This is a genomic window from Maridesulfovibrio salinus (assembly GCF_055394525.1).
Genome location: NZ_AP042461.1, coordinates 1,135,344 through 1,193,014, shown reverse-complemented (window position 1 = coordinate 1,193,014; position 57,671 = coordinate 1,135,344). Strand labels below are relative to the sequence as shown.

Here is a 57,671-nt window from a genome sequence, read left to right as displayed (position 1 = left end):
GGCTTTCAGTTGGCCGAGAAGTACGACTGCGCGCCGCCTACTATGTCACCTGCACAGATGTAATCAAGGACGAGAACGGTGAAGTCGTTGAGCTGCGCTGTACATACGATCCTGAAACCCGTGGCGGATGGTCCAATGACGGCCGCAAGGTAAAAGGTACAATCCACTGGGTGTCTGTTGAACATGCAGTGCAGGCAGAAGTCCGCCTTTACGACCACCTCTTCACCAAAGAGAACCCCATGGATAACAAGGACGGCTCGGATTTCAAGGATCATATCAACCCTGATTCCCTTGAAGTGCGCCCTAAATGTTATGTGGAACCAGCACTGGCCAACGTTGAACCGGGATTCCGGTGCCAGTTTGAGCGCGTTGGATATTTCTGCGCAGACCCTGATTCAGCTCCGGGCAAACCGGTTTTCAACCGTACTGCAACACTACGCGACACCTGGAAAAAAATTGCAAAAAACACCCAGAAAAAATAATTATCCTGTAAAACATTATCGATAGAGCCTTAATGCGGGTCCCTGAATCAGGGTCCCGCTTTTTTTGTTCAGGACATCTATTCTCGCTCATATGTGCTGATTTTCCAGACGTAATATATATAGATGAAAGATGTCTCCAAACGTGCTATTATTCGGCGAAATTAGTAATTGATCATGTTGATTCGCTGTATTTTGATCCGGAGGTTTTAGAATGAGTGCTGAACCGAACAGTTCCAAACTCGCAATTGCAATTGCCGGCAGAAGCAACGTCGGCAAATCCTCTATTATCCGAGCGCTCTCAGGGATTGAAAACGATGAGCTCAGCCCTGTTGCCCATGAAGATGAAATGTACCCCCTTACCAGAGCGGAGATACATCCCCTGGGACCGGTCACCATTTACGATACCGATGCCCACATGCCGGGAGATGACAGAGCCCGGGCCATAAGAGATGCTCTTTACAGTGTCGATGTTGCCGTTATCGTTACCGATGATTCGGGCATCCTTGACGAGGAAAGAGAACTGACATCTCTCCTTATTGAAAGAGGAATCCCCTGCGTAATGGTTTTTAACAAGGCTGACATAAGACGTCCCAGCCTTGCTGATATGGAATTCTGCGGTTCCCGCGGAATCCGTTTTGTTGCGACCTCTACAGTGGACGGACGCGGCATCGACCGGCTGACAAAGTCCATAATGGCCCTTGCTCCTGAAGAGAACATGCTTGACCCCGTACTGGCCCGGGATTTGATGGGCCGGGGGGACTTTGTTGTCTGCGTTGTTTCTGAAGAGCCCGTATCTCCTAAAGGCCGCCTGGGACTGCCTAAATCCCAGGTTCTGCGTGAAATTTTAGACGCAGGAGGAATAGCGGTGATAGTTAAGGAAGGAGAGCTCTACCAGACCATCTCAGGACACAAAAGACGCCCTGCTCTGGTTATTGCCGACTCTCAGGCAGTAAAAAAGGTTCTTGATACGGTTCCGGAAGATATTTCACTGACAACTTTTCCCATCCTTTTTGCCCGGCACAAGGGTAACCTTGAACAACTCGTACAGGGAGCCAATGCTATTGACAGCCTTAAGGACGGAGACAAGGTACTAATTGTTGAGGCATGCCCTCACCACCCCAAAGCCGAAGATCTGGGTAAAGAAATGATTCCGGCGCGCATAGCCGGATATACCGGCCGCAATATCATTTTCGAATCCAAGACAGGATGCGGTCTGCCGATCGATCTTGCCGACTATAAACTGGTCGTCCATTGCGGAGCCTGTATGGCTGACCGGGCTGATATGTTGAGACGCATAAGGGATTGTGACCGTCAGCATGTGCCTATCACCAACTACGGTCTTGCCGTAGCCAAGGTTGACGGCACACTACAGCGGCTGATTGAGCCATTTTTCAAGGATGAGGAAGAAGAGAGAAAAGTACTGACCGGGAAAATCAATGTATACAGGGGTAGTAACTCCAAGGCGATGCATCTGGTGGTTCCCGCCGAGATACATCCAGAAAAAGCTGTACCTTTCAACTTAATGTATCTTTTCGGTGATACTGAGGTAACCAAAAAACATATAGGATTCGCATCGCTGCCTTTTGCCCGTGGAGGGCAACAGAAAATACGCAAATTCGTGGATGAGCACGGATATTGTTTTTACAAATGGCCGGGCAGGGTTCTGGGAGCGGATTTGGGTGGACTTCTGGAACAGGAAGAAGCTAGCGCGGATTAGTTTACGGCCCTTTAAGTCCGGGGGAAGCTACTTTATGGAATCACATGTTAAATATCTGAAAATGATCGTTGCCTCATTGGGCATCATTTTATTTACCCTCTGCCCTTCCCTCAGCCAGGCTGAAAGTGCGGTGGTGGGGTTTATTGCCAGTGGGAAAATTGTAGATGATGATTCTTTCAACTGGATGACTGTGACCGGACTTAACAGGCTTAAACGTAAATTTGATATCAAAGTTGAAGTCCGCCACGGAGGTTTCAGCTATGATGAGTTCAAGAAAGAAACAGACTCACTCCTTGCAGACAACGCGACTATAGTAATAATCAACAGCTCCAACAATCACCAAAAGATAGCAGAATACATCAGTAACCATCCCGAAGTTATCTTCATAATGAATGATGCCCGGATAGACGGATACAAAAATCTCTCCTCCATATCCTACGGACAATGTATGGGGTCCTGCCTGGTCGGGGCACTGTGTGCATGGCAGACCCAAACCGGTAAAGTTGGTTTTATCGGGGGCAACGAGCATCATGTCATCAAGGACTTCCTGGACGGTTTCAGACAGGGAGTACAATTGTCCGGAAGGGATGTAGATATTGTCGTGCAGTTCATCCGCAAAGGAGTTTCTGCAAAAGGATACGAAGATCCGAAACAGGCGAATATGATTGCCCGGGGGATGTACGCATCAGGAGTTGATATTATCTATTCTGTGGCCGGGCTTTCAGGTAATGGTGTTATTCAGGCTGCCAGTAAAACAGGTAATTATGTGGTGGGAGTAGACTCCGATCAGGATTTCATGGCCAAGGGAACTGTTTTGACCAGTATGATGAAAAGGCTTGACGTGGCAGTCTACAATGAAGTGCTGTCTGTACTGGAAGGACGCTTCTCCCCCGGCATAAAGGAATACGACCTTTCAAATAACGGGGTCGGACTCACAGAAATGAAATATACAGAACATTTAATATCAAGTGATGTTAAGCGCAGGCTTTCTGAGCTGAAAGAACAGCTGGCAACAGGGGCAATACGACTGGACTGCAAGGCCAAATAACACGGGATGCAGCAAAGAATGTTTAATTTTCTTAGTATCAGATACAAAATAGCTTCAGGACTGTTACTGGTTCTGGCTGTAATACTTATTCCGCTCGGTTTTCTGATAACTGATTACCGGCAGTCGGAAATCCACGATTCCTTGACATCGCAAGGAGACAGTATTGCTGCCTTAGTTGCCTCTTCAAGTGGGGAAGCCATTCTCAAATTCCAGAATTACCGCATGGAGGAACTGGTCAAAAGCGCCTGCTCTTCAGATGAAGTGGTCTTTTGTGCCGTATATAATCCAGGTGGAGAAATATACAGCAAATGCGAAAAGGAAAATAAGGATTCCTCCAGTAACCAGATTGTTTATGCTGAAAAAAGAATAATCCGGGACGGGGAATACCTGGGATATGCAAAAGTAGGGGTTCTCAAAAAAAAGAAACTCGAAAGTCAGGAATTTGTAATTAACTACCTAACCCCGCTTCTTCTGGGCTCAGCTCTTATCGGCAGCCTGATAACCGCTTTTTTTCTTGGCAGGTCTATTGTTTCCCCGGTGATCCGCCTTTCCAAACAGGCCAAGGGGATTGCCTCCGGTAATTTCGGGGAATTTGATGTTAACGACAGAAAGGACGAACTTGGAGAGCTTGCCTCCTCGCTCAACATGCTGGCTCGAAAGTTCTCTGAAATGCAAGCCGACCTTGAAGGGAAGGTGTCCAGCAGGACTGAAGATCTCACAATGGCCAACCGCAAATTAAGCGATGAAGTCCTGGAGCGAGACAAGGTTGAAAAACGTCTGAACGCAACTCTGGACCAGCTGTCATTTACTGTTAAGGAACTGGAAAAATCCAAGGATAAAGCTGAAAAATCAAGCCGTTTTAAAAGTGAATTCCTTGCAATGATCAGCCATGAGATCAGAACTCCCATGAACGCAATTCTGGGCATGGGCGACCTGTTACTTGAAACCGAGCTTGATCCGGAACAGATGGGATATGTGGAGATTTTCAGAGGATCGGGTGAACTGCTGCTGAAAATAATAAACGATATTCTGGACTTTGTTCAAATAGAATCCGGCCAGATTGAACTGGTTCCGGTTCCGTTTGATCCTTCGAGGGATATGCAGAGTGTTTGCAAAAGCATGGCCCATTCCGCCAATGCCAGAGATATTGAAGTCATCTGTGATGTTGATTCTGATGTACCGGGACAGGTCGTGGGTGATCCGGTGAGGGTGCGCCAGATTCTAATGAATATAGTTGCCAACGCGGTTAAATTCACCACCTGCGGCGAAGTTGATGTCAGGTTGAGCCTTGAAGAATCCGGTACAGACTTCGACCGCCTGCTCTTTACGGTAAGAGATACCGGAATAGGAATCCCCGAAGGAAAGAGAGGAAACATTTTTGAAAGTTTTGTGCAGGCAGACGGCACCACTTCACGGGAATATGGTGGAATAGGACTGGGGCTCGCTGCGGCCTCAAGGCTGGCAGACCTGATGGACGGAGAAATCTGGTTCGATAGTAAGCGCGGTAAAGGAACGGTTTTTTATTTTTCCATTCCTTTTAAGAAATCAGCATATGAAACAGGCAGAAGTGTTGCCGACTTTTCCGGGATCAAAGTCCTCCTTGTCGACGACAACAGAACTGTCCGCGAGGTTTTAAGCAGAAGGATGCAGAACTTCGGAGTCAAGGCTTCTGCAGCTTCAGACGGCGGAGAGGGGCTCGAGTATCTCAAAGTGGCTGCCGAAACAGGTGAACCTTATGATATAATCATAGCTGACAGCGAAATGCCGGATATGACCGGAGTGGATTTTCTGTCAAAGGCCCAGCAGGATAATATCCTCAATGGTCTTGTGGCAATGATGTTTTCTGCCGGATGCTCAGAAAAAGAACGCCGCAATGCCCGTATGCTTGGAGCCGAATATACCCTGATAAAACCGGTCTTCGATGCAGACCTAATCCGCTGTCTTAAAGCTGCCACGGCAATTGAACAACCAAGTCAGGACAGACCCGGGCAGGAATTGCATATTCTGCTTGTTGAGGATAATGAAGATCACCAGCGCATCCTGGAGCTTTTCATCGCGGACACCGGCGCTCAGGTAACCCTCGCTGTGGACGGACTTAAAGCTGTCCAGCTATATTCGGACAACGACTATGACCTTGTCTTCATGGACCTTGAACTTCCTGTAATGGGAGGTATTGAAGCTGTCGGCAGAATTCGCGAATTTGAAAACGGCAATTCAAAAGACCGCACTGTCATAATTGCACTGGCAGCCCATGCATTCGACACTCACCGTCATGACTGCCGGGCGGCAGGATTTGACGGTTTTATAGCCAAACCAGTCCGCTGGGACACTATCCGTTCTGCAATTGCCTCTGTTTCCGGGAAAAGAAAACTCCCGGCAGACATCAGACTTACGGAGTAGACTATGATTTCCGAAAATTTTTCGGACCAGAAATTATTTAATATCGATGAAGACCTTCGTGAGTTGATCCCTCACTTTGTTGTCCACCAGTTTGATGAACTGCAGATGATGGAAAAAGGCCTTGAATCCGGTAATCTTGAAGAAGTTGGCAGACTGGGACACAGCCTAAAAGGTGCCGCCGCCAATTTCGGACTTGAACCGCTATGCAGGTTAGGAACGGCAATTCAGGATGTATCAAAGCTTGGAATGACGGAAGCCCTTGAACCTCTGGTCCGAAAATACCGGGTATACCTAAATGAACTGAGAGAACAGGTCAGTTAATTTCTCTATGTGATTATATCTGAAACAAGCAGGCTGCAGCCGAGGCTTTTATTAATCAGGTGAGATTTTTTAGAGTGCCGGGTTTAAATTAGGTCAGGAGATTGATATGGGCAATAGTCTGGATACAATTGTAAATAATATTCTTGGGCATTCACTTGATCTCTTCAGGGAACACCCTGAAATGCAAAAGCTGCTGAAGGATATGAGTTTCGCGGTTTGCGCGGACCTAAAGGGAATTGATCCCGGAGAGAATCTTTTCCCGAAATTACTGACCGATAAAGGGATTGATTTCTTTGAAGCCAATTTCAATGCATTTCTGGGACAGATTCAAAGCATAGACCCTGCTTTTAAAATTGCATGCAAATCAGGATGCTCGTTCTGCTGCTCTTCGCATATCACAATAATGCCGCAAGAGGCTTTCAATATATGCCTCCATCTGGCCCGTAACTATTCAACAGACGCATTCACCGAAATAGCTGAACAGTGCTACTCCGCGGCTAAGGAACTGGAAAACACTACTCTTAAAAAATATGCCGAAACATATTTCAGCCCATGCCCGTTTCTTATTGATAATGAATGTTCAATCTATGAAGTAAGGCCCATAGTCTGCCGGAACTGGATTTCTTCAGACGTAGAAATATGTAAACAAAGCTACGCTTCAAAAAATAAAGTCACCGTACCTCAGAATTCACTGATCATGGTCCAGAAAGATCTTATTTATGCCGGACAGGCCGCTTACCTTTCGGAATATAATATCAATGGGCAGATATGTTCTTTCCTCCCACTGCTGGGAGAAGTAATGGCCGATTTTGAAGGAATGTACAGCAGATGGCTGGATGGCGAAAAACTGGAAGGACAATTCAATACAGACTCAAAATAAATTTTTAAAAAGGCTCTGGAAATGAACATTCACTTCTTCCCCGCCCCCTTTCTAAAGCTACATCAGCTCCGACATGAACTAAAATAACTCTCTATCTGAATCAAAGATCTACCTTAATACGATATCTGGTTTAAAAACCGGAGTAACCGAAAAGACTTTAAAAGTGACAATCCGCCACCAGTCCAGAATAATTATAAAAACCCATATCAATCTTCTTTGATATCAGTTAACTTCAAGTTGGAAATTTCACCAATCATTAAATGTTGATATCAATACCAACGCCATGAAAAATAAAGGCAACTTAATTAGCGACAGAAAATATTTGAGCGGAACAGCTGCGTTCTGCATAGCGATATTCTTACTGATAATCAGTCTTTCCGAAGCATTGATACAGAAAGACTACGAGCATGAAACATCTCTTGTACGAGATTCAATGCTCAATACAGGAGCGATTCTCGCCCAGGATATCCAACAAAAAATAATAGAAGGCATATTCGTGACAGAGACACTTGAAGTGCTTCTTACTTCGAATAATTTTTCAGTTGCCCGGTTTGAGAACTGGGGAAAACAGATTGTTGGCTATGACTCTGCGGCAACCACAGTCCAACTGGCTCCTGAAGGAATTGTCAGCCATATTTACCCGCTTGCGGGAAACGAAGGGGCTCTGGGCCACGATCTACTCAAAGATAAGAGCCGGGATGACGGGGCCCGCAAGGCGGTCAACAGCAAAGAAACAACCTTTATAGGCCCGGTTAAACTAATCCAGAACCAAAAATATGCAGTTATCGCCCGCAAACCGATTTTCATTAAAAAGAGCGGCAGGGAGCAGTTCTGGGGTTTCACTATCGCCCTTCTCCTCGTTGAGGATATTCTACCTACCTTTATAAAAGATATGGAAAAACAGGGAACTTTTATTCACCTTGAAGGTCATGACCCGGACGCTGAAGTCCCCCCTGTTTTCTATGAATCACCGCACTGGAACGACAAAGACACAGTCAGTATCAACATCAAGGTTCCTAATGGAAACTGGGTCCTGAAACTGAGCCATGTAGAAATTAATAATGCTCTCTACGCGACAATAAGGGCTGCTTCTTACTCAGCCGCCATACTGTTACTTATATTTATTTTTATCCAGCAGTATAAAATGCGCAGACGCCAACGACTGATATTCCAGTTGAATCAAGAGCTCAGCTCGGACATTGAACAGCGCAAAAAAGCTGAAGAAGAAAAAGAGCTTCTCATAGGAGAACTCAAAGAAGCGCTTGATAATGTAAAAGTGTTGAGTGGACTGGTTCCTATCTGCGCCAGATGCAAAAAGATAAGAGATGATGAAGGATACTGGAACAACCTTGAAACTTTTCTGGAAAACCACTCAGATATACTTTTCAGCCACGGCATGTGTCAGGAATGCTCCGATGAACTTTACGGAGACCAAAAATGGTATAAAAAGATGAAAAAGAAAAACAGCAAATGAGACTGGAAACCTTTTAAACAGGAATCATCCCTCTCATGACAGGCCCTCCCCTATTCCGGTGCAACCAGACGGTAACGGACCAGTTGCCGACGCAGATCAGGAAATTCGACCGGCTTAATAAGATAAGTATCTGCTCCGCACTCGTACACAGCTTTCAACATAGTCTTGTCATCGCTCAGCGTGCTGGCAATAAATATTTTAGACTCCTTTGAAAAAGAGTCCATATTCTTACTCTGCTCAATCTGCCTGATGGCTTTGCAGGCCTGCAGCCCGTCAATATTGGGCATCATTATGTCCATTATGATCAAGTCGAAATGGGGTGTCTTGCCTGCGAAACTTTCTGTCACAGCCTGAATAGCCTCAACACCATCCTTGGCCACATAGCAGGGCATATACTTGGATAGAAATGAGACAAAAATTTTACGGGTCGCAAAATCATCATCAACAATAAGAGCTGTCGGATTTTCTCTGGCCGGATAGGCCGAACTGCAATCACACTCAGAGAATGCTTTTTCTGATGTCAGCCTGTCTTTCTGACCCTCTACACTTTTCCTGAATTCTTCTTCCAGACGGGCCAATGTTTCCGCCCCATCGCTTTGAATATAAGCATCATCGTGAAGTCCATTCAGGACCTCTCCGGACAAAGCATCAACTATCTCAGGAGAAAGTTCAGGACTTACCTGTTCTGAGCCTGAATAAGCCTGTTGTTCAGTTTCCTCAGGAATTACCTGAACACCCGTAACATCCTGAACTTCTGAAACGTATGGAACTTCCGGAATGTCTAAATCTTCAGGAACGTCTGAATCTTCTGGAACTTTCGAAACTTCCTGCAAATCAGATTTTTCATGCGGAACCGGATCTTCAGGCAGTTCCGATTCGCTTTCAAAACCGCCAGCTTCACCTGCAAGCTCCTTCAGTAAAGCATATCCTTTGCTGTAATCAATTTCATCTGAACCTTTTTCAATGATGTTATCAAATGCATCTTCAATAAAATCAAAACTTCTAAGCAATACATTGATGGCCTGTTTATCAATGGAACGCTCACCGGAGCGAATATCAGAGCATGTATCCTCCACCTTATGAACAAACTCCGACAGAGCCATAAGCCCGAACATGGAAGCATTTCCCTTTATGCTGTGGAGCGCTCTGAAAATGCGGTCAACTGAATCCTGATCGCGCACCTGTTCAAGATTGAGAACATCCTGAACAGCAAGCTCAGTAGCTTCCCTGCACTCTGAAACGAACTCGACCAAAAACAGATCCATCTCAAAAGCATCACTCATTATCAATCACACCCATCTCTGTAAGTTTTGCCGTCAAAGCTTCCACAGTAAAAGGTTTAACAATGTAATCAGTAGCCTCACTTTTATTATATGCTCTGAATACTGTTTTTACGTCTGAAAGAGCAGTAGCCATAATAATGCACGTTTCCTCTGAAGGTGAAATATTGAACTCCCGCTCATACTCTCTGATCTCTCTGGCCGCTTCCAGACCATCCATCTCCGGCATCATGATATCCATGAACACAACATCGTACGGCTCTTTGTTCTTTAAGGCTTCCTTGAAAACCTCTAAAGCTTCCCTGCCATTAACAGCAATATCCACCTCACCATACCTTCGGAGAAAGAAATGCAGAAAATTTCTTGAAGCAAAATCATCTTCCGCTACCAATACTTTCATTACGGACCCTCTATACTCTACATGCAGATATTATTTCCATCCAGAATCGTTATCCGGATGGCAGATTAATCTAAACTTTTATTATTCTACCACGTTTATCTATTCTTTCCAAACAATTCCATCTGAAGCTATAATTTATAATCAGCCTTGTGGTTTTATAAAAGTGTAAAAAAATGAAGACTTACTACTTTGAGCATAAAAAATGAAAATTAAAGCCATCTTGCGGAATTTCTTCAACCTTTACATCCTTAAATCCGGCGGCCCTGCACATCTCCACAGCCTTCTGCCTGCCCCACATCATGCCTAGCCCCCTTCCACCTTCGGAAAGCCCAACGGGCATACAATGCATAAGGCTGACCGTGTAAAGGAACGGCCCCATTGGGTGCTCCGCGTTACCAACAATGCCTGTCTCAGCGGCGATATCAATCATGGAGAATATCCCGGAAGGTTTCAACAGGGCATATATATTTTCAAGAGCGGCAAAAGGATCTGTCTGGTCATGGATGGAATCAAAAGCGGTAATATAATCATATGTCCCTGCGCCCTTCACCACCCCGGCCGCATCAGCAACATCAAACTCAATATTCGAAAGCCCCTTAGTATGAGCCCTTTCACTGGCCTGAATGATCGAGGACTCTGAAATATCAATACCAGTAAAACTCGAACGTGGATAAGCCTCAGCCATCAGTTCAAGAGCTACCCCACTTCCGCACCCGATGTCACAGACCCTGATCCCGGTTTCGAGTCTGCGGACAATTTCTCCGTCCAGCACTGAGGGAAGAAATACCTCTACAAGTACCTGCCGATGTTTAGCGTCAGCAAGCTGCTCCATGAATTCATAGAATCTGGGGTATCTTGAGTACGGAATCCCTTCGCCGCTGGCCATTCCCTTTACAACTTGTTCCTTTGCACACTCGGTCAGCAACGGAATTTCCCTAGTATACACACCCATATTTGAATTCCCGCCGGAACGGCACAAAAAAGGAACATATTCCCGCGGCAGAAAAAACAACTCCCGCCCTCCAGCACTCCTGAGTTCAACAATACCGCCCGCAACCATGACTCCAAGCCATTCATAAAGGTAACGTTGATCCACCGCAGCCTGCTCGGCAATTTCACCGCAACCGGCCTCCTGATTAATTGCTGCCAGTGTTTCAAATAGCCCGGTTTCATAACCGACAGCCATAGCCAGATTCAATGCCCCGTAGTTGAGGATATCACACATTTTGCGGCTGAACTGCTCAGCCCGGGACTCACTATCCATAGATATCTCCTCCTTATTTCCTTATTTACGCTGGTTACAGCGACTGCCTAATCTGCTGCAAAAAACTTTTCCACCGCAAATCTATTTCCTCATTATCCCAAAGCCATTTAGCATTCCAGATAACTCTCAAAGTCTTCATCTACCGCCAGCCTAAGGGGAGACGAATGTTTATTGCCTTTTCTTCTGAAAATGATAAGGCTGAAAACTCAGCCGCCAGTTTAGGACCCCAATTCCAAAAGGAGTTAAGGTTTTGAGTAATTCCATATTGAAATATGAACAAAAAATGCGGGAACTTTTCAAGGTTTCCCAGGCAGAAATGCCAGACCTCAATGAAGCGTATTACAAACACGTAAAGGAGGCTGTTTTTGATGAAGGTTCCCTGGGCCTCAAAACAAAACGCCTGATAGCTCTGGGAGTGGGAATTCAGGCCGGATGCAAAGATTGCATGATTTCACAGACTGAGAAGGCCATTGAAGCCGGAGCCACTGTTATTGAAATCTTTGAGACCTGTCAGGTAGCTATCAGCATGGGCGGCTCGCTTGCATGGAGCAAAACTCTGGTCATTGCTGAATACCTCAGGGAAAGAGGACTCATCTCCTCTGAAAACGTAGAATAAAATATTCCGGAACAGGGACATTGCAGCTAGCCCTGTTTCGGACATTCTTTCTGGCTATCCAACAACCGACCTGCTGCAACAACGATTTTTACCACTTACCGCTTAGCTGCTTGTATATTATCACGCAAACCGTCCCAGCGGATTTTCCATCCTGCCAACTCAAAACTGCCCCGCTTCAAGATTACACAATGCTCTAATCCTGACCAGCAAAACCCATTGAGGGCGTTGGTGCAGCCTTGTCAATAAGTGCTGCCCTCTATGCATGTGATCTAAAATCAGCTATAGGAATTAATACTGAAACATTGTTTAGCAGCCATGAACGAGGTAATACATGAGTCCCCCGCTTCCCACTGATTTCGCACCCGCTGAAAGATCCGATCAACAGGAAATTGAATCAATAGCGCAGGAGCTGCTGGCTAACCCTCTTATCAATGTCTTCAACGCTGTTCCCGTCCCCCTTATCATTATCAATAATGACCGCCAGACCGTATTCTGCAATATGATTTTTCAGCACACCTCAATTTACGACACCCCTCACAACATTCTGGGGCTGCGCCCCGGTGAAGCGCTGGGCTGCATACACTCAAATGCACATGAAGGCGGGTGCGGAACAAGCAAATTCTGCAGGGAATGCGGAGCTGCTTCAGCGATAATTAAATCACTGGATGGAGCAAGTTCTACTGATGAATGCCGCATACTAAGAAATATAAACCATGAAGAGCAGGCTCTCAACCTACAGGTTTTCACCTCTCCCTTTAAATACCACAATCACGATTTCATTCTTTTCACTGCGATTGATATCAGTCACGAGAAAAGAAAACAAAACCTTGAACATCTGTTCTACCATGATGTCCTGAATCTGGTCACCGGACTCAAATACACAGCACAGATGGTCTGCAAAAACACCGTGACAGACAAGGCGGCGGAGAAATGCATCACAATGAACAGAACCATCTCTCATATTGCTGAAGAGATACAGGCCCAGAAAGCCCTAAGTCAGGCCGAAGAGGGCAGGCTGCCTGTTCACCCCCGGATTACTTCCACCGGAGCGGTACTAAGCCGGCTCAAAGAAATATACTTATCCCAGGAGTTATGCGAGGGTATATCCATCGAAATTTCCGAACAAAGTATAAACACAGACATTGAAACAGATCCGGTCATTTTGAGTAGGATTCTCGGAAACATGATCAAGAATGCCCTTGAAGCATCAAAAAGCATGGAGAAAGTGACTTTAGGTGCAGAAAAAGAAGATGACCGCATTCTGTTGTGGGTCCACAATGAAAGCGTTATACCAGAGAAGGTTCAACGACAGATATTCAAACGGTCTTTTTCAACAAAAGGACAGGGCCGTGGACTGGGCACATACAGTATGAAACTGCTTGCCGAGAATTTTCTAAACGGAAGTATAACATTTGAATCAGGAAAGGAGACAGGGACTGTATTCACAGTCTCTCTCCCTGAAGACGGTCTGCGCTGACCACCATATAAGGAGTAACTCATGATGGAAATGATTGACATAGCCCCTAAAGTTCTAGGACTCAGGATCAATGGCAAAATCACAGACGAAGACATGAAAAGCATGATTGAAGTTTGCGAAAAAAAAATGGAGACTGAAGACAGAATTGCTATTTATATTGAGCTTGAAGAGCTGGGGGGTATATCCCTGAGTGCGCTGCTTGAAGATCTTAAGTTCGCACTGCCCAACTTGAAACGTTTTTCCAAGAAGGCCGTTGTCTCCGAAAAGAAATGGCATGAGTCATTGCTCAAGATCGGCGATAAACTTTTTCCCTCAATTGAAGTGCGTCACTACAAGCCCGAGGAGAAAGAAAAAGCCATAGAATGGGTAAAAGAATAAAATTTGAAACTTTTTGGAAAAAATCTGTTGACAACTTGAGCGAGTCTCTTTAGAAAGATGCTTCCTGAGGGCGGATAGCTCAGTTGGGAGAGCATCGGCCTTACAAGCCGAGGGTCACAGGTTCGAGCCCTGTTCCGCCTACCACCTCAGATACTAAGCGTCACTTAACGCGCTTAATATACAGCGGAGCCGTAGTTAAGCTGGTTATAACGCCGGCCTGTCACGCCGGAGGCCGAGGGTTCGAGTCCCTTCGGCTCCGCCACTTTTCCGAAAAGGATCTTAATCGTTTAGATTAAGGTCCTTTTTCTTTTATCGGATTATTCTATCGCCCCTGTCTTTGAGGTAGAGCCGAAAATTTAGATATTGTAAGTTTTACTCTGGAATTATTGACTCACCATCAGAGATAAAAGCTCTGATATTATTAGCTACAACGTTTTCCGATGTGTTTGCATAACAATACACGCATCTATGCGGACATGTGTTGTATTGCCCGACATCTTTACTAATAATACATCCACATTCTGCCCTTTGTCCTGTGTCTTTTATCTTTTTAGGCTTAGACTTGCGATTTACATCCAAAAGGCTTAGCTGCTCTGCTCCAGACTGACCAAAGAGTTTTAATATGTCAGGATGGTTATTTGTTATCTTGAGGATTAACTTGTCATCAACGCATTTATTATGATGTATACCGAACTCTGACAAATCCACCTTCTCTCCGCATGTAAATGCAGATATCTTCCAATCTGAACACAAACTTGAAATACCAGATGCTAAAGCTTCGATGTCTGGCAATGTAAAATCTCTATGAACAAAGCCTTGCCGTTTTAAATTATTCTGAACTTTTTTATAATTCATCACATCTGCAAAACTAAAAACAAGCTTCGAAGTATAACCATTTAAAGCTTCACCAACGGATTTAACTTTCTCAAGTAAGCTTTCTACAGTTAATGAATTGGCAAGAATCAGGGGATCAAATCGCCAGACAACCCTATCAGGTCCAATTAAGTCAGATATCCTTTTGAAGGTATCAATCCTACTAGCCAACTGCGGCACACTTGGCTCAAGCCCTTCAAGCTCATAGTCATTGACTGTGAATTGAAAATAGTAACCTATTCCCCTTCCTTCCAATACGTTCAAATACGGCAAAATGGGTTGTGGGTTTTTACTCCAAAAAATGATTGCTCTTGTTCGCTCAAAAGATATGTATTGCGCCCTTCGATTAAACGGATTGATCCACTTAGAATAGCCTGCGTCAAGACGATTAAAAAACCAATCAGAATAGAAGGCTGGGATATCTGTTGAACGACTTGCTGAGATTATCTCTGGGGCTACTCCCGATACGACGGTATCAGAAACTTTTATTTCGACACTCTTCCATTTCATACTTATTCCTTGGACAACCTACGTATTGCATAGTTGACATAATTAGTTCTTAATATTGGATACGTGTTCATTGAAGAACAGCCAGCATCACAGCTTTTACCATTCGCGATATAGTTTGGACACTTTTCCAATGTTTTCATAATGGTTTCGTTAATGTTCAACGAGTAATCAAAACCACCTACAAGGGTGTTCAAGCCAACATTTTGCTCTCTCATCCTTATATATTCGTTTAAGTCATCTAAACATTCGTACCCAAGGTCATCAACAAAAACACTTACAATACGCCTCAACCGACTGTTATCGTATGCTCTAGATTCATTTGTCATCAGAGAACACAAAATAGCTATTTTACCTCTACGAAAATTAGTCTGCCTAATTGCCCCAATTAGAGCATCAAACGCACCATCAGGAAAATCACTAATAGACTTTGGAAACACAATTACATTATATCCATCGTAATCTAGAACATCTAAACCACCCACATCTTGATCTTCAAAATATATCCCAGCATTACCTAAACGGTCCCGGTACTCCCAATCGTTAATATCAAGACCAGTATATGTAAAATCTTCAAAACAAATCTCTCCGACAACTTCCATTGCTGCAAAGTAAAACCCCCAGTAGTCTATGCCTGCTCCAAAACCTAGTGATAAGATTTCGATATGGTCATTCGGCACAAATTCAAGATTCAATAAATAGCGATACATCAAATAGTATTCAGCTAGATAACCGGGAAAAAATTTAAGCATATAATATTGCCTAACCAAAGGATCTGAATAATCGGGAGAATTTCTACCTCTAAAGGAAAACTCTTTCAGCGGGCAAAGACCATTCGAATTTTGAGCTGAATGACAAAAATCACTATATACAACATTCAACTTATCTCTAATAAAATTACGCATATAAACCTACATAATTTAAATCTTCTCAAACCATCCACAATCAACTTCAACTTCCTCAACCATTAGACATTCACACCAATCCGAAGCTTCTTAAACATCGCAAGAAGGTCAATCGCCTAAGCCCTGTCCCGCAAAACGGCTTTAGCAGTATCAGCGAATAGAATTTTGGTATATCCATCGACAACCCCATTGTTATTAACTTTCTCACTCCCATACACCTTCACCCCCGCCAAGCCAAGTCAGATTACCCGTAAACCAATAAAAAAGGACCGGAGCCACCGCCCCGGTCCTTCATCAATCAAACTGAAATCCTATCTACCGCCTTTTATTAATCCGCTTAATCTCCATGGCTACATCCTTCCACCGTTCCTTCTCGAGCCGATCCGCACTCTTCTTGCTGCGCTCCTGAACATAATCCATTTCGCGCTGCATTTTGTGATAGCTCTCCAACCGCTCAGTCGAGAGCGCGCCGGATTCAACAGCTTGAAGAACTGCGCAACCCGGTTCACGCAGGTGCGAACAATTGGAAAAACGGCATGATTCCGCTAATTCCTGAATATCGGAAAACGCTGTTTCCAAGCCGTCACCTGCTGCGGAAAATCCGATCTCACGAATGCCCGGATTATCCATCAACAGACCGCCCCGGGGCATGATGATAAGTTCCCTGGTCGTTGTGGTATGTCGCCCCTTGCCGACACTGCTGCTGACTTCGGCCGTGAGCTGAATATCGCTGCCGTAAAGCATGTTCGCCAATGAGGATTTTCCGGCTCCGGATGATCCGAGCATGGCTACGGTCCGGCCTTCTCCCAGATAATCGTGCAGCTCACCTATGCCCCGGCCATCCTTTATGGAAGTCAATACAACGGGTACACCAAAGGCAATGGTTTCGACCTCTTCGCAAAACGGATAGGGATCGTCAGCCAAATCCGCCTTGGTCAGCACAATCACCGGGGCCATCGCACAATTATATACCAGTGCCATATACCGCTCTATTCTGCGGATATTGTAATCGCGATCCAGCCCGCAGACGATAAACACCATGTCCACGTTGGCGGCAATGGGCTGTTCACGAATGGAAGCAACGGCATGTTTGCCACGTGCCCCGGCCTCGCCACGGCACAGGATGTTATTGCGGTAGAGCACGCGCTTAATTACATCACCATCGGTAAGCACCCAATCCCCGGTCACCGGATATCCGCCCTGCCTGCAATGCATTAACTTGCCGGACGGAGAACAGAGCCTTTCAGTCTGCCCGTTTGAGACGAGAAACAAATTTCGCTGAGCACTCATAACCCGGCCGACTTTGTCAGGATGGCCATCAGCAGCTTTTAAATCCTGTTCAAGGGAATCATTCCAGCCGAGCTTTCTGAGATACCGGGCTGATTCGTTATTTTCCATCTCTATATTGTTGGATAAAGTCATTTTTTCTCCATAAAATTTTCATCGACATATAGCCGACACGCAAAGAACAATTGCCGCCCACCATGTCCGAAGACAAACGTGTGCGGAGCCATACGATGGAGAATGTGTTATGAAAAAAGGGCATGCCTATAGACCTGCTTCCGTAGAAACAGCATGGGCCGGTCGAAAACAACCAGATGGGAACGGCGCAAAGACACGCCGCCTGAACAGCTAAGACCTATGATTGCCCTGTTTTTTCATAACACCGGGCACAAGATCCAAATACTGAGATAGCATCAAAGCTCCTTGAAATTATTTGCACGAAGTATGATCGGAAAGAGGAACGAATGTCAATATAACAAAGGAACGGCAATGGCAGAGCCTGCGGACTAAGATTCCCGGGCGCAATCCTGTTCATCTTCTTCAACCGGAAAAAAGGGTATCAATCTCAGACTGATACCCTTTGTGCTCATTCACTTACTCTCAGTGAACATTCTATACAATATCTCTATTCATTGGTTCCGATGAGCGGCAGCTCTTTCTCGACCTTAAAAAAGACTAGAAACCTTGTTTTACCTTCCGGCTCAAGGCCGTCATCTTTGCAGCGACGGCACAATTCAAACAGCAGTTCGGTGTCCTGCTCTTCCCTGACTTTGGAAAGGCTCAAACGCTTCCCTTTGTATCTTTTACCTTCTTCAATGAACAGAAGATGGGCGTTAGGATTCTCGCTGACATTGGCATGGCTCAGCTTGTTGTTCATTATTACAGCCAGAGTTCCATCCTCCATTACATGCGGACGGGAATATACAGCAGCGTTAACTGAACCATACTTGTTAGAAGTTGAAAAGACACAATATCCCTTAGTCGAATCAAAATAGTCCTTTAATGTCATTCGCCTGAGCCTTTTTATATAATTTAAAATTCAGTTCACACTGCAATGGTTAACCATAAACACATGCTGCTTTTAATGCTCTAGTTTTTGCCCGATAGAACAAAACCCTGCGGCTGCAACCCGGTACTTGAAGGAGTTCCGGCAATGCGGGCAAGATAAGAATCACCAAGATCGTTGATATGTGAGGCTATAGCATCAAAGTAATTGAAATGGGCCTGCTCGTCTTCGATAATCTGCTCGAAAATCTTCACAGAAACACTGTCCCCATTATCCCTACAGACCAGCAGGAACTGGTTGTACTGGTCAATTGTATCGTCCTCCAGCTCAGCATCAAACGGGAATATACCTTTTACTTCCTGGCCTCTCTTGGGTTTTTCCAGAGGCTCTGTTGTAGGCTCTCCGCCAAGCTCTTTAATCCGCTCGGCAAAGTCTTCCGCATGGCGCATCTCATCAATGGCAATAAGTTTCATTTTACCGGCCAGCTCGCCATAATCACTGTCGTCCAGACCGTAATGCTGATTCATATACTGGGCAATTGCCTGCAATTCCATGGCGCGGGCTTTATTCAGCACTTCAATTACATTTTTCTTGCGTGTCTCTTTATCTTTCATGATCAACTCCTTTAAAGTGTTACATAAACATACATATCATTTTTAATGGTTGTTTTTCATAGCACAGTGAAGAGTAAATATTCAACAGATGAATGCAATATTTATTAAACCTTTACTGTCTTTTCTCATAAACACTTCAGAAAACAAAAAGAGTAAAAATGGTCATCGTCCGGTTGTATCTGGAAGCCGAAAAGCCACACCAATGAATACGAGGGCGATAATTCCGGCCACAGCAACCCCCGGGACCCCACCCAGCAGGGCACTAAAAGCGCTTCCCGTTTCCGCCAATGCCACTTTTCCGCCGAGACTTGAGAACAGAAATGAATCCCTGAAAGCCCCATAAACCAGAGTATAAATAAATGCGCCTGCCAGCCCGCCAAGAATGAAAACCTGCGCGTCCTTCCGTCCCGCCCCTGCGGCAACGACTCCCGTACCCGGACAGAAACCGGATATGGCCCAGCCAAGCCCCAGAATCATTCCACCAACAATAACTCCGACGTAGGCACTCTTGACGCTTAAGTTGGAGCTATCCGCTATTCCCATAGCCAGTAAGACAAACAGCATCAGGCTGCTTACACCTATTCCCAGAAGAATTGCTTTCATTAAATGCAGATCCTTCAGCCGAAGCATATTAATAATCTTCTGAGGATTAGCAGCACCTACCTTCTGTAAGACAAAGCCGAATATAAGCCCGAGGGCAGCTGCAAGTAAGATTTCCATATTACCCCCTTCCTCTGTAAAGAAGCATTGCCACTGGCAAGGCAACGGCGAAAGTTCCCATCGCAAACAGATAACCGCTCAGGGATGTCTGCATCATGCCGCTCATCATATGTCCGCTGGTACACCCCCCGGCCAGACGGGCTCCGAAAAGAACCAGCACACCGCCGATGAAAGCAAACATATATCTTTTGGTATCCGATGTTCCGAACCGCTTGCGCCAGACAGGCGGAGCTACCATGTCTTCAACTGCCGACTTCTCGCTGGTCATTCTTTTAGCGATAAAGCCGCCAACGAACATGAAAACGACAAAAACAAAGCTGTAATTGAGAGGGTTGGCGACATTTTTTGCATACTTGCCGCCGCTTTTATTAAGGTAGGCATTCGGGCTTGAATAACCGCTCTTGGACGATCCGTCTTCAACCACGATCTGATCAGAAAAGGCATTCCAGACAATACCGTCCAGAATGACAAACTGGGTGGAAACCCCGATCGGCTTCACCAGAAAAACAGCCAATAAAAATATCAACCCAAGTGCAATGCCGCTGGTGCGCCATCCCCATTGAGTTTGCAGCAGAATATTTTTCATTTCCATCCTCCAATGTTAATTCTTGAAACAGGTTAACCTGTTATCAAAAAAAAGAACTCAAGAGAATGGAAGAATAAAATAAATAAGCTAAAGTTTAAATTCGTTCCGAAAAACAAGCGGCTACACTTGGCTATATTTGTCCAGCCAGTTTTTATAGATTGCGGACAGCTCAGAATCATTATTCAATCTGGACCAGTTCAAAACATCTTGCGCCTGTTCAATCAATCCTTCCTGTGCTGAAAGAGCACTTTGAATCCCCGCTTTCTTCCCGGCGGCCAGCCGCACCCATTCCGGTCTCCCGGATTCGCGGGCCAAAGATTCCAGCCGGGCATACCTTTCAGGATCGGGAAAATTAGTAGCGCCGTACAACAACATTTCAGCCGCCTCTTCAAGCCGCCCCTGCTCACGGTACAATTCTGAAAGCATGTCGTATCCGCCCTCCCAGAGAGGATGAGTTGAAAGCGCTTCTGAAATTTCATCCTCACGGATAAGGGAATCCAATTCTGTGAGAGCGGAATCATCAGCCTCGCGCATTATCATCTCAAGCCACGGAGTGAGCTCACACCTGAAGCCGTCCTCCAGAGCGATACGGTGCAAATCCGGCTTGAAGCATCCTCCGCAGCGATCGTTGATCAATTTCATGTTTTCACTGTCGAATCGATTACGGCCGGGAGTCTTGCTGGCCCAGTGATAAACAACACTTCTATTGTCCTGCACAATCCTTCCGCCTGCCCGGCGGATACGGCAGCAGAGATCCATATCCTCAAAGCCGTTGACATATTCCGGAAAAAAACCTGCCATTTCGGAAAAAGCACAAGCCGGGACCATCAGGGCCGCAGCACTCAGAGCCTGCAATCTGCGTTGTTTGCGGATAACCGGGTGATCTCCCGGAAACATGAAATAAGGATGGCGCACCCCGAGGCTTCCGGTAAAGCCGATGCCCAGGTACTGAATGCGCTGATTATCAGGAAACAGACAAAGCGGACTCACCGCCATAACTCCGGCATCATTTCTGAGAACTTCAAGCAGAGATGTAAACCAGTCTTTACTGAGCAGAGTATCGTTATTTAGAAAAAAAAGTATTTCACCTTCGGAATTGGCAGCCCCAAGATTACAGGCTGGACCAAAATTCAGATTCTCTTCCGATCGAATATATTTGAATCTTTCCCCGAAAAGCCTGTATCCAAAATCAGGACATTTCGAAGGAGTGCTGTCTGTAGAGCCGTTATCAACCACCACGACTTCAAAAAAGCGCCCCGGAGTATGTTTTCTCAAACTCTCAAGACAGCTTGATGTCATTTCCCACAGATTAAGAACGGGTATAATTACAGAAAGGTGAGGTTTTTTCATAAATTTTTAATATAAAAATATCCGCTTGATAGCAAACCTGCAGGTGGAGACTGGCTCCGCTTCTCGTTCTCTTATAATTAAAAATAAACATTATAATTGAGAACTGTTTCAGGATTACATAAAAGCTTTTTCACCAAACGCATTTAAGCGATGCTTAACGCGCTTAAAGGCACATGCGGAGCCGTAGTTAAGCTGGTTATAACGCCGGCCTGTCACGCCGGAGGCCGAGGGTTCGAGTCCCTTCGGCTCCGCCACTTTTCCCGGAAAAGCCATCAATCGTAAGATTGGTGGCTTTTCCTTTTGGCGCTAGTTAAATCAAACGGACACAACGGAAGTCTCATCACTTATTACCCAGCCTTCGGATATCTTAACTCAAATCCAGCCATCAGACAGGATTCAACCATAAAAACATTATTCCAAATCTCTAAGCAGCAGAATAAAAGTAGCTGAAGCCCATAAATAAATTATTCCTTAAAAGAATCACTTTAAGTAGGGTGACGCTAAAGATAATTAAGGCTCGAAGAATTAAGTTCTTATGCCACAAGCAGCCCAATTAGAATTCAGATTAACTAAAAAATCGACCATAATTTATAGATAAAACAAGGAAGGGATAATGGAAAACCAAAACAGAGTTCTGTATATTTCGCACGGTGGAGGCCCTTTGCCTGTGCTTGGAGATGAGGGACACAAGGAAATGCTTTCCAATCTGCGCCACTTGTCCGAAACAATGCCCAAACCTTCAGCTATACTTATTGTCAGCGCGCACTGGGAAGAAGAAGTCCCCACTCTCACCGTTGGTTCAAATCCCCCACTGTACTATGACTATTACGGATTTCCCCAGGAATCATATGAACTGGAATATCCCGCACCGGGACACGACATTCTGGTTGAAGAGGTACAGAAGGTACTGAAAAAATCTGGAATTGAGAGCAGGACCGACTCTGAAAGGGGTTTTGACCATGCCCTTTTCATACCACTGATGCTCATGTACCCGGAAGCCGATATTCCCTGCGTGGAAATGTCACTGATAAAAGGACTGGATCCGGCAAAACATATTGCCATGGGTAAAACCTTATCCGGGCTGAAGAACGATAATATACTTATTATCGGCTCCGGTTTCTCATTCCATAACATGAGGGCTTTCTTCACTCCGGACACGACTGAAAGCAAAGCCGCAAACATTGAATTTGATGCATGGCTGAGGGAAACATGTTCCAGCCTGAAAATTAGTGAATCAGAAAGGATACAGCGCATGATCGAGTGGGAAAAGGCCCCCCATGCCAGATACTGTCATCCCCGGGAGGAACACCTTATCCCCTTACACGTATGTATGGGAATGACAGGGCGGGCCTGCCCGGAAGTATTTGAAATGAGCATTTTACAAAAACAGGCCAGTGCGTTCAGATGGTAGATAGTGCTATTCGGCTCTATGGAGCTGTACCAAACTTCATCCAACATTTTCAACCCATCCTTGCGATAAGCAAAATCTTACAGTAATCTCTTGTAATGATAAACTGGAAACAATATTCTGAACGCTGGTACGCAGGTTACGCTTTTCAGGGAGCGGTTGTTCTGGGTATAATCCCCATCCTTCTACCTTTGGTTATTGACCACTCAGGAGGAGCGGCTCAGGCAGGTATGGTTGTGGCCGCTTTTTACATCGGCCAGCTTCTGGCTCCTCTGATAGGAACTTTTACGGACCGTTCAGGACTTCACAAGACAATCTTCCTGAGCGGATTCATAATGCTCGCGGCAGGACTGGCTTTCTTTCCTCTGGCTTCAAGCCTCCCGTTCTGGATGGCTCTCTCTGTCCTTCAGGGAGCTGGTTCCGCAGCCTCCAACACCGTCTCCGCCATGTTTATTGTAGAATGGAAGCCCAAGCCGGAATGGGATCAGAGGGTAGGATGGCTACAGACCTTTTACGGGGCCGGACAGGCCGTAGGGCTGGGACTGGCGGCCCTTCTGCAGATGAAACCGGAACTGGGCCTTTTATTCGCAGCCCTGCTTATGATTCCGGGCTTTATACTTGGAAGACTTGATCTTCCTGCGCAGGCGGACAGAAACATTCCTGAACAACCCGACCTTGAAAGACGCAAACACCTTGCTTCCCGTTCTCCTCTGCCTCAGACCCATCACTATGAGCGTTTCAAAGCATCACACCTGACACGCCTGATAAATGAAGCCAAAACACCATACGGCCTGCTTATTATCAGCTGGTTTCTGATTCAGTTCGGGACCTGGATAATATACAATCTTTACCCGCTTTTTATGAAATCCGCCTATTCAATAAGTGCGGGGCCGTCCTCCGCTTACTATGCAATTGCGGCTTTTCTCGGAATATTCGCATACGCGCCCTCCGGTGCCATAGGTAAAAGAATAGGAGACGGCAGGGTCGTAATGATAGGCACAGCCATGACATTTCTATCACAGCTTGGACTGGGGATTCTTGCCTATGTGGATACCGGCATAAACTCGTGGCTGGCGCCGATAATGTTCATTCTTCAGCCGGTGGCATGGTCACCGCTCATTGTTGCCGGGACCGCCTTTGCCGCACAACTGACAGACATGGAAGAAGGCCCGGCTGTAGGTATATTCAATGCGACAACAGCCATTGCTGCTGTCCTGAGTGCCTTCGCCGCCGGCTTTCTGGCTGATTCATTTGGGTACGGTTCGCTGCCTGTAATAGGTACAGTGCTGGTTCTTGCAGGAGGGCTGGTTCTGTTTCCGATTATGAATAAAGGAACTACAGAATGAGGTAAGGGCTTATCGTAATGTACTTTTCAAGAGAGACAAATCCATAAAAAAGGGTATCAACCTTAATTGGCTGATACCCTTCAAATTTATATAAATCCACAGAAGTGAACTACTATAAAAAACCTACCCTGAATGGATAAGATTTTCTAGTCCTGTTCAGAATCGTTTTCGCCCTGCTGCAGTTCCTGCTGCTGAGCGTCAACTTTTTTCTCCAGCTTACGCTGTTTCTTTTCTTCTTTCTTTTTCTTTTTGGCAAGTTCCTTGCGACGCTTTTCGAAACCATAATTCGGTTTTGCCACGAATTCTCCTTGTTATGAACCCAAAATATTGAAACCGTCATTACTGATAAGGGACGGTTTTTCCTGTCTGCGGAATCTATGCAATAGAGCTTTTAGAAACCCTATGCGGCAGTGCTCTGTCTTCGCTTGCCACTGCGTCTTTGATTGCGGGAAGATCTCCGGACTGGTCTATGCTCGGCTTTTTTAAAATTCCGGTCATCGGAGCGCTCATTGTCCGACTTACCCTGCGGGTCGAGTCTGAGACCCATAACCCGCTGAATAGCGCGTAACTGTGAGGCATCGTCCTCAGTAGCCAGAGTGATAGCATTGCCTGACCTGCCTGCCCTTCCGGTTCTGCCGATACGGTGTGTGTATGTTTCCACGGTATCAGGCATATCATAATTGATGACATGGGTTATGCGGTCACAGTCGATTCCTCTGGCAGCGATATCAGTTGCGACCATAATGTCGAAGCTGCCGTCACGAAAACCGTTCAACGCTTTTTCACGCTGGTTCTGGCTCATATTGCCCTGCAGAAATGTGGTGTTGTAACCATCATTTGAAAGCTTGCGGGCCAGCTTTTTAGCTTTGTGCTTTGTTTTGGTGAAAACAAGCATGCTCTGGTGCTCCGCGCGTGAGATGATTTCCTGCAGCAGACTTATTTTTCTACTGTTTTCAGTCCTGTAGAACTTATGATCCACACTGGAAACAGGAGATGTAACCTTGATCTCAACAGTCTTGGGATTGACAAGGATTTTCCTTGCAAGTGCACTGATCGATTCAGGCATTGTAGCAGAAAACAAAAGATTCTGTCTTTTGGTCGGGAGCTGAGAAAGAATTCTCCTGATATCAGGCATGAATCCCATATCAAGCATGCGGTCAGCCTCATCAAGCACCAGCGTGTCTACTGCCCTCAGGTCCACAGCCTTTTTCGCCAGAAGAGCGACAAGGCGGCCCGGGCAGGCCACAATAACCTGTGATGATTTGGAATTTCTAATCTGAGGCCCCATACCCACACCTCCTATCACAATTGAATTGCGAACGCCGGTCTTGCGGGACAGTGCAGTGAAATTATCACTGATCTGTGTTGCGAGTTCCCTGGTTGGTGCCAGAACAAGAACCCGAGGGGAATTATGCCTGCTTTTTCTGGAAAGCAGACGCTGTAAAATAGGTAATGCAAAGGCGGCGGTTTTACCTGTACCGGTCTGAGCAAGCCCCATCAAATCATGCCCCTTAAGAATAAGGGGAATGGATTTCTGTTGAATCGGGGTCGGGGAAACATAGCCACATTCTTTGACGCAAGCGATAAGACGCTCGTCAAAGTCGAAATTTATAAAGGTCATAAAAGCCCTGGTTGAGAGGAAATAAAAACGACGGCGCGCGACAGCGGTCGTAACTGGAATATCCAGTGAATAATCGGAAGGCTCTGGTACGGAGAAGTAAATCTTTCTACTGACGTGGAACGTTAGTTGCCCAAGGGGGGCCAAGAAGTATTCGTGCGTCCAGTCACGCAGAGTTGCCCCTTTGTCAATCATTTTTCATACGAAGTAAAGATTTATTTAATAAAAATCATTAAAAAAACTGATCACAACCTACCAAAGATCAAAATTTGGCCTCAATTATTACCGGAGACAATAAAAAGGCCGCCCATTTTCGTGGCGCGGCCGAATTTATTTATGCCAGTTTAAGACATCAATACTCCTCGTAATAAGCTGGATGCTGATCCTTGCGCCGTCCATCAGGACGTCCCAAGCTGGTAATCGAATCCATTTCTTCCTTTGTAAGTTCAAAATCAAAAACCGAGAGGTTCTCCACCTGACGCATCTTTGAGGAAGCTTTGGGGATTGGAACAGCACCTGACTGGACATGCCAGCGCAGAATCACCTGTCCGACTGTTTTTCCGTATTTTTCCGCAGCAGAGATGACCGGAGGCTCCTCCAGAGCAGCGTTTGCCCTGCCCAGAGGACTCCATGACTGGGTTACTATTCCATGATTTACGTGCCACTCCCGCTGCTCCTTTTGAGGAAAGTAGGGATGCATTTCAATCTGATTGACCGAAGGAGCCACGCCTGTTTCATTCATCAGCCTTTCAATATGTTCAGGCAAAAAATTACTCAGCCCGATTGACCTTACCATTCCCTGCTTGCGAGCTTCAATAAGAGCTTTCCATGCTTCAACGTAAAGATCCTGACTGGGATTGGGCCAATGGATAAGGTAAAAATCATAGTAATCAAGTCCTGCCCTGTATAAAGACTCCTCAATAGTGTACATGGCCTCATCATAACTGTGGCGAAGGCCGGGAATTTTTGACGTGATAAGTATATCTTCACGAGGAACCCCACTCTCACGAACAGCCTTTCCCACAGCGCCCTCATTTTCATATTTGAATGCCGAATCCAAAAGACGGTACCCGGATCTTAAAGCACTTACTACTGAAGTAACCCCGGCCGATCCGTTAAGTTTATAAGTACCGAATCCAAGAGCCGGTACCATTAGCCCATCATTCATTTCCAATTCAGGCACGGAAAAGCTGTTCATTATTCAAACCTCCGCTATACGCATAAGCTGTGAATTCCATTCTGACCATACATCCGCAAATCATTCGCCAGTCCAGAGATAACGCTTCAGGTCAACTCTATCTCTCAAATCAAACTGAATTCCTTCTCCTTCAAGCAGGCTTTTCTGCTTTTCATAACCTTCACCTTTTTCAAGTGAAATCTTTCCTTCCCGGTTGATAACCCTGTGCCAGGGCAATCCCTCTTTTTTGGAATAAATATGGAGAACCCGGACCACCTGCCTTGCTGCGCGGCTGTTTCCGGCCATGGCAGCAACACTGCCATAAGTTGCAACCTTTCCGCGCGGAATACGGCGGATAATATCAACTGTATTTGAAGTAAAAATCAGAGCCATTTGTTCATATTACTTTAAATTGCTGTCAATTGAATCCCGTGAATCAAAAATTGTTCAAGTACAGTCAGTAAAAATCACCCCTTAAGCAAAGTCAATTCAAAGCTGGTTAGCCGGAACAGTTTTATGAAGGAATATTTTGTGTTATTATAAACCAGAAAATCAATTAATACTTCAGTGAAAACAAGGCAGGAAGCCATGCTTGAAATATTTCGCAGGGTCGCAGCTCTGATTCTCATATGTCTGGGAGGTTTTCTCATTGTTTGTCCCGGCGGGGAGCTTCTGATAGTCGAGATTAAAAACTTCAGGCCTGGATTTGAAAAAGAAGTACGTAAGTACAATGAAAGCATCCACAACAGCGAAAACGGGCTCAATGCTCCGCTCATTCCCAAATCAGCACCACCTTCATACCGGGAGTATGTCACTTCAAAAACAAAGGGAAATGAACTTGATGTCTCCGGATTAGAATGGATTGAACTGGCCAGGAAACTGGGAAGTCCTGCAGATCATCCTGAACTGGAAAGCCGGGAGTATGGCTTCAGGCATATGCGTTATATTTTCAGTCCTGATGAACCTCCTTTCGATGAAGTTACCTTCCAACCGGGTAAAACCCTGTACCTTCAGGTAAACGGTAAGTACTGGCTGCGCGCACGCTCTGATTTTGCAGGCAACATATACGGCCTGCCGGACAAATACCTCTATCCCTATTTAGTTCCGGGACTGGCTATGCTGATTCTGGGATTCATCCTTTATTTCGTACTGCCGAAGCCTCAATTCGAAGAGGATGAAATACATTATCCCAGAGGATCCACCGTCATCGGACCGGACATGCTGGGCCTTGTTTTGACCCCTGTTTTTTTTCTGCTGCCTATCCTTATTGTGCAGGAAATAGATTCAGGGGCCAGCATCCTGAGCATTTCCAAAGGCTGGATATGGCTGACGGCAGCAATGTGGCTGCTGGCGGCAATCTGCCTGACATTTATATTCGTTGCCCTGAAATTCAGCACATTAAGATTCAGAATCAGCAAAGAAGGGTTCTCACAAATCAGGGGAAAAAAGGAAAAGCTTATCCGCTGGGAGGACATGGAGTATTACCAGAACTACAGAACTAAAATAAGCCGGAGACTTTCCACCCTGCTGCTCATTTTCGGCACTACAGTTCAAACAATAGGACTGGGAGTTATTCTTCGCGGACAGGAAGAACACGGTATATACTTGTATGATAAAGACGGCAGCAGGATCAAAGTCATGTCCAATTCTCTGGATGAATTTGATGATATTGTCCGGGCCCTTAAGGAGCGTGGAATAAAGCGCAGGTTCAACAGAAAAAACTGCTCGGCTGAACGGGGCTCCTGAACAGCAATTTTTTACAAGACCGCCAGTTGCAAAACCTGTAACTTGCCATGTAGCAGGCTTTGTGCAACCCTCATTTCCACAGCGGTGAACCAGATGAACAAGGGTACTGTAAGATATATCCGGCCTAAAGAAATAGAAGGCCTCGAAATTCAGGAAGTAATCAACTCCAATCATTCATTCCCGAACCACACGCATGGCTTCCATTCAGTCGGAGTCATGGATGCCGGTGGCTGTTACTGCCGCCAGCCCGGTTCCGGGAGTTCTTTTGTACGTGGCGGGGAAATAGCGCTTTTCAACCCCGGACTCGTTCACTCCGGTGTTATCAAAGACTTAGGAACACGCATAACATACAGGGTTTTCAGCTTTGAAAACCCTCTGATCGAAAAAGCCATCAAAGATCTGGCAGAAAAGGAAAAACTTCCTGAATTCAGGTCAGTCGTAATAAAAGACAGCCTGACTACCGGGACACTCACCCAGCTTAACCGTGCTGTAAGTTCGGGAGCCAGCAGACTGGCACTTGATACTGCCCTTGCACGGGCCGCAGCAGCTTTACTCACCCGTCATTGTGAAACAGCTTCCAGAGTCCCCCTCACAAAAGAGCCGCAGGCAGTAAAGCGGGCCCGTGAATTTCTTAATGAAAACCTGAGCTGCAAAGTTTCTCTGGAAGAACTATCAAGGCATGCCGGACTTTCAAGGTATCACCTTCTGCGGGTATTCAGGGAAACAACAGGTCTGCCACCACACAGCTATCACCTGCAACTGCGAATTGAACACGCCAAGCGGCTTCTCCGGGCAGGAGTTCCCTTTGCTGAAACAGCCCTGCAGAGCGGCTTCTCTGACCAGAGCCATTTCAGTAACACATTTCGCAAATATACAGGGGCTACACCGTCCCAGTACACTGACATTTAGCCTTCTTCACACTCGCAATCCTGCGCATTTCCAGCCTGATATTTTCCAAAACAGCAATATTCTCCAAGACCCTGCGTCCTGTTACCATTAATCAGTTTTTAAGGAGAATACCATGCACACAGATAAATCAGAGACTCAATTAACACCGATACTGGCCGTCCTGGCAGCAGTCCTTCTTTGGGGAAGCGCATTCGCGGCAATGAAATACCTTGTGGCGACACTCAACCCCTGGACGGTAATGTGGCTGAGGACCGGCATTGCCACCCTTGTTCTTACACCGTTCACAGCACGCCTTTCCGGCCCGGTAAAAAAGGGAAAGGACCGAATTGCACTGGCACTTACCGCCCTCTTTATGCCCTGCCTGTACTTTCTTTTTGAATCCTATGCCCTGACTTATACCTCGGCCACTCAGGCCGGGCTTATCTCAGCCTCCCTGCCTCTGATGGTAGCTGTCGGCGCGGGCATTTTCTTCAAAGAGAAAACCACACTATGGGGCTGGACCGGACTGATACTCTCCATCGCAGGAGTAGCGGCACTAACCTTCAGCGGAAATCCCTCCTCCAATGCGGTAAACCCCGCACTGGGCAATGCTCTAGAGCTCATCGCCATGGCCTGCGCAGCCGGATATATGCTGCTTGTGAAACGGCTGTCTGCCAGCTACGGGCCCTGGACTATTACCGCGGTTCAAAATGCTGCAGGATGCCTGTTTTTCATACCCGGACTCTACCTTTTGCTGAGAGACGGACTGGGGCAGGACCCCGCCACCATACTTATTGTTGCCGGATATCTCGGTGCCTTTGTAACTCTCGGAGCCTTCGGACTTTATAACATCGGCATGAGCAGGCTTCCCGCTGGTAAAGCTTCCGCCTTTATCAATCTCGTACCTGCCATTGCCGCTTTCTTCGGCTGGATAGTACTAGGGGAAACACTCACATTCACCCAGATTCTATCATCACTTATCATTTTCGCCGGAGTGGGTCTTGCACAACGCGGAGAGAACATCCGCAAGGATATAAACATGCTTTACTACACACTTAAATCTAATAAAAACAAAGCCATACGCACTCCTAAATAGATTTAATCACCACACCTTATACAGTAATTCCTGTAAGTAACCGACAATTTATATTTTAGCGCAGATTGCGCTTACTCAACAGCCCGAAGCCCCGGTAGAACAATTGCCGGGGCTTCATTTTTGAATCATGCATCCGTAACAATTTTAATATACACTCCTGCATATCCGGCAATCCGGTTAACATAATACAATTGTTGCCTGTATCATCCATTAGAGCTATTATTGGTAGATTGGCTGCAGACGTGGCCGATTCATAGAAAGACTTCCTGACTATGGTCCGCGGGCATATAAAAACGAAACCGGCTAACTCCATGGAGTGATGATGAGAATCTTCCTGTTATCTTTATTTTTTTTGCTCACTTCAGCATTTTCTGTATTAGCAGATCAACCAGTCGTGGGTTTTGTCACCGGGGCTTCAGGTCTGGGAGATCTGTCTTTCAATGACATGAGCTACGGGGGTGTTCGCAAGGCCCAACAGGAGTACAATTTCAAACTGATTATTCTTGAACCGGAAAAAAGTGGAGAGTCTACGGAAAAAGACTTCACCGCCCTCATCAGGCAAAGTGATATCCTGCTGCTGATCGGTGCCCAGCATGCCAAGCTGGTTGAAGACAACGCTCCTAAGTATCCCGACAAAAAATTCATCCTCATAGAAGTTCCTGTAGAAGGGATGGAGAATGTATCCTCTGTTGCCTTCGACCAAAGGGAAGGATCGTTTCTGGCAGGAGCCCTTGCCGCTTATGTGAGCAAGACAGGTAGAATCGGTTTCATCGGGGGCACTCCTGTACCGCCAGTACAGAAATTTGAAAAAGGTTACGTTGCCGGAGCCCGTTACGCAGTGCCGGGCATATATGTTGATGTCGCGTACGTTACTCCGCTGGGAGATTTCTCCGGATTCAATGCGCCGGACAAAGGGCACGCCATTGCTCTCAATCAGTACCGCGACGGTGCGGATACGATCTTCACTGTAGCAGGGCTTACCGGAAACGGAGTTATAGAAGCGGCCAGACGCAAAGGCAAATTTGCCATAGGAGTTGATTCTGACCAAGACTCTCTCGCCAAAGGATTCGTGCTCACCAGCATGATCAAAAAACTTGACGTAGCCTGCTATGATGAACTCAAGGCAGTCATGGAAAACCGCTTCACTCCCGGGCCTTCTTACTACGGGCTTAAAGAAAACGGTGTAGGACTCAGCAAGATGGTTTATACCCGCCACCTGATTCCCAAAAAGATTCTGAACAGGATTGAAGAAATCCGTCAAAAAATCATAACCGGTGAAATCAACGTAGATTAGAGCCAGACTGAAAAACAGAATAGCCATGACCATTAGAACTATACAACCAAGATGACTGATAGTCTCCGTCTGAAAATCTCAATTGGTACCGGACTGATCCTGATACTGTTCTTTTTCCTCCTAGGTTATTATATTGTGGATTCCCAGCAGAAACTCCTCAAAGACAACCTCTATGAGCATGGAAACAGAGTGGCCGCTCTTACTGCACGCTCATGTGCCGAATATCTTCCGCGATTCAGCTATTTTCTGGTTGAAGATCTGGTCCTTTCCATTGAGCAATCTCCACAGGTTGCCTTCTGTGAAGTCTTTGACCAGGACGGTGTTTCTCTACTGCAATCCGGTAATATTATTTCCAAAACGCATAACAGGAAAAACATACCGGTATATGGTGACGACGTTATGATCGTTTCCAGTCCCATAATCAGTGATAACGAGAGTATAGGAAGGGTCGAAATAGGTCTGAAGCTGGACAGGGTTAAGAGAGAAATACACGATAAGACGATAAGTCTGATCATAATTTTCAGCACATGCATGCTGTGCACTATCATTGCGCTCGATGCTTTTTTTCAGCGCATTATCATTTCACCCCTACGCCTTCTCGCCAACAACACCAGAAAAATAGCCCGCAGAAAATTTGTTACGGTCAACCTTGGCTCACGGCTGGATGAAATAGGTGTGCTGGCTCTTAACTTCAACCATATGAGCCGTAATCTTGAAAGCCTTTACAAAAACCTTGAAGTAAATGTTCAGGAACGCACCCACGAGCTAGAAGGAGCAAATAAACAACTGGTCAAAGCCATTGCCAAATCCGAAGCCATGGCAGTTGAAGCGGCAAAAGGAACCGTAGCGAAATCTCAATTTCTGGCAGCAATGAGTCACGAAATACGGACTCCGATGAACGCCATACTGGGAATGGCCGAGATACTTGCCGATACGGACCTTGATAGTGAACAGAAAAGATTTGTCGGAATCCTGCAGGAATCAGGAGAAGCACTACTCCACCTCATAAATGAAATTCTCGACCTGAGTAAAATCGAGTCAGGAGAGATTTCTTTTGAGAAAAAGGAACTCGATCTGGACCGAATAATAGGAAAAGCCTTTAAAGTAACGGCTCACGCCGGACACGGCAGAGGTCTTGAACTAGCCTATACAATCAACCGGGACGTTCCTGTTCAGGTGATCGGCGACCCGTCAAGGCTGCAGCAGATTCTGGTCAACCTGATAGGAAATGCAATCAAATTTACAGAACGAGGTTTTGTTGTTGTCGAAACTTCACTTATCAGGACCGAATCCGAAGCAAGCAATCAGATGCTTGTTCATTTCGCAGTAAAGGACAGCGGAATAGGCATTGATGACGACAAGGTTGAAACCATCTTTGATCGCTTCACTCAGGCGGACTCCTCAACTACCCGCAAATACGGCGGAACCGGACTGGGGCTGTCCATCTGCAAATCACTCTGCGAAGCCATGGGTGGTAAGATCTGGATTGAAAGTAAAAAGAGTTTCGGGACAACAGTGCACCTTGAAATCCCCTTTGAACGTGATCCGCGCAGATCTGTATCCCAGTCACCTCTCAAAGACAAAGCGATATTGATAATTGACGATCAGGATTATTCTAGACATGCGCTAAGCACACGAGTCAGTCCCAGAGCACGCAAGCTGGACAAAGCGCAGAGTTTTGAGATGGGACAAACCTTTATAAAGGACCGGGGGCAAACTCCGGATGGCTATGACTTTTATATGGTACGCGACTCTATACATGGCTGGAACTGGCAGAGAACTGTAAATGCGCTTACAGAACTCGGAGCACCAGAAGAACGCATAATTCTGCTTACCACTGTAGGGCATGATATGATTGACAACTTTTCAGGGGCAGTGCTCCTTTCACCGGTTGATATCAGCAGCCTGGAAAAAACTGTCAGTGAAATTCTGGAAAGAGCCAGACTACAGGAAAGCGCAGCACTGGAAGAAGACCTGCCCCCGTCGGCTGTAGATGAAACGGAGGTTGCTCCCGATACAGAAAACGCCCCCCCCCTTCAGATTCTGCTGGTGGAGGATAACAAAGCAAACTGCATGCTGATCCAGATGTTTTTTAAAGATCTTCCCCATAAGCTGACTATTGCCAGTAATGGAGAGGACGGACTCTCCAAGGTCCAGCGGCAGCACTTTGACCTCATCTTTATGGACATTGAAATGCCTGTAATGGACGGCTATGAATGCACACGAAGTATCAGACGGTGGGAAGCAGGAAATTCAGTCAAGCCAAGTGTAATAGTAGCCCTGACCGCCCATGCGCTGACTGAGGCGCGGGAAAAGATTTTGGCAGCAGGCTGTGACTCTTTCCTCACCAAGCCGGTTTCAAAAGACAAGATAGTAAACACAATAGATGAATTCTGTAACGGCTCATAAAACCGTATTAAATCCAAGCTCGGTCTAAAAATAATTCTCCCGCCTTAATACGCAAACTGCCAGCAATGGAAAACGGACTTTCGCCAAAAGATTTATCAACAGTATTAAACTGGTGTGCCCGGACATCCTTGAATATAATTTCCCTGCACAGAATACAGAAAGGCCGCGTCAATGACGCGGCCTTGATACTGCTGACAATTCAGTTTCAAGAAGCCTGAAGCGGCCTTTCTGGATGTGGAATGTGAATTCCTGTGAGGTCCGTACTAGTTAAGGACGGATATTTTCTGGGCTTCGATTCCGGCAAAGACGAGGTCCTGCTCGACCCTGCCTTCAATCTCGATCTCAGCGGTGGTGTCTGCAGGGAGGGATCCTGCTTTGGGACTGAGGTCGATAATGATTTCGCCGGTCTTGTCCTGAAAAACGTATTTGTTGTCATTAATTTTTCTTACGATATGACCTTTTACAACAGCTTTGGTGTCTGCACCGGAAACGCGGGCTTCCGCTACAGTCGTTACATTTTTGGCCTTGAAGTCGAGAGTTTCAGTAGTTGCTGCGGCGGCCACGATAACGAGGAGTAAAAGGAAAAGTACGCTCATTTTTTTCATCTCTTTTTACCCGTTCCACTTAATATGGAAGTAGAAGTTAAATGATATGTATTAAAATTATATTTCCTGACTTAAAAATCTGATCCAACCAAGAAGTCTTAAAAGACCTTTCGTTGATCTGTTGATCAATAGATACTCCCCCCAATTTGATTATGCAATCAAAAAAATAAGGACTTTGTGAATTTTTTTACAAATTACACATTAACCCTTCATATTACTTATAGATATTTTTTTCACAACCACTTTCAACCCGCACAGATAACTTTTCAATATTAGTGCTACTGATTTTTGTGTCCAACGTAAGCCAATTTACACGTAAAAAAGTCACTATTTCACACCAAAAAAGTATACTTATCATTTAAATTCATAGCTCCACATCAATATACGAACTTAATTCGCAACAAAGCGAGAGCAAGAGAATAAAAAACAGAATTAGAAAACCAAACAGGCTTACAATTCTGTAACACTCATATTAAACTTATTTCTTCCAATAAATAGACATTTACGGTAACACCCTCTATCTATCGACCGTACTGATAACATCATTCAAACCCAAAACTCCTTTGTACTTATGAGCAACACAGACCTTCTGGACATTATTTATGCTGACCGTAAAATCGTTGTAGTCAATAAACCGAGCGGTCTTCTATCCGTTCCCGGCCGCGGACCGGAAAATCAGGACTGTGTCGTAACTAGGCTCCAGAAGATGTTCCCGGAATGCCGCAAATTTCCCACAGTTCACAGGCTGGACATGGATACTTCAGGATTACTTGTTCTTGGACTTACGGCACGAGCTGTAAGGGAACTGGTTGAGCAGTTCCAGAAAAGGCAGGTAAAAAAGAAATACGAAGCAATTCTCGATGGAGTTCTGAAAGAAGATGAAGGTGTAATCGAGATGGCCTTTCGGCTTGATCCCTACAACCGCCCGTATCAGGTATATGACCCCATTCATGGTAAGCTGGGCATAACCCACTGGAAAAAAATCGGCATTGAAAACGGACAAACCAGAGTCGAGTTCACTCCTTTAACAGGCAGAACCCATCAGCTGAGAGTCCATTCCGCCCACCCTCTTGGGCTTGGATTTCCGATTTCAGGAGACAGGCTTTACGGCACTGGTACAAAACCCGGGGAACTGAAGCTCCATGCCCGTTATCTATCCTTTGCTCACCCCAAGACAAAGGAAATCATGGAATTTGATATCACCCCTCCATTTTAAGAAAGGGCGTAAAATTTAATTTCCACTGTTGATCGGAAACCAGATTTCATATGAAGTCCCTTCTCCGGGCACACTGCGACACTCAATCCTGCCCTTAAGAGCCATTGTAACCAGATTATACACAAGATGCATACCTAGACCGGCACTTCCGGAGCTTCTGGCTGTTGTATAAAAGGGTTCGAAAACCTTCAGGACCTGTTCCTCGGTCATCCCAATACCATCGTCTGAGAACGTCAGCAGCACACCGTTTCCGCTCCTGCTGGCTTCAATGATAATATTCCCGTCATCCCTGTCCGGAAAAGCATGAGTGAGGGAGTTGCTGACCAGGTTGGTTATGACCTGCATCAACGACCCCGGAGAAATATTAATTTCAAGTCCTTTGGGGCAAACGACTTTCAATTCATGCGAATGCTCTTTAATCTTCGGTTTCAAGGACAGGAGAATACCCTGTATATACTCATTAAGATTGATCTGCCTGACATCATCCGAGGCCTGATCCACCGCCAGTTGTTTGAAGTTGCTTATCAGCCTTGCAGCACGCTCAAGATTCTTCATGATATTATCAATTGCTTCTCCGCCCGTATTCAGACACTTCTCAAGGTCGGAACGCTTCATGGTCCCAGCCTCGAAAATAGCATGCAACTGAGTGATCATCTCTTTCATGAAAGACGCACTGGTTACACTTATTCCCAAAGGAGTATTTATCTCATGGGCAACCCCGGCAACCAGTTCTCCGAGCGAAGCCATTTTTTCGGTTTCCACAAGCTTATCCTGTGTCTGGCGCAGTTCATCCATGGATTTGAGCAAGGCCGAGTTGGCATTTTCCAACTCCGTAGTTCTCATGGCCACCCGCTCCACCAGCTCCTTGTTCAGTGACTGCAATTCCTGCTCAACTTCCTTTATCCTCGTAATTTCCATCGAAATAGTCAGAATGGCCGGAGTATTGCTCTCAGTGGAGATATAAGGCACACGGGTCGTTTCAACCCAGTGGGTGTTGCGTGCCTGATCCATATAGCTCTCTTCAGTCAGGAGCTTCTCATTACGTTTGAGGACAAGGCGGTCATCCTCCAGAATCCGTGTAACCTCGACAGGGTCCTTGATCACATCGGAAAGGTACTTACCGGCAATATCGTCAACTTCAAGCCCCATGCGCTCAGCTTTGATTCTGTTAACCAGCAGAAACTGTCCATCAAGATCATTTGCGTAAATCTCCTGAGGCAGAAGATCAATTATCTGCCTGAGCCTTGCTTCACTCTCGCGGGCTTTTTTCATCGCCTGCCTGCTGTCAGTCACATCCTGCCCCTGCAGCACTATAAAGTTGGTCTCTTCTGCCGCCTCAGTCTTTACAGGAGAAAAAGTCCAGACAAAGAATCTTCTTTCTCCGCTTCCCGTAAGCACAGGAGCCTCAGCCACAGGAGTGGAAGCCCCCCCCGCCGCAAGCTGCAGATTGAATAACAGTTTGTCCTTGTACTCAGATGGGAAAATATTGACCAGACTCATGCCCTTCACATGCTCTCCTGAAAACCCCGCTATTTTCTCTGCAGCAGGATTCATATCAATAACGTCTCCCTGCACCCCGCAGGTAATAATCGGGGCTTTCGCAGATGAGAACAACCTTGATACATAGGTGCTGTTGGCATCAAGTCGCGCGACCATGGTTTCAAGGGTACTGCCGAGTTGGTTGAATTCCTTCACTCTGCCAGCCTCAAACCGCAGCTCTCTCTCCCCCTGCGCAACCGAACTCGCGTAGTCCGTCAACTTCCTGAGAGCTGACAGTATTCTTTTCTGCAAGGCCCACGCAGTCAGAATCGCAAGAAGCGTCGCAAGGGAAAGCAAAATTGCCAGATTCTGCATGTAATTCTTTTTAAGAGACTTGAATGCAGGATTTTTACGGGAAAAAGTATACAAGAGAGGACTGTCCGACTGATCCGGGAGCAACTGGATGGTGGAAAAAATAAGATCTTCCTGAATCAGAAAATCACCTGACCTGACATCCTCGGACCAATTGATAAGTCTTTTCATATCCTGACCGGACGGGTTGGATGTGCTTATGATCAACCTCTTTCTGCTGAACAGAGCAGCGTTGATAGCGGATGAGACACTCTTCAGACGGTCAATGAAAGATACATTGGAATTAAGATCAATACCTCCATAAAGAACACCGGAAATTTCACCGGTGTCATCATTATATACAGGTACAGCACAGATCATCATTGTACGGATAGTATTCAGAGAACGGAAAGAAAGATATCCCCATGATGCAGTAGTGCTCATGGTATTTTTAAACTTGTTCCGCAATTGGACTATAGGCAGTTCAATTATCCCGGCCTCAATCCAGTTCTGTCCGTCCTTGTATACTGTAAGAACGTCCAGTAGATACCCCTGCCGGGAACTCATAAAATCATAAAGTTTCTGATCAATATAATCGGCCTTTCCTGATTCCACAGCCGTTCTGAATTGCGGATCCACGGTCATCTCAATAAGATCATCCTTGATATCCTCAAGAATATTACTAAGTGCCAGATCCACGATACTTTCGGTTTTTTCGATATCTATGGAAAGTTCATTTTCAAGAGTGCTTCTGGAAAGGTAAAAAGACCACGAAAATATAAAGATCCCCATAACCATGACCAGAGCAAGCATGGGAGTTAGTAGTTGAGCCGTCAGCCCAAATGATTTTACAGTCTTTCTGGTCATCTGTTAATCACACTTTTATCGGAATACCGAAAACTTTGATTTTTGAACAACTCCAGTTTCTCCGGATCGATTCCTCTGGGAACCAACTCAAACCTTCCCGAATAAACCAGCGGCAGCAGTGACCGCCGCCCCAGCATATCAACTATGATACTGTCCGCCATCGCTACCCCGTTATCATCGTTTATGCGCATGACGGTTACATCCATATCACCGTTTATGATTGCAGACAGTTCAGGAGAACCGCCTCCCCAGCCATTCACCATAACCTTGTTATGCATTCCGGCTTCCTTGAGCCCCTCTATGGCTCCCAGAGCTATATCCGTTGAGCAAGCATAAATAAATTTTACATCAGGATGCTTGCGAACAAGACTGAGGGTCGCTTTCCGCGCCTTTTCCTTATCAATTCCGGTCCTGAAAACGGAAACCATGTTCATTGAAGTATTCGCATCCATCCAGTCAATAAAGACCTTCCCCCTCTGGTCGCTCAAGTAGCCCGGACCCGGCAGGAGCACTCCATACTTTCCGACACCCCCTGTGACTGAAGCGAAATATTCAGCGAGCATCACCGCTCCTTCTGCATGATCGAAACCTATGTACATGAACGGCTGTTTGCCATCCCATGATTTAATGGGAGTGGTTATATTCTGCAGAATAATCCGTGGGCGACTGCGGATAAGCACCGGCTCGATAATCCTTTGATGGCGCAGAGCATCCAAAGTAAAAACCAGATAGTCGGGATCTGTAGCCATGGCCCTCCTGAAAGCTTCACTCTGACTGCTCAACGGCGCCGTTGGCTTAATGAAAAAAGTATATACTTTGGGTTCAACCCCGTACTCTTCCAGTCTTTTCACAAAAGAACGGTAGCTTCTGCGCCAATAATCCGAAACCTGTTCCCCGGGATAAACAATAGCTATTTTTAGATTGATCTTTTTACTGATGGGAGAGACGGAATTACGTTTAACCTGTCTGTTAAAAGATTCAAACTTTCTTTTTTCTTCCGGGTTAGACTTTAAGAATTCCTCAAGAGAATAATACCTTGAGGCAAAGGAAGTTCCGGCTGCAAGGCATGTTATGAATACAGTTGCAAGTACAAAGAAAGCTTTGAATCTGTATGCTGAATCCATGATTCCTCCATGGAATTTGGGATGTTGGTCCCATCATATCAGAGTTACAGCTAAAAGTAAGGGGTGAAAAAGTCTTTAAGAAAAATAAAAAGGCAGCCCGAAGGCTGCCTCAGCGCTTTTAAAACAACATCTGCATGGAAATAAATATCACCCAGTCTTACGGCCCTTTAAGACTTTGCTATGAAGATGTGCTGAAAAAACTTAAAACTTGTTTTTTCAGCACAATTACCGGGTATTTATCACTTGCAGACGTTTGTTGATATACAGGCAAATTATTACAAGTTTGCCAAATCCCTCAAAATCATCTTCAAGCTGTTGCAGCCAGTCCGCCTTTTTCCTTTAACAGCGAAACGCCCATATAAACAAAAGGAGTATCAATAACCGCTATGGCTACTTTCGCAAACCACTGTCCAATGATAATATCCCCCACAGGCATAACTCCGTAGAATGCAACGGTAACGAAAATAGTGGAATCAATCAGCTGGGAGGCAACTGTTGACGCGTTGTTCCTTAGCCACAAATGTTTGCCTCCGGTGACCTTTTTCAAAAGATGAAAAAGCCATACATCGTGGGTCTGACTGATAATGTAGGCTATCAACGAAGCCAGAACAATGCGTGGAGTATTGGAAAGCACACTGGCAAACCCTTCCTGACCATGCCAGAACGGAGCCGGAGTCCAGTGCAGGGCAGCCCAGGAAAGGACAATTGCCGTCAGGAGTGCGATAAAACCGCATTGAATCACTTCGTTAGCCCTTTCCTTGCCCCATATTTCACTGATTATGTCAGAGACAATAAAGGTAACGGAATAGGCAAGGACCCCTGCCGGAGCATAAAACCCGAAAATGTTGATAATCTTGGACGAGACAACAGCCGCGATGACCAGAGAGCCAATGAAAAGGCTGGTCAGAAGAGTGAACGCTTTGCGTTCAAAAGTGGAAGAGAGCATTGTATTCCCTTGTGTTGATGGTTGATATTGTGAAACAGCCACAACCCGGTACGAGCAAAAGGGAGAAAGTCCCGCACCTCGGAAGTTCTGTTTCGGATTCCTCAAAACATGGACTGCTTGCCAGTAATCATGCATTAAGTCAAAAATATAATGCTAAGGTGTTTTATTTTTAATTTTGCACACCGGGTTTATTTTCTTTTGCAGGGGAAGCTGCTATCAGCCCTCCATGAACGAAATGTTCTTATGATCAATGAATGCCTTTTTAGATGGCGCAGATTATTTTAATATGGAGAAACATCTTGAAAACCACCAAAAGTCAGGACAAGACCGATCAGCTTATATCTCTTGGTAAAGCCGGGGCGACAGAATATAATTATGACACTCCTTCCCCTGAAATCCTTGAAACATTCCCTAATAATTTTCCCGGGCGTCCTTATATCATCAGCATTGAATTTCCCGAATATACATCCCTCTGCCCTGTGACCGGACAACCGGACTTCGCTAATATTATAGTGGAATATATTCCCGATGAACTGTGTGTCGAATCCAAAAGCTTCAAGCTTTATATGGGCTCCTACCGCAACCACCAGTCCTTCATGGAGACCATCACAAATAATATTCTTGACCACTTTACGGAGAGGCTCTCCCCCCTTTGGATGCGTGTTAAAGGTATTTTTTCCCCTCGGGGCGGAACCAGCCTGCATGTCTTTGCCGAATACTACAAAAAAGACAGTGAGCTTTACTCTGAAGTGCGCGAAAATGTGAAGGAATGGAAAATTGAATCAGGCAGACACAGAGCCTGAGCCTCGCTAAAGGTGGGGTTTTAGTAATTGACAAAGGGAACATACTTTTGTATTTTGCCAAATAGCAAAACAAGGAATATCCATGACAATGAATCTTGAAGCAAAGGCTAAAGTTTTCAAAGCCCTGGGGCACCCCAGCAGACTGACTATAGTCGAAGCTCTCTGTGGTGGAGAACTTTGCGTCTGTGACATTGTTCCCGTTGTTGGACGAGACATATCTACAGTATCCAAACACTTGTCCCTGCTCAAAGAAGCAGGAGTGCTCCAACACAGCAAACGGGGAACCAACGTCTACTACAGCCTCGCGATGGACTGCGTCCCCGGCTTTCTGAGCTGCCTTGAAAACTTTCTGGGTAAAAAGCTTGAAGCTCAGGCGAAAGCCTATGCTGAAGAATCATTGAAAAAGAGCTTGGACTAATTAATGAAAAGCAGTTTCAAACTGCTTTTTTCTCAACCTTAAATTTTCTTATTTGGCAAAATTACCATACGGAGATTTACTATGGAAGAACTGAACCTGAAACCATGCGCATGCTCGGCTGAACCGCAGCCTGCCCCAAAGAAACGTACCCTCCCCATAAGCGGCAAAAAACTGTGGGCAGCACTTGCAGCGGGAATGGCTCTCTGGTTTGTGCTGTACTCACAGCTTCTTGATTTTTCAAAATACGCATCATTTGAACTGTTTGACCTTGCTCCGGGAAGCCATCTGGGTGAAGCCATCCAGTTTTTCATCTATGACACTCCCAAGGTACTGATGCTGCTTGTGCTTGCAGTCTTCGGCATCGGGATAATCAGATCTTTCGTTACTGTGGAATGGACCAGAAAAGTACTTGCCGGACGCAGGGAATCAGCCGGCAACCTGATCGCAGCCCTTCTCGGAGTTGTAACACCGTTCTGTTCCTGCTCGGCAGTCCCTCTTTTCATCGGCTTTGTTGCGGGCGGAGTTCCTCTGGGAGTGACCTTTTCTTTCCTGATTTCTGCACCGATGGTTAATGAAGTTGCTCTGATAATGCTTTACGGCCTCATGGGCTGGAAGATCGCAGCCCTTTATTTCGCTACAGGAATAGCTGTTGCCGTGGTGGCGGGCTGGGTGATCGGAAGGCTGAAAATGGAAAAACATGTTGAAGACTGGGTCAGACTTGCTAATGCCCAGAGCAACGGTCCGGATTCAGAAATGACTTTTGAAGACAGAATCCTTTTCGGACTTGATTCAGTCAAAGAAATTGTCGGCAAGGTGTGGCTTTATGTAGTATTCGGAATCGCAGCAGGCGCCGCTATTCATGGTTATGTACCGGAAGATATGATGGCATCCATTATGGGCAAGGATTCATGGTGGGCTGTCCCGGTTTCCGTATTGCTCGGCATTCCCATGTACACAAACGCTGCAGGAGTCATCCCAATCGTGGACGCCCTGCTCGGCAAAGGAGCAGCCCTTGGAACGGTACTGGCATTTATGATGAGTGTTATCGCACTTTCTTTCCCTGAAATGGTTATCTTACGTAAGGTCCTCAAACCCAGACTGATTGCTGTCTTCGTAAGCGTAGTTGCGCTGGGGATTCTAATTGTGGGCTATCTTTTCAACATAATCATTTAATACGGGCTATTTCAAACATGCCCGAACCCGATACCCTGCTGATTAAACACTATCTTCGTTGCAAAGTGCTTTGTCAGCGAGCCTTGGAGCTTAGCAACATATACCCTTAGCGGACTTAGAAAAAACTAAACTCTCGTATGTCTAAATCCGCTTCGCCCCAGTATTCTTAAATGATCTGAAGGTTTGGACTTTATCTGCAAATCCCATCCGGACATAAATCCGGGTGGGATTTATTCTCTTGTTTATTTTGCTTCACGAATCATGATATTAACAAATAAGGCTCTAAACAGGGGGAAGCAAAACATGACAGACAATTACGAAACCGGCTTTCTTGTCTTAAGCTGTTCAGGAGGTTCTAACTCAGGACAGGCCGCAAATGATCTTGCCGTCGAACTCAATAAAAGCGGATTCGCAAGGATGGTATGTCTGGCCGGAGTCGGCGCAGGCCTTGAAGACTGTGTTTCCGATGCAGGCAAAGTGAAAGATCTCATTGTCATAGACGGGTGCAGCAAGGGCTGCTCGCAGATAATGCTCCAGAAAATAGGTATAAAACCAGTTCACACATTCTGTCTCACAAATATGGGAGTCAAATGCCCGCAAACGGATGTTGATACAGAATTATTGGATAAATTACGTAAAAAGATAAAACTGTTGTTCGGACAAAACCGTGCAAACAGCAAGTATGCTGTCTGCGGCTGCGATACATGTGTAAGGGAATGATTTAGTCTTTCAGAACAAAATAATAGAATTATGCCTCAAATTTGATACTTGAAAGTCAAGAACAAACTTGCCTTTCAAGCTATTAACCACATCTCATACAAACATTCCTTATTGTAACCAAGCCTTCGGGAGGCATCTCAATGGGAAAAGTCCTTATAATAGACTCAAGCAAAGTCACTGCTTCATTCATTGCCAAAACACTGCGTCGGGCAGAATTTGAATGCCATATGGCCTACACTTATGAAGAGGCCAAACTTATGTTAACTGAAAATAATTACTTTGCAGGTTTAAGCAGCATTATTCTGGAAGACTCAGACCCGGGAAAAGGTATTGACCTCCTTATAGAGCACGATGTACCGGCCATAGCAGTTACATCCTCACTTGACGAAGAAGTTTTGAATGAAATCTCCAAAAAAGACATTGTGGACTATGTCCTTAAAAAAAGTGACCATGCCGAATATATAGACCGCATAGTCAGAAGACTCTACAAGAACAAAGGACTCAAAGTTCTGGTCGTTGACGATTCTCAATCAGTGAGGAACTGGATTACAGCCATTTTAAATAAACAGGGAATCGAAGCATTAAGTGCTGCTGACGGCCGAGAAGCCTGCCGTGTGTTTTACAAGAACCCTGACATCAAGCTGGTACTGACTGATTACGCAATGCCCCACATGGACGGACTTCAGCTTACGGCCCACCTTCGGACTATTAAGCCTATGGATAAACTGGGAATCATCGTACTTTCATCTGACTCTAAATCCCGGACAGCTCCACTTTTCCTTAAGACAGGAGCCAATGACTTCATCCATAAAAGCGCAAGCGTTGAAGAAATTCTCTGCAGAGTTAACTCCAACCTTGAAAATCTTGAACTTCTTCAGCAGTCCAGAGACCGTGCCAACAAGGATTTTCTGACCGGAATCTGGAACAGACGTTATTTCTTTGAACATTCAGAACCCCTCTTCAAGCAATATAGGAGAGATGGTCTGCCTTTATGCCTTGCAATACTGGACATTGACCATTTCAAGAGAGTGAACGACACCTTCGGGCATGACGCTGGAGACATGGTTTTAAAAAAGTTTGCAGCCCTGCTGACGGAATTCACCGGAGAGAAAGGCCTTGCCGCAAGGTTCGGGGGTGAGGAATTCACTGTGATACTCGATGGAGTGAGTGATGCGGAACTGTACCCTTTTATGAACGGTTTCCGCAAAAAAATTGAAGACTACACTATGGAGCATAACGGAGAAAGAATTAAGGTTACCGTTTCCATAGGATGCACTTCAGTCAAAGATAATTCCCTTGCAGAAATGATCACTCGCGCCGACTCCAACCTGTATGAGGCCAAACTGCAAGGCCGCAATATGGTACTGTGTTATTAGCCGATTGAACTCAACCAGCAGGATGCATGTGTACTGACAACATCCTGCAAGGTGGATCAATTATCAGACAAAATCATATAAAACTAACCGGGCTTAGCCAGCCATACAGTAGTTTTAATAACTCCTGCAGCTCACACCTTCATTACCCCGGCCCATAAGAACAACGGACAATTAACTTCGCGATACAGGCTTTGCTTTACCAGCAATGCTGAGGCTCTCCGCCCAAAGGCAGGAGAGTCTTTTTTTTTGCACTCTCCGCTGAATTAGCTTCAAATGATTTTGGCAATGGTATATGTTCTGATAAGGTCATAAATCTCAAATTGATTATCTCACAATTCACAGGAGGTAGATAATGCTGACACAGGAAGAACTTTTCGGTTCCGGCGATATTATAAATCTTGCGGAAGAAGCGGTTTATGAAGAATTGAAGGCTTTCATTGACAAAAAAGAAGTTGAATTCTGTCAATGTGACAAATGCCTCTTTGATATAGTCTGTGTTGTTCTTAATAACATCCCCAGTATGTACACCTCAAGTATTGCTGACCGCACCTACCCCTCCGATGAATTCAAAACGGGATTCCAACAACTCAGGGAAGCTGCGGCCGCGGAAATTCCAAAAGCAATAAGGAAAGTTAAAGACCGGCTTCACCACTAATAATATAAGCATTCAGCTAAAAATAATTTACTTTTTTTTGAAATAGGAATCGGCTAGAGTCATTTATTAACAAAATACGATGCATAAAAACCGTGAATTCATACATTTTATGTTCTTTGCGGTCATATTTAAAAAATCAAGGGGACTCGCATGGCTGAAATTCCGGTGAACAGACACAACTTGGCAACAACACCTCCCAGAATAATCACGGCAGCATTACTGCTGCTCACTCTTGCAGGGCTTTGCGGTTGTTTTGGAGAAGACAGCAAACAGAAACAACAGGCTCAGGCTGTACCTGTCAAAGTAATAAAAATAACGGAGCAACAGTTTCCGGTTATGGGAGAATATGTTGCCCAGATTGAAGCGCTGAAAACCGTTGAAATACGTTCAAGAGTCCAGGGGCACCTGAAAGAGCGGCATTTCGAAGAAGGGCAGAGAGTTAAGGAAGGACAGCTTCTATTTGTTATCGACCCCCGCCCTTATGAAGAAACATTGAAAAAAGCCCAGGCGGAACTTGCCAGCAGCAAGGCTTCCCTGAGCAAAGCATTAAAAGACTACAAAAGGTTTAAGGCCCTTTTTGAACAGGGAGCGGTCAGCCGCGAAGAATACGATTCAAAAATCACGGACAGGCAGGTGCTTGAAGCCAATGTAAGTAATGCCAAAGCACAGGTTGAACAGGCTAAAATTGACCTCGACTTCACTCATATACACGCCCCTATGGACGGAATTATCGGCAGGACCAAAGTCAACCCCGGAGCTCTGATTGCACAGGAAAGCACCGTGTTGGCAACAATTTCCGCAATCGATCCGGTTTATGTCAATTTCAGTATTCCTGAAAAAGAATATCTTGTAGCCATCAGAGACATGGAAGCCCGCCGCAAGGAAGGACGCCCGGCCAAACAGACAAATCTCCGCATTATCCTTGCCGATGGACATTATTACGAACATAACGGAACTTTCAACATGGCTGACAGGGCTGTTGATCCCTCAACCGGAACTCTTGGAATCAGGGCGGAATTCCCGAACCCGGAAAGAATCCTGCGCGATGGGCAGTATGCGAAAGTCGTAGCCTTATTGAAAGTTTATGATGACGCACTCGTAGTCCCGACCAGAGCTCTCCTTGATGTCCAGGGCCGCAAGTCTCTTCTGACTGTAGCAGCCAACGGAACCGTAGTGGAAAAACCCGTCAAGGTTGAATTCGCAAACGACCGTCAGGCCGTTATCGGTGATGGAATTACAGACAATACAATAATCATAGCTGATGGAGTCAACAAAATCAGACCGGGCACACTGGTCAAGCCACAGCTTGAGAATAAAGACGATACCGACACAGAACAGAAACAGTAATTGTATAATCATCTGTAAGAATCTCCCTGTTCAGGCAGGGAGATAACTTTTATCCAGCATCCACAGGAAACAGCTATGGTCAACTTCTTTATCGACAGACCCATTTTCTCCACAGTTATATCCATCATCATCACATTGGTAGGCCTGCTGAGTATTTTCACACTTCCGATCGCACAGTACCCGGAAATAGCTCCTCCGACAGTTCAGATTTCCACAGTCTACACCGGAGCAAGTGCCGAGGTAGTGGAGCAGACGGTCGCCGCACCAATAGAAGAACAAGTCAACGGAGCACAGGACATGCTCTATATGAACTCCATCAGTTCCAACGATGGCCGCATGGTTCTTAACGTTACCTTCGAACTTGGCCGGGACCTTGAACTGGCCACTGTGGATGTTCAGAACAGAGTGAGCCTTGCCACCCCCCAGCTTCCTGCCGAAGTCAACAAGTCAGGGGTTTCGGTAAAAAAGCAGTCCCCCAGCATGACCTGCGTTATCAGCCTGCTTTCACCGGACGGGACATTTGATTCTCTTTTCCTTAACAACTACGCCAAAATAAATCTGTTTGACGCTATCTCCCGTATCCCGGGAGTCGGCAGTGTTTCTCTTTTCGGAGATCAGGATTACGGCATGCGCATCTGGCTTGATCCAGACAAAATGGCCCGTATGAGCATAACCTCCGATGATGTCATAAAGGCTGTACAGGAGCAGAACCTTCAGGCTCCGGCAGGACAGGTCGGACAACCTCCGGCTTCAGCAGGCCAGCAGTTCCAGTTGACAGTAAGGGTAAAAGGAAGGCTCACCGAGCCAGAAGAATTCGGGAATATAATTGTAAAAGGCAATCCTGACGGCAGCAATGTCCGTATCCGTGATGTTGCCAGAGTTGAAATGGGGTCCAAGTCTTATTCCGCTTTCGGACGCCAGGGCAAGTCGGAAGCGGCAATGCTGCTGGTTTACCAGCTTCCCGGAGCAAACGCGCTGGACATCATGAAAAACGTCCGGACCACAATGAAGGATTTATCAGGATATTTTCCCGCGGGCATGAAATACGACATCCCCTACGACACTACACTGTTCGTTAGCGCGTCCATTGAAGAAGTTGTTCAGACTCTTTATGAGGCAATGGCACTGGTATTCATCGTGGTCTTCATTTTCCTGCAAAACCTGCGGGCCACAATTGTACCCATGATAGCCGTACCCGTTTCCCTGGTGGGAACTTTCGCCTTTTTTCAGGTTCTTGGTTTCTCCATCAACACCCTTACCCTTTTCGGTATGGTTCTGGCTATCGGTATTGTTGTTGATGATGCCATCGTTGTCGTAGAGGCCGTGCAGTCAAAAATAGATGAATTCGGTATGGATGCCAAAACCGCAACCAAGGAGGCCATGAGAGAAGTCTCTGGCCCGATTGTGGCGACCACGGCGGTTTTGATTGCTGTCTTTGTTCCTGTTGCCTTCATGGGCGGGATAACAGGCCAGCTGTATCAACAGTTCGCTCTGACCCTTGCGGTTTCAGTCGCCATTTCATCAGTCAACGCGCTGACCTTTTCTCCGGCTATGTCGGCCCTTCTGCTTAAACCGCAGAAGGACATGCGCGGACCGTTTGGCTGGTTCTTCAAAGTATTCAATAAGTACTTCGGCAAAGTTACCTCAGGTTATACTTCCGGAGTAAAACTGATCATCAGGAAGTCAGCCGTGGCTGTGGCTGTATTCGGTGTATTGATCTTCGGAACTTACACCCTTTTCTCGACTGTCCCTACAGGATTTGTTCCGAATGAGGATCAGGGGTACTTCATGATCAACGTACAGTTGCCTGAAGGAGCTTCCCTTGAAAGATCAGATGCGGTGGTAAATAAAGTTGAAGCCATTTTGAGAGATGAAGCAGGAATTGACGACTTTTTCGCCCTCGGCGGCTTCAACCTGATAACTGCGGCTTACTCCTCCTACACTTCCACATTGTTTGCCATCCTTGATCCGTGGGATGCACGAAAAGATCCTTCTCTGCACGTGAACGCTATTCTGCAAAAAGTTCAGAAAAAACTTATGGGAATTCAAGAAGCACGAATAATCTGCTTCAACCCGCCCCCGATTAACGGAATCGGCTCTACCGGAGGACTACAATTCGAGCTTCAGGACAAGTCTGGAGGAACGGTAGAAGAACTGGCCCAGGCCGCAGGAGACTATATTGCGGAGTTGAACAAGCGCCCTGAACTGATGAACATATTCACCACCTTCAGCGCTAATGTTCCTCAATTGTATGTGGACATCGACCGTGACAAAGTGCGTAAGCTTGGAATCCCCCTTAATGAAGTGTTCAGCGCTTTGCAGACCTTCCTTGGCGGATACTATATCAACGACTTCAATAAATACGGAAGAACATACAGAGTTATGGCGCAGGCGGATTCAGAATTCAGGACAACCCCTGAAGATGTTTCCCGATTCTATGTCCGCGGAGACGCCGGTAATATGGTTCCCCTGTCCACACTGCTCAATCAAAAGAAAATATACGGCCCGGAATACATTCAGCGTTACAATCTGTTCCGGACAATAGAAATCACGGCTACAACTGCTCCGGGCTACAGCACGGGACAGGGAATCGCCATAATGGAAGAAGTTGCGCGCAAAACTCTTCCCCGTGGTTACGGATTTGACTGGACCAACATAGCATATCAGGAAAAGAAATCCGGCGGTGAAATAGTCGTGATCTTCACCCTTGCGGTTCTGATGGTTTTTCTTGTGCTTGCTGCGCAGTACGAAAGCTGGATCATCCCGCTGGCTATTGTTTTTGCTGTCCCGTTAGGGGTATTCGGAGCCATATCCGGACAGTTTCTGCGGGGACTGGACAATAACGTCTATGCCCAGATAGGACTGATCATGCTTATCGGACTGGCGACTAAAAACGCAATTCTCATTGTCGAATTCGCCAAACAAAAATATGAACACGGAGAGTCTCTGGTCGAAGCGGCCGTTGATGCGGCCAAACTGCGCTTCAGACCTATTCTCATGACTTCCTTCGCCTTCATCCTCGGTGTTGTTCCACTCGTGATAGCGCAGGGCGCAGGCTCTGCCAGCCGACACGCACTGGGGACCTCCGTATTTTCGGGAATGATAGCCGCAACAATTCTCGGTGTGCTGTTTGTGCCCTTATTTTATGTTCTGCTGGTCAAGCTGCAACGCCGAAAAGGACACAGCAAAAGCGAATAAAGCAATAACAGCTAAATCAATATCCTGTTTAAAAAAAGACTGATGTCAGCCGCAGGAAGACCGAAAAGGAGCCAATGCACAAAGAGCGGGCTGATTTCAATCTACTGGAAAACACGACTCAATAGGCAGTTTACTAACAAAAAAGCCCGCGTATTAATCAATACGCGGGCTTTATTTTCCAGCATTATTTTAAAAAAACTTGCACACTCTTTTCTTTCAACAGTCAAATCTGTCCTTATTTGTTCTCGTCCACTGGAAACAAAAAATGAAAAGACCAGACAGCACAAACAATACCTATCAGACATCCGAACATAACATCAGAAGGATAATGCCTTCCAGCGACGACCCTGCTCACACCAACCAGGACTGCTAAAAAAATAGCCGGAAACCTCAAGCGAGGCAAAACAAGAGCAACTGCCGTGGCAACAGAGAAGGCCCGCAGAGTATGTCCCGAAGGAAAAGAATTCTGGATTCCTTTTCCAGAGAACCATGTGAACCCGTAGGAGCCGTCCTCAAAGAACAACGGTGGACGGCATCGCCCGAAAAACCATTTAAGCTCATCACCGATGAGCATTGCGGTCATGCTGGACATTCCAACCAAAAGAAGAGAGCGGGCTCTCATACTGAGCCCATAAGCAAGAGAATCCACAGCGCCTGCAATCAATACGGCAAAGGAAATAGTCTGAATAGCATGCTTTGGAGCAAGAAGACTGATGGCCTTAGCACCCGTAACCCAGAAAGTGCCTTTCAGTCCGTAAGCAGATTTGGCAATCTGCAGATCAAAAAAAAGGTAAAACGGTATAATCAGAAGCAGGACAAGCAAAATAGCGAGGGAACTGAAAAGAAAAAGAGTTCGCGACCTGTTAAGCATTTATTATCTCCGTTGAAACATGAATGAAACTTATCGATCCAAGTGCAGCTCAAGAGGAAGCTTTACATAGAAATTAGTACCTTCGTCAGGAGATGAATCGAACCAGGCACGCCCATTCAGATAATTTTCTGTAAACATCTTAACACTGTAGGTTCCGAGACCTCTTCCCTTTCCCTTGGTGGAGAAGGAGCGCTTGAAAATCTGATGGGCAATGGTAATGGGTATGGTTCCCTCGTTATTCACCGTAAACAAAGCAAATTCATCTTCACGGACGGCCTCAACAGTTACGGTCCCATCACCTGGAGATGCTTCCAAAGCGTTCTTGATAAGATTTTCAAGAATACGGTAAACAATGCGCTTGTCGGTTATGAGATTGAAATCCTCCGCCGTTATGGTCAAAGTAATATTCTTGTCGGAAACAAGCTGGCTTCCTGAAAAAAAAGCACACACGGATTCTACTATTTCAGCAGCGGAGAACTGTTCCGGACTGATTTCAAGCTGGTTACTTTCTGCGGAAACAAACAACCTGTGGGCATTGATTTCATTGGCCATGAACATGGCCCTGTCTATAACCATGGCCGCCAGCTCTTTTGTAGTATCCTTTATGGCTTCTTCCCTGAGCAGACTCCCTGCATTCATGATTCCGTTAACCGCATTCATCAGATCATGGAGGAATATTTTTTCCACAACTTCCTTGTTCTTACGGTCAGAAATATCTGTCAGATAAACTATAACAAAAATCTGTCCATCAATTTCCAAAGGTGCGGCAGTTACCTTGAAAATAAAAGAATTGACCATACCGTTGGACTCGGTAAGGAGATTGCATTCTTCATTACCGACACCCCCGCCTAGAGCCTCGATCAGAGAAATCATAGCTCCGCACTGGGCGCATGAGTTTGATTCACCACAACGGTGGTTCAGGGTATTACCGCAATTGAGCAACTCCCCGGGACGTTTCCCAAGCGCAATTCCTTCCAGGGAATCAACCAACAGGCTAGCCATGGCTTTGTTGTAAAGAACAACCTCCCTCTCACTGTTAACAACAAAAGCCACATGAGGGACCGAGTCAATAAGTCCGTCAGCAAATTTTGCCTTTAGCTGCTTATGCTGTTCACGGATATGGTCCGGACACTCCCTCAATTCCTGCAATTCTTTTTCAGAGATACTGCTCATAAATTCCCCGGCCAATGCGCCAGATTCTAATAGGAATCCGAAAAGATCATCTTGTGTCCGCCACCTTCCATATGAAGCAGGCCGCCTTTGCGATACATAGTCCTCACATTTTCAAGAGCCTGCATGAATTTGAACTCCTGAAGACTGATTGCCTTCGGGCAGGCCTTGCGGGTCATTGCCAGAGGCCCTGTGCTGAATTGGCTGTTCTCAATCCTGTAATGACCTCGGAAACTGTTGCACCCGCCTGAACCGTATATCTTTCCGTCACTGTCAAACCTGACCCAGATGTGCGCGAAATCGATTACACCCTGCCCGTCAATGTCTTCCAGTAACCATTTGGTATTTCTGGTAGTAGTAAAATCAGCCTCCGGGGAAGGAGAATGTGAAGCGCACCCTGACACAACAAGCAGTGTCACGATAAGAAAAGATAGAACAACTTTACTGTAACTCTTGGATAAACTCATTTTATTTCCTCCATTACTACCAGCTTAACCGCAACAGACAGAATTTGATAGAAAAAAATGGATAAGATGAGTTCTAAGAAGCTAAAGGCCGCAGAGCATAAAACCCAGAATCAGGCCGCATTTGTCTGCGCAGGAGGAATAGAATTGTCTGTGTGCCCTGGTGTGCGAGCGGTTTTCCCGCCCAAAATAAAACTCGGCTATAGACAGGGGAGTAAGGCCGTTAATAGCGGCATGGTTCAGAAGTTTTGGAGCACAGCAGTCTCCTGTACCTGTAGGAAGCCCCCCGGAGGTGGAGGCTATGTCCGGCATTTTTGCTGATTCTCCGCAGAAATTACGGACATCGTAAGAGCCATGGATTTTACGCATTAAAGCGCGGGACAGCTCCTTGCGCCTTTTCGCCAGACTACTGTATTCAGCAGATCCCTTGAGAAGACTCTGCATCTCTCTACCAAGTACCTTGATGTGCCGTTCTGTTTCATCTGTAAGCTTATGAAATTCAGCCTCATCAAGTATCGGAGAGACCCAGCCGGGAGCATTCCACCTGCCGTTGTACTGCCCTGAAAAAGCCCGGGCTGTACCTTTCTTGCCATGCTCATCAAGGTAGACCATGATGCCGAACATCTGTCCCCGGGCATCACCGAAAACATAATCTATACTGTAAACTTCATCCGCTTTTTCTTCCGGCAGGATAAAATCAATGCGTTTCTCACGCTCTAGCGTATCCATCAACTCCCCGCAGTACGGAACAGCATCCAGAGAACTCAGAGAGTGTACAGACTGGCATTTCAGGCAATACCCTGAGATTTTAAGGGAGGAATCCGTGAACTGCTTCATAGGGAACACCCTCGGTTTTGAAAAACGGGGACATGTCATACAGACACATCCCCGTTTAATATTTTCAATCACGCAAGAACCGATGGGCCCTGATCAACGTGTCGACGGAAAAAGTTGTACGTTATTAAGATACAACTCCATTAAAAGTTACAGACACAATGCCATATTCAATTTTACCCTTGGGTGCGTTGACCACAACCTCATCACCCTCCTGTTTACCAAGAAGAGCTTTACCCACAGGGGATTCAACTGAGATTATGCCTTTTTTGAAATCGCTCTCATCCGGTCCCATGATGGTATAGGTTTTTTCTGCTCCGGTCTCAATGTCTTCAAGCTCAACGGTAGCACCGAAAGTAACTTTACTGCCACCGAGTGTAGCCATGTCCACGACATTGAACAGAGGGATGCGGGACTCGATATAATTGATCTTCGCTTCAAGCATTCCCTGTCTTTCACGGGCGGCATGATAACCGCCGTTTTCCTTGAGGTCGCCCTCTTCCCGTGCTTCCGCAATGGCCCTGATTACTTCCGGGCGCTCTTTCTTGAGCTCTGCAAGCTCCTTTTTAATCTTTTCAAAACCTTCTTTAGAAATGGGGATATTGCTCATTTCATAAACCTCGAATAATTCCGTCGTTGTCAATAAAAATGCAGCCACTTACAAGACCGAGTCCTGAAAGTGAAGCTGCGATGTATACAGGGACAGCCATCCACCGGCTGCTTAAAGACCTGCCTAGAACATCCTTGACACTTGGTCAAGTCGCCTATGGAACCTGTTTTTCAGGTATTGCCGTTGGTAGTTATTCGTGAGGCAGGAAAGATATTTTAAGACCCTGTAAAAATAAGTCAAGAACATGTTACAGCAAAAAATCATTTTATCTTCTTTCCTGTTTATTAATCTTTCAGAGGTATGAAATTATACTGGATTTAGGTGTTGTCTAAGCGTAAAAGAGATGCGCAATATTTGCTATATAATAGATTAAGCAGGTGAATGACAGTGGAAGATAACATAAAAGCTATTAAAAAAAAGGACCTTAAGCCCGGAATGTTTGTTCGCGGCTACGGGGTGGGAACGTTTAAGGATCCTTTTGTTGAAGTTGATAAGTTTATCGAGTCGTATGAAGATATAGCCAAATATCTCCCGGATGACACCGCTCAGGTCGAAATCCTTACTGATACATTTCTACCTGAATTGCCCAAAAAGAATACTGATAGATATAAAAGTGCTTCCGACTCGGCCCGGGAACTGGAGAAGGCCCTGCCACATGCCAGAGAAGTCCATGAGGAAGCCCTGAATTATGCCCGTAAATTCATAGATGATGTCAAAAACGGCAAAAGAATAGAAGTTGATGAAGCAGTGCCCATGATAGGTAGTGTTATTGACAGTATTTCCTCAAACGAACCGGCAGCACTGACCCTTGCCTTTCTCAAAAGATACGATGAATACACTTACACCCATTGCATAAACGTCAATCTTTACTCGCTGCTGCTTGGCAAATCCCTCGGCCTTGACCGGAAAAGACTCGAAAAACTGGGTATTGCCGCCATGTTTCATGATGTTGGAAAAGGCCGCATTCCCAATGAAGTTCTCAACAAGCCCGGAAAACTCTCTGAAGATGAATTTGAAATCATGAAAGGACATTCCATGCAGGGATTGAACGTTCTCAAAGAAGTCAAAGGGCTGGACCTGTCCATCCTGCGTGGTGTTGTCGAGCATCATGAACGGTATGACGGCAACGGCTATCCGCGAAAACTTAAGGGAGAAAGCATTCACCCTTTCGCCAGAATAATCGCCATTGCAGATGTATATGACGCTCTTACGAGTGTTCGTGTATACAAAAAAGCCATGTCCCCCTCCAAGACCCTCAGTCTTATGTATAAATGGAGCGGATCTGATTTTGACAAAAAATTCCTGAACCGGTTCATAAGGTTAATGGGCATTTACCCTCCCGGCACACTGGTTCAACTGGATGACCAGCGTTATGCTCTGGTCCTTGAAACCAACGAGAGCTCCCCTCTAAAACCCAAGGTCAAAATTATGTTCAACCGCAGACTGAAGCCTGTTGAGCCTGAGTGCATTGACCTCGCCACCTTTAATAATGACGGAATCAATCTCAAAATCCAGCGCCACCCTGATCCCGAAGAACTTGGCTTGAACATGGAACAGTTTTCCCGGTTTCTGATCTGAGGTGTTGGCCGACAGTTTTTTCTTAGATCTCAGCAAAAAGGATGCAAGACCGGGCCTGACTGCCAATCGGCGTGAAGCTATTTCACCCCGCTCTTAAGCCGCCCGATAAAACCGGTCTAGCCCCCCACTCAATACTATGACAACTTACCCGGAACAGAAAACCCGGATCAGAAAAATAATTACGACAATCATACTTCTGGCGGTTTAGAAAATCACCAGCAAGGCTGGGTTTTCTGAGAGTCGCCCTGAAACTGCCTCTTTCTGAGAGAGAGCCCACCGGACACCAAAAACGATATTCTGATACAGCAACTGCCCCCCACAAGACTTACCCTAGAGAACAAACTCCATTTCCGAAAAAATCTTCTCCTCGTCATAAAGGCCCGGATAGTCATCCACAACCTTCTGCATCGCTGAAAAATACTCATCCCATCCATAGACCTCTGCAACTTTTTTCTTGTCAACAAAGATCTTGAAGGTCAAACCCTTGGGGCATTTGGTCATATTTAACTCCAGTACCCCGGCGTTCGTACTCTCCAGCCATACCGCCGACCACGAAGTTCGGTCTCCTTCTGTTTTTTTATATTTCTCGAAATAGGCTTCAAACACCCTTTTAATCTCACTTGAATCCATACTAATTCACACTCCCTCTATTCATTTAACAATAATTATTTCCATCATGAGAATCAGCAACACCGGACGGTCCTCTTCCGCCGAGACACAAAGAAAACAACCATAACCATCCTGACACTATTGAAATGTTTTTGGAAGTGCCCAAACTCATAATTAGCAAACGGAATAATACATTCTTGTAGTTTTCGACCAAACTGAAATATATTTTTTACAATTTTGCAATTTTACACACTCATTTCATTTTTCAACCGAAAGCCAATCAGCCCTAAACGGATTATTATGCTGATTCAAAGTTTCTAATTTGCGGCTAAACAGCCATTTTATGCGTGTTATCATCTGCCTACAGACTAACTTCACAAACCACATTTGATAATTTTGATCACTTTTTGTCATACAGGATACAGAACTGTCCATGCACCCTTAAAGCAATCATCAGTGGGACTAACAACGCACCAAATAATGACTAAAAACATATAAAAACAAATACTTATGCAGAACAAACAAAACCATACTTTCTTCCTGCCACAATGCTTAAAACCGCACAAAAATCTGCCCCCATGAGATTCTAAAGGGTATTACAACCCGCAAAAAACTTCATTTTCGTATTTTTGTTTGCCAAAATTGTTTTTTTCTGCCATTGTGGCTTTCCTGAATCGCTCTAATCGTAAAAAA

General features: G+C 45.7%; 52 protein-coding genes and 3 tRNA genes (1 of these 55 only partly in view). 30 read left to right on the top strand and 25 right to left on the bottom strand.

Annotation, left to right across the window (positions count from 1 at the left end):
- From ACZ5PW_RS05270 to ACZ5PW_RS05240, 7 genes are all read left to right on the top strand, one after another.
- Window positions 1–482: the 3' end of a glutamine--tRNA ligase/YqeY domain fusion protein gene (locus tag ACZ5PW_RS05270; RefSeq protein ID WP_464558642.1), read on the top strand. The gene continues 1,219 nt to the left of window position 1, outside the view; 482 of the gene's 1,701 nt are visible here — the last part of the coding sequence; the start codon falls outside the window, past its left edge; its stop codon occupies window positions 480–482.
- Between the two features lie 211 nt (window positions 483–693).
- Entirely contained in the window at window positions 694–2,199 is a 1,506-nt protein-coding gene (gene hydF / locus ACZ5PW_RS05265; RefSeq protein ID WP_464558640.1) for a [FeFe] hydrogenase H-cluster maturation GTPase HydF, read from the top strand.
- A 34-nt stretch (window positions 2,200–2,233) separates the two neighbouring features.
- On the top strand, window positions 2,234–3,247 hold the full coding sequence (locus tag ACZ5PW_RS05260) for a BMP family lipoprotein (RefSeq protein WP_464558638.1): 1,014 nt from the start codon (window positions 2,234–2,236) through the stop codon (window positions 3,245–3,247).
- A gap of 18 nt (window positions 3,248–3,265) precedes the next feature.
- Complete coding sequence (locus ACZ5PW_RS05255; RefSeq protein ID WP_464558636.1) at window positions 3,266–5,647, top strand: response regulator; 2,382 nt, start codon at window positions 3,266–3,268, stop codon at window positions 5,645–5,647.
- A gap of 3 nt (window positions 5,648–5,650) precedes the next feature.
- The gene (locus ACZ5PW_RS05250) at window positions 5,651–5,968 is read left to right on the top strand and encodes an Hpt domain-containing protein (RefSeq protein ID WP_464558634.1); all 318 of its coding nucleotides are present in this window, start codon (window positions 5,651–5,653) and stop codon (window positions 5,966–5,968) included.
- Window positions 5,969–6,074: 106 nt separating this feature from the next.
- Window positions 6,075–6,848 carry a YkgJ family cysteine cluster protein gene (locus ACZ5PW_RS05245; RefSeq protein ID WP_464558632.1) on the top strand — a complete coding sequence of 258 codons (774 nt, stop codon included), beginning with the start codon at window positions 6,075–6,077 and terminating at the stop codon, window positions 6,846–6,848.
- Window positions 6,849–7,170: 322 nt separating this feature from the next.
- Complete coding sequence (locus tag ACZ5PW_RS05240; RefSeq protein ID WP_464558630.1) at window positions 7,171–8,322, top strand: CHASE domain-containing protein; 1,152 nt, start codon at window positions 7,171–7,173, stop codon at window positions 8,320–8,322.
- 50 nt (window positions 8,323–8,372) lie between these two features.
- On the opposite strand, the gene ACZ5PW_RS05235 is transcribed toward ACZ5PW_RS05240, so the two are convergent.
- From ACZ5PW_RS05235 to ACZ5PW_RS05225, 3 genes are all read right to left on the bottom strand, one after another.
- The gene (locus ACZ5PW_RS05235) at window positions 8,373–9,605 is read right to left on the bottom strand and encodes a response regulator (protein ID WP_464558628.1); all 1,233 of its coding nucleotides are present in this window, start codon (window positions 9,603–9,605) and stop codon (window positions 8,373–8,375) included.
- Window positions 9,598–10,002 (bottom strand): response regulator, encoded by a 405-nt coding sequence (locus tag ACZ5PW_RS05230; protein ID WP_464558626.1) that lies wholly within the window; start codon window positions 10,000–10,002, stop codon window positions 9,598–9,600. The genes ACZ5PW_RS05235 and ACZ5PW_RS05230 overlap by 8 nt, the downstream gene beginning before the upstream one ends.
- 184 nt (window positions 10,003–10,186) lie before the next feature.
- Window positions 10,187–11,266: a class I SAM-dependent methyltransferase gene (locus tag ACZ5PW_RS05225; RefSeq protein WP_464558624.1), complete on the bottom strand. Its 1,080-nt coding sequence runs from the start codon at window positions 11,264–11,266 to the stop codon at window positions 10,187–10,189.
- A gap of 250 nt (window positions 11,267–11,516) precedes the next feature.
- Between ACZ5PW_RS05225 and ACZ5PW_RS05220 the strand changes: the two genes are divergently transcribed.
- From ACZ5PW_RS05220 to ACZ5PW_RS05200, 5 genes are all read left to right on the top strand, one after another.
- A complete protein-coding gene (locus tag ACZ5PW_RS05220) occupies window positions 11,517–11,882 on the top strand; it encodes a carboxymuconolactone decarboxylase family protein (protein ID WP_464558622.1) in 366 nt (121 codons plus the stop codon).
- 331 nt (window positions 11,883–12,213) lie between these two features.
- A complete protein-coding gene (locus tag ACZ5PW_RS05215; RefSeq protein WP_464558620.1) occupies window positions 12,214–13,359 on the top strand; it encodes a sensor histidine kinase in 1,146 nt (381 codons plus the stop codon).
- 21 nt (window positions 13,360–13,380) lie between these two features.
- A complete protein-coding gene (locus ACZ5PW_RS05210) occupies window positions 13,381–13,737 on the top strand; it encodes a SpoIIAA family protein (RefSeq protein ID WP_464558618.1) in 357 nt (118 codons plus the stop codon).
- A 68-nt stretch (window positions 13,738–13,805) separates the two neighbouring features.
- Window positions 13,806–13,881 (top strand) — tRNA-Val (locus tag ACZ5PW_RS05205).
- 41 nt (window positions 13,882–13,922) lie between these two features.
- Window positions 13,923–13,999: transfer RNA gene (locus tag ACZ5PW_RS05200), tRNA-Asp, on the top strand.
- 110 nt (window positions 14,000–14,109) lie between these two features.
- On the opposite strand, the gene ACZ5PW_RS05195 is transcribed toward ACZ5PW_RS05200, so the two are convergent.
- From ACZ5PW_RS05195 to ACZ5PW_RS05160, 8 genes are all read right to left on the bottom strand, one after another.
- The gene (locus ACZ5PW_RS05195) at window positions 14,110–15,120 is read right to left on the bottom strand and encodes a DUF1848 domain-containing protein (protein ID WP_464558616.1); all 1,011 of its coding nucleotides are present in this window, start codon (window positions 15,118–15,120) and stop codon (window positions 14,110–14,112) included.
- Window positions 15,121–15,122: 2 nt separating this feature from the next.
- Window positions 15,123–16,022 (bottom strand): hypothetical protein, encoded by a 900-nt coding sequence (locus ACZ5PW_RS05190; RefSeq protein WP_464558614.1) that lies wholly within the window; start codon window positions 16,020–16,022, stop codon window positions 15,123–15,125.
- A 315-nt stretch (window positions 16,023–16,337) separates the two neighbouring features.
- Window positions 16,338–17,444, bottom strand: a complete 1,107-nt coding sequence (gene rsgA, locus ACZ5PW_RS05185; RefSeq protein ID WP_464558612.1) for a ribosome small subunit-dependent GTPase A — start codon at window positions 17,442–17,444, stop codon at window positions 16,338–16,340.
- A 487-nt stretch (window positions 17,445–17,931) separates the two neighbouring features.
- A complete protein-coding gene (locus tag ACZ5PW_RS05180; RefSeq protein ID WP_464558610.1) occupies window positions 17,932–18,315 on the bottom strand; it encodes a pyridoxamine 5'-phosphate oxidase family protein in 384 nt (127 codons plus the stop codon).
- 80 nt (window positions 18,316–18,395) lie between these two features.
- Window positions 18,396–18,926, bottom strand: coding sequence for a bacterioferritin (locus tag ACZ5PW_RS05175; protein ID WP_464558608.1), 531 nt, complete (start codon window positions 18,924–18,926; stop codon window positions 18,396–18,398).
- A 162-nt stretch (window positions 18,927–19,088) separates the two neighbouring features.
- Entirely contained in the window at window positions 19,089–19,646 is a 558-nt protein-coding gene (locus tag ACZ5PW_RS05170) for a DUF6691 family protein (protein ID WP_464558606.1), read from the bottom strand.
- A 1-nt stretch (window position 19,647) separates the two neighbouring features.
- The gene (locus tag ACZ5PW_RS05165) at window positions 19,648–20,232 is read right to left on the bottom strand and encodes a YeeE/YedE thiosulfate transporter family protein (protein ID WP_464558604.1); all 585 of its coding nucleotides are present in this window, start codon (window positions 20,230–20,232) and stop codon (window positions 19,648–19,650) included.
- A gap of 120 nt (window positions 20,233–20,352) precedes the next feature.
- Window positions 20,353–21,531: a glycosyltransferase family 2 protein gene (locus ACZ5PW_RS05160; protein ID WP_464558602.1), complete on the bottom strand. Its 1,179-nt coding sequence runs from the start codon at window positions 21,529–21,531 to the stop codon at window positions 20,353–20,355.
- Window positions 21,532–21,759: 228 nt separating this feature from the next.
- On the opposite strand from ACZ5PW_RS05160, the gene ACZ5PW_RS05155 reads away from it, so the two are divergent.
- The 3 genes from ACZ5PW_RS05155 (at window position 21,760) to ACZ5PW_RS05145 (ending at window position 24,336) form a co-directional block, all read left to right on the top strand.
- Window positions 21,760–21,836: transfer RNA gene (locus ACZ5PW_RS05155), tRNA-Asp, on the top strand.
- A gap of 359 nt (window positions 21,837–22,195) precedes the next feature.
- On the top strand, window positions 22,196–22,993 hold the full coding sequence (locus tag ACZ5PW_RS05150) for a DODA-type extradiol aromatic ring-opening family dioxygenase (RefSeq protein ID WP_464558600.1): 798 nt from the start codon (window positions 22,196–22,198) through the stop codon (window positions 22,991–22,993).
- Between the two features lie 95 nt (window positions 22,994–23,088).
- Window positions 23,089–24,336, top strand: coding sequence for an MFS transporter (locus tag ACZ5PW_RS05145; RefSeq protein WP_464558598.1), 1,248 nt, complete (start codon window positions 23,089–23,091; stop codon window positions 24,334–24,336).
- Between the two features lie 146 nt (window positions 24,337–24,482).
- Here ACZ5PW_RS05145 and ACZ5PW_RS05140 read toward each other — a convergent pair whose 3' ends face one another.
- The 4 genes from ACZ5PW_RS05140 to ACZ5PW_RS05125 form a co-directional block, all read right to left on the bottom strand.
- Window positions 24,483–24,635: a hypothetical protein gene (locus ACZ5PW_RS05140; protein ID WP_464558596.1), complete on the bottom strand. Its 153-nt coding sequence runs from the start codon at window positions 24,633–24,635 to the stop codon at window positions 24,483–24,485.
- A gap of 101 nt (window positions 24,636–24,736) precedes the next feature.
- On the bottom strand, window positions 24,737–26,149 hold the full coding sequence (locus tag ACZ5PW_RS05135) for a DEAD/DEAH box helicase (RefSeq protein WP_464558594.1): 1,413 nt from the start codon (window positions 26,147–26,149) through the stop codon (window positions 24,737–24,739).
- Window positions 26,150–26,306: 157 nt separating this feature from the next.
- Window positions 26,307–27,152, bottom strand: a complete 846-nt coding sequence (locus ACZ5PW_RS05130) for an aldo/keto reductase (RefSeq protein WP_464558592.1) — start codon at window positions 27,150–27,152, stop codon at window positions 26,307–26,309.
- 60 nt (window positions 27,153–27,212) lie between these two features.
- Window positions 27,213–27,524: an MGMT family protein gene (locus ACZ5PW_RS05125; protein ID WP_464558590.1), complete on the bottom strand. Its 312-nt coding sequence runs from the start codon at window positions 27,522–27,524 to the stop codon at window positions 27,213–27,215.
- Window positions 27,525–27,719: 195 nt separating this feature from the next.
- Here ACZ5PW_RS05125 and ACZ5PW_RS05120 point away from each other — a divergent pair, with 195 nt between their 5' ends.
- From ACZ5PW_RS05120 to ACZ5PW_RS05100, 5 genes are all read left to right on the top strand, one after another.
- Window positions 27,720–28,877, top strand: a complete 1,158-nt coding sequence (locus ACZ5PW_RS05120; RefSeq protein ID WP_464558588.1) for a hypothetical protein — start codon at window positions 27,720–27,722, stop codon at window positions 28,875–28,877.
- A 93-nt stretch (window positions 28,878–28,970) separates the two neighbouring features.
- Window positions 28,971–29,786: a helix-turn-helix domain-containing protein gene (locus tag ACZ5PW_RS05115; RefSeq protein WP_464558586.1), complete on the top strand. Its 816-nt coding sequence runs from the start codon at window positions 28,971–28,973 to the stop codon at window positions 29,784–29,786.
- Window positions 29,787–29,898: 112 nt separating this feature from the next.
- The gene (locus ACZ5PW_RS05110; RefSeq protein WP_464558584.1) at window positions 29,899–30,861 is read left to right on the top strand and encodes a DMT family transporter; all 963 of its coding nucleotides are present in this window, start codon (window positions 29,899–29,901) and stop codon (window positions 30,859–30,861) included.
- A 394-nt stretch (window positions 30,862–31,255) separates the two neighbouring features.
- A complete protein-coding gene (locus ACZ5PW_RS05105) occupies window positions 31,256–32,155 on the top strand; it encodes a BMP family lipoprotein (RefSeq protein ID WP_464558582.1) in 900 nt (299 codons plus the stop codon).
- A 51-nt stretch (window positions 32,156–32,206) separates the two neighbouring features.
- Window positions 32,207–34,564: an ATP-binding protein gene (locus tag ACZ5PW_RS05100; protein ID WP_464558580.1), complete on the top strand. Its 2,358-nt coding sequence runs from the start codon at window positions 32,207–32,209 to the stop codon at window positions 34,562–34,564.
- Between the two features lie 263 nt (window positions 34,565–34,827).
- Here ACZ5PW_RS05100 and ACZ5PW_RS05095 read toward each other — a convergent pair whose 3' ends face one another.
- The gene (locus tag ACZ5PW_RS05095; RefSeq protein WP_464558578.1) at window positions 34,828–35,160 is read right to left on the bottom strand and encodes a NirD/YgiW/YdeI family stress tolerance protein; all 333 of its coding nucleotides are present in this window, start codon (window positions 35,158–35,160) and stop codon (window positions 34,828–34,830) included.
- A gap of 580 nt (window positions 35,161–35,740) precedes the next feature.
- Between ACZ5PW_RS05095 and ACZ5PW_RS05090 the strand changes: the two genes are divergently transcribed.
- Window positions 35,741–36,385, top strand: a complete 645-nt coding sequence (locus ACZ5PW_RS05090; RefSeq protein ID WP_464558576.1) for an RluA family pseudouridine synthase — start codon at window positions 35,741–35,743, stop codon at window positions 36,383–36,385.
- 15 nt (window positions 36,386–36,400) lie between these two features.
- Here ACZ5PW_RS05090 and ACZ5PW_RS05085 read toward each other — a convergent pair whose 3' ends face one another.
- The 3 genes from ACZ5PW_RS05085 to ACZ5PW_RS05075 all read right to left on the bottom strand — a co-directional run bounded on the left by ACZ5PW_RS05085 (window position 36,401) and on the right by ACZ5PW_RS05075 (window position 41,152).
- Window positions 36,401–39,082 (bottom strand): PAS domain S-box protein, encoded by a 2,682-nt coding sequence (locus tag ACZ5PW_RS05085; protein WP_464558574.1) that lies wholly within the window; start codon window positions 39,080–39,082, stop codon window positions 36,401–36,403.
- On the bottom strand, window positions 39,079–40,206 hold the full coding sequence (locus tag ACZ5PW_RS05080) for an autoinducer 2-binding periplasmic protein LuxP (RefSeq protein WP_464558572.1): 1,128 nt from the start codon (window positions 40,204–40,206) through the stop codon (window positions 39,079–39,081). Before ACZ5PW_RS05080 ends, ACZ5PW_RS05085 begins: the two co-directional genes overlap by 4 nt.
- 307 nt (window positions 40,207–40,513) lie before the next feature.
- Window positions 40,514–41,152 (bottom strand): queuosine precursor transporter, encoded by a 639-nt coding sequence (locus ACZ5PW_RS05075; RefSeq protein ID WP_464558570.1) that lies wholly within the window; start codon window positions 41,150–41,152, stop codon window positions 40,514–40,516.
- 299 nt (window positions 41,153–41,451) lie between these two features.
- Here ACZ5PW_RS05075 and queF point away from each other — a divergent pair, with 299 nt between their 5' ends.
- The 8 genes from queF to ACZ5PW_RS05035 all read left to right on the top strand — a co-directional run bounded on the left by queF (window position 41,452) and on the right by ACZ5PW_RS05035 (window position 50,842).
- Window positions 41,452–41,955 (top strand): preQ(1) synthase, encoded by a 504-nt coding sequence (gene queF, locus ACZ5PW_RS05070; RefSeq protein ID WP_464558568.1) that lies wholly within the window; start codon window positions 41,452–41,454, stop codon window positions 41,953–41,955.
- Window positions 41,956–42,037: 82 nt separating this feature from the next.
- Entirely contained in the window at window positions 42,038–42,373 is a 336-nt protein-coding gene (locus ACZ5PW_RS05065; RefSeq protein ID WP_464558566.1) for an ArsR/SmtB family transcription factor, read from the top strand.
- Between the two features lie 81 nt (window positions 42,374–42,454).
- Entirely contained in the window at window positions 42,455–43,546 is a 1,092-nt protein-coding gene (locus tag ACZ5PW_RS05060; protein WP_464558564.1) for a permease, read from the top strand.
- A 303-nt stretch (window positions 43,547–43,849) separates the two neighbouring features.
- Window positions 43,850–44,266 (top strand): putative zinc-binding protein, encoded by a 417-nt coding sequence (locus ACZ5PW_RS05055; protein ID WP_464558562.1) that lies wholly within the window; start codon window positions 43,850–43,852, stop codon window positions 44,264–44,266.
- 140 nt (window positions 44,267–44,406) lie between these two features.
- The gene (locus ACZ5PW_RS05050; protein WP_464558560.1) at window positions 44,407–45,642 is read left to right on the top strand and encodes a GGDEF domain-containing response regulator; all 1,236 of its coding nucleotides are present in this window, start codon (window positions 44,407–44,409) and stop codon (window positions 45,640–45,642) included.
- A 352-nt stretch (window positions 45,643–45,994) separates the two neighbouring features.
- Window positions 45,995–46,297: a late competence development ComFB family protein gene (locus ACZ5PW_RS05045; protein ID WP_464558558.1), complete on the top strand. Its 303-nt coding sequence runs from the start codon at window positions 45,995–45,997 to the stop codon at window positions 46,295–46,297.
- A 150-nt stretch (window positions 46,298–46,447) separates the two neighbouring features.
- Window positions 46,448–47,644, top strand: coding sequence for an efflux RND transporter periplasmic adaptor subunit (locus ACZ5PW_RS05040; protein ID WP_464558557.1), 1,197 nt, complete (start codon window positions 46,448–46,450; stop codon window positions 47,642–47,644).
- A 75-nt stretch (window positions 47,645–47,719) separates the two neighbouring features.
- Window positions 47,720–50,842, top strand: a complete 3,123-nt coding sequence (locus ACZ5PW_RS05035) for an efflux RND transporter permease subunit (RefSeq protein WP_464558555.1) — start codon at window positions 47,720–47,722, stop codon at window positions 50,840–50,842.
- A 235-nt stretch (window positions 50,843–51,077) separates the two neighbouring features.
- Here the strand turns inward: ACZ5PW_RS05035 and ACZ5PW_RS05030 are convergent, their stop codons facing one another.
- The 5 genes from ACZ5PW_RS05030 to greA all read right to left on the bottom strand — a co-directional run bounded on the left by ACZ5PW_RS05030 (window position 51,078) and on the right by greA (window position 54,791).
- Window positions 51,078–51,713, bottom strand: coding sequence for a phosphatase PAP2 family protein (locus ACZ5PW_RS05030; protein ID WP_464558553.1), 636 nt, complete (start codon window positions 51,711–51,713; stop codon window positions 51,078–51,080).
- A 30-nt stretch (window positions 51,714–51,743) separates the two neighbouring features.
- Complete coding sequence (locus ACZ5PW_RS05025) at window positions 51,744–52,886, bottom strand: sensor histidine kinase (protein WP_464558551.1); 1,143 nt, start codon at window positions 52,884–52,886, stop codon at window positions 51,744–51,746.
- Between the two features lie 26 nt (window positions 52,887–52,912).
- A complete protein-coding gene (locus ACZ5PW_RS05020; RefSeq protein WP_464558549.1) occupies window positions 52,913–53,350 on the bottom strand; it encodes an META domain-containing protein in 438 nt (145 codons plus the stop codon).
- A gap of 81 nt (window positions 53,351–53,431) precedes the next feature.
- Complete coding sequence (locus tag ACZ5PW_RS05015) at window positions 53,432–54,184, bottom strand: hypothetical protein (protein ID WP_464558547.1); 753 nt, start codon at window positions 54,182–54,184, stop codon at window positions 53,432–53,434.
- Between the two features lie 124 nt (window positions 54,185–54,308).
- Window positions 54,309–54,791 carry a transcription elongation factor GreA gene (gene greA / locus ACZ5PW_RS05010; protein ID WP_464558545.1) on the bottom strand — a complete coding sequence of 161 codons (483 nt, stop codon included), beginning with the start codon at window positions 54,789–54,791 and terminating at the stop codon, window positions 54,309–54,311.
- Window positions 54,792–55,178: 387 nt separating this feature from the next.
- On the opposite strand from greA, the gene ACZ5PW_RS05005 reads away from it, so the two are divergent.
- Window positions 55,179–56,369: an HD-GYP domain-containing protein gene (locus ACZ5PW_RS05005; protein ID WP_464558543.1), complete on the top strand. Its 1,191-nt coding sequence runs from the start codon at window positions 55,179–55,181 to the stop codon at window positions 56,367–56,369.
- A gap of 330 nt (window positions 56,370–56,699) precedes the next feature.
- On the opposite strand, the gene ACZ5PW_RS05000 is transcribed toward ACZ5PW_RS05005, so the two are convergent.
- Window positions 56,700–56,999, bottom strand: coding sequence for a hypothetical protein (locus ACZ5PW_RS05000; RefSeq protein WP_464558541.1), 300 nt, complete (start codon window positions 56,997–56,999; stop codon window positions 56,700–56,702).
- Between the last annotated feature and the right edge of the window lie 672 nt (window positions 57,000–57,671).

Coding starts and splice junctions, on each gene's coding strand:
- hydF (WP_464558640.1), top strand. CDS start 694: ATGAGTGCTGAACCGAACAGTTCCAAACTCGCAATTGCAATTGCCGGC.
- ACZ5PW_RS05260 (WP_464558638.1), top strand. CDS start 2,234: ATGGAATCACATGTTAAATATCTGAAAATGATCGTTGCCTCATTGGGC.
- ACZ5PW_RS05255 (WP_464558636.1), top strand. CDS start 3,266: ATGTTTAATTTTCTTAGTATCAGATACAAAATAGCTTCAGGACTGTTA.
- ACZ5PW_RS05250 (WP_464558634.1), top strand. CDS start 5,651: ATGATTTCCGAAAATTTTTCGGACCAGAAATTATTTAATATCGATGAA.
- ACZ5PW_RS05245 (WP_464558632.1), top strand. CDS start 6,075: ATGGGCAATAGTCTGGATACAATTGTAAATAATATTCTTGGGCATTCA.
- ACZ5PW_RS05235 (WP_464558628.1), bottom strand. CDS start 9,605: ATGAGTGATGCTTTTGAGATGGATCTGTTTTTGGTCGAGTTCGTTTCA.
- ACZ5PW_RS05230 (WP_464558626.1), bottom strand. CDS start 10,002: ATGAAAGTATTGGTAGCGGAAGATGATTTTGCTTCAAGAAATTTTCTG.
- ACZ5PW_RS05225 (WP_464558624.1), bottom strand. CDS start 11,266: ATGGATAGTGAGTCCCGGGCTGAGCAGTTCAGCCGCAAAATGTGTGAT.
- ACZ5PW_RS05215 (WP_464558620.1), top strand. CDS start 12,214: ATGAGTCCCCCGCTTCCCACTGATTTCGCACCCGCTGAAAGATCCGAT.
- ACZ5PW_RS05210 (WP_464558618.1), top strand. CDS start 13,381: ATGATGGAAATGATTGACATAGCCCCTAAAGTTCTAGGACTCAGGATC.
- ACZ5PW_RS05195 (WP_464558616.1), bottom strand. CDS start 15,120: ATGAAATGGAAGAGTGTCGAAATAAAAGTTTCTGATACCGTCGTATCG.
- ACZ5PW_RS05190 (WP_464558614.1), bottom strand. CDS start 16,022: ATGCGTAATTTTATTAGAGATAAGTTGAATGTTGTATATAGTGATTTT.
- rsgA (WP_464558612.1), bottom strand. CDS start 17,444: ATGACTTTATCCAACAATATAGAGATGGAAAATAACGAATCAGCCCGG.
- ACZ5PW_RS05180 (WP_464558610.1), bottom strand. CDS start 18,315: ATGACATTAAAGGACTATTTTGATTCGACTAAGGGATATTGTGTCTTT.
- ACZ5PW_RS05175 (WP_464558608.1), bottom strand. CDS start 18,926: ATGAAAGATAAAGAGACACGCAAGAAAAATGTAATTGAAGTGCTGAAT.
- ACZ5PW_RS05170 (WP_464558606.1), bottom strand. CDS start 19,646: ATGGAAATCTTACTTGCAGCTGCCCTCGGGCTTATATTCGGCTTTGTC.
- ACZ5PW_RS05165 (WP_464558604.1), bottom strand. CDS start 20,232: ATGAAAAATATTCTGCTGCAAACTCAATGGGGATGGCGCACCAGCGGC.
- ACZ5PW_RS05160 (WP_464558602.1), bottom strand. CDS start 21,531: ATGACATCAAGCTGTCTTGAGAGTTTGAGAAAACATACTCCGGGGCGC.
- ACZ5PW_RS05150 (WP_464558600.1), top strand. CDS start 22,196: ATGGAAAACCAAAACAGAGTTCTGTATATTTCGCACGGTGGAGGCCCT.
- ACZ5PW_RS05145 (WP_464558598.1), top strand. CDS start 23,089: ATGATAAACTGGAAACAATATTCTGAACGCTGGTACGCAGGTTACGCT.
- ACZ5PW_RS05135 (WP_464558594.1), bottom strand. CDS start 26,149: ATGATTGACAAAGGGGCAACTCTGCGTGACTGGACGCACGAATACTTC.
- ACZ5PW_RS05130 (WP_464558592.1), bottom strand. CDS start 27,152: ATGAACAGCTTTTCCGTGCCTGAATTGGAAATGAATGATGGGCTAATG.
- ACZ5PW_RS05125 (WP_464558590.1), bottom strand. CDS start 27,524: ATGGCTCTGATTTTTACTTCAAATACAGTTGATATTATCCGCCGTATT.
- ACZ5PW_RS05120 (WP_464558588.1), top strand. CDS start 27,720: ATGCTTGAAATATTTCGCAGGGTCGCAGCTCTGATTCTCATATGTCTG.
- ACZ5PW_RS05115 (WP_464558586.1), top strand. CDS start 28,971: ATGAACAAGGGTACTGTAAGATATATCCGGCCTAAAGAAATAGAAGGC.
- ACZ5PW_RS05110 (WP_464558584.1), top strand. CDS start 29,899: ATGCACACAGATAAATCAGAGACTCAATTAACACCGATACTGGCCGTC.
- ACZ5PW_RS05100 (WP_464558580.1), top strand. CDS start 32,207: ATGACTGATAGTCTCCGTCTGAAAATCTCAATTGGTACCGGACTGATC.
- ACZ5PW_RS05095 (WP_464558578.1), bottom strand. CDS start 35,160: ATGAGCGTACTTTTCCTTTTACTCCTCGTTATCGTGGCCGCCGCAGCA.
- ACZ5PW_RS05090 (WP_464558576.1), top strand. CDS start 35,741: ATGAGCAACACAGACCTTCTGGACATTATTTATGCTGACCGTAAAATC.
- ACZ5PW_RS05085 (WP_464558574.1), bottom strand. CDS start 39,082: ATGACCAGAAAGACTGTAAAATCATTTGGGCTGACGGCTCAACTACTA.
- ACZ5PW_RS05080 (WP_464558572.1), bottom strand. CDS start 40,206: ATGGATTCAGCATACAGATTCAAAGCTTTCTTTGTACTTGCAACTGTA.
- ACZ5PW_RS05075 (WP_464558570.1), bottom strand. CDS start 41,152: ATGCTCTCTTCCACTTTTGAACGCAAAGCGTTCACTCTTCTGACCAGC.
- ACZ5PW_RS05065 (WP_464558566.1), top strand. CDS start 42,038: ATGACAATGAATCTTGAAGCAAAGGCTAAAGTTTTCAAAGCCCTGGGG.
- ACZ5PW_RS05060 (WP_464558564.1), top strand. CDS start 42,455: ATGGAAGAACTGAACCTGAAACCATGCGCATGCTCGGCTGAACCGCAG.
- ACZ5PW_RS05055 (WP_464558562.1), top strand. CDS start 43,850: ATGACAGACAATTACGAAACCGGCTTTCTTGTCTTAAGCTGTTCAGGA.
- ACZ5PW_RS05050 (WP_464558560.1), top strand. CDS start 44,407: ATGGGAAAAGTCCTTATAATAGACTCAAGCAAAGTCACTGCTTCATTC.
- ACZ5PW_RS05045 (WP_464558558.1), top strand. CDS start 45,995: ATGCTGACACAGGAAGAACTTTTCGGTTCCGGCGATATTATAAATCTT.
- ACZ5PW_RS05040 (WP_464558557.1), top strand. CDS start 46,448: ATGGCTGAAATTCCGGTGAACAGACACAACTTGGCAACAACACCTCCC.
- ACZ5PW_RS05035 (WP_464558555.1), top strand. CDS start 47,720: ATGGTCAACTTCTTTATCGACAGACCCATTTTCTCCACAGTTATATCC.
- ACZ5PW_RS05030 (WP_464558553.1), bottom strand. CDS start 51,713: ATGCTTAACAGGTCGCGAACTCTTTTTCTTTTCAGTTCCCTCGCTATT.
- ACZ5PW_RS05025 (WP_464558551.1), bottom strand. CDS start 52,886: ATGAGCAGTATCTCTGAAAAAGAATTGCAGGAATTGAGGGAGTGTCCG.
- ACZ5PW_RS05020 (WP_464558549.1), bottom strand. CDS start 53,350: ATGAGTTTATCCAAGAGTTACAGTAAAGTTGTTCTATCTTTTCTTATC.
- ACZ5PW_RS05015 (WP_464558547.1), bottom strand. CDS start 54,184: ATGAAGCAGTTCACGGATTCCTCCCTTAAAATCTCAGGGTATTGCCTG.
- greA (WP_464558545.1), bottom strand. CDS start 54,791: ATGAGCAATATCCCCATTTCTAAAGAAGGTTTTGAAAAGATTAAAAAG.
- ACZ5PW_RS05000 (WP_464558541.1), bottom strand. CDS start 56,999: ATGGATTCAAGTGAGATTAAAAGGGTGTTTGAAGCCTATTTCGAGAAA.